Annotated in this window: 56 protein-coding genes, 2 tRNA genes and 1 pseudogene (2 of these 59 running past the window's edge); 33 read left to right on the top strand and 26 right to left on the bottom strand. The window is 66.4% G+C overall.

The window, feature by feature from the left end:
- A protein-coding gene (locus tag ACSYS9_RS22545; RefSeq protein ID WP_071227677.1) for a VOC family protein crosses the window boundary here: on the top strand, positions 1–268 show its 3' portion. Its footprint begins 119 nt before the window's first position; only the last 268 of its 387 coding nucleotides appear in the window; its start codon lies off the left edge, out of view; its stop codon occupies positions 266–268.
- A 36-nt stretch (positions 269–304) separates the two neighbouring features.
- On the opposite strand, the gene ACSYS9_RS22540 is transcribed toward ACSYS9_RS22545, so the two are convergent.
- From ACSYS9_RS22540 to pdhA, 5 genes are all read right to left on the bottom strand, one after another.
- Entirely contained in the window at positions 305–1345 is a 1041-nt protein-coding gene (locus ACSYS9_RS22540; protein ID WP_256200891.1) for a hypothetical protein, read from the bottom strand.
- A gap of 203 nt (positions 1346–1548) precedes the next feature.
- Positions 1549–2934 (bottom strand): dihydrolipoamide acetyltransferase family protein, encoded by a 1386-nt coding sequence (locus ACSYS9_RS22535; protein ID WP_032127143.1) that lies wholly within the window; start codon positions 2932–2934, stop codon positions 1549–1551.
- On the bottom strand, positions 2931–3284 hold the full coding sequence (locus ACSYS9_RS22530; protein ID WP_005411349.1) for an SH3 domain-containing protein: 354 nt from the start codon (positions 3282–3284) through the stop codon (positions 2931–2933). Before ACSYS9_RS22530 ends, ACSYS9_RS22535 begins: the two co-directional genes overlap by 4 nt.
- Position 3285: 1 nt before the next feature.
- Positions 3286–4353: an alpha-ketoacid dehydrogenase subunit beta gene (locus ACSYS9_RS22525; RefSeq protein WP_019338598.1), complete on the bottom strand. Its 1068-nt coding sequence runs from the start codon at positions 4351–4353 to the stop codon at positions 3286–3288.
- Complete coding sequence (gene pdhA / locus ACSYS9_RS22520; protein WP_043034275.1) at positions 4346–5428, bottom strand: pyruvate dehydrogenase (acetyl-transferring) E1 component subunit alpha; 1083 nt, start codon at positions 5426–5428, stop codon at positions 4346–4348. The genes ACSYS9_RS22525 and pdhA overlap by 8 nt, the downstream gene beginning before the upstream one ends.
- A gap of 335 nt (positions 5429–5763) precedes the next feature.
- Here pdhA and ACSYS9_RS22515 point away from each other — a divergent pair, with 335 nt between their 5' ends.
- The 4 genes from ACSYS9_RS22515 to ACSYS9_RS22500 all read left to right on the top strand — a co-directional run bounded on the left by ACSYS9_RS22515 (position 5764) and on the right by ACSYS9_RS22500 (position 10307).
- The gene (locus ACSYS9_RS22515; RefSeq protein WP_071227676.1) at positions 5764–6639 is read left to right on the top strand and encodes a tryptophan 2,3-dioxygenase; all 876 of its coding nucleotides are present in this window, start codon (positions 5764–5766) and stop codon (positions 6637–6639) included.
- Between the two features lie 181 nt (positions 6640–6820).
- Positions 6821–8320 carry a peptide MFS transporter gene (locus tag ACSYS9_RS22510; RefSeq protein ID WP_005411345.1) on the top strand — a complete coding sequence of 500 codons (1500 nt, stop codon included), beginning with the start codon at positions 6821–6823 and terminating at the stop codon, positions 8318–8320.
- Between the two features lie 19 nt (positions 8321–8339).
- Positions 8340–8945 (top strand): thioredoxin family protein, encoded by a 606-nt coding sequence (locus tag ACSYS9_RS22505; protein WP_071227675.1) that lies wholly within the window; start codon positions 8340–8342, stop codon positions 8943–8945.
- 222 nt (positions 8946–9167) lie between these two features.
- Positions 9168–10307 (top strand): hypothetical protein, encoded by a 1140-nt coding sequence (locus ACSYS9_RS22500; protein ID WP_049395603.1) that lies wholly within the window; start codon positions 9168–9170, stop codon positions 10305–10307.
- 31 nt (positions 10308–10338) lie between these two features.
- On the opposite strand, the gene ACSYS9_RS22495 is transcribed toward ACSYS9_RS22500, so the two are convergent.
- The 3 genes and pseudogenes from ACSYS9_RS22495 to ACSYS9_RS22485 all read right to left on the bottom strand — a co-directional run bounded on the left by ACSYS9_RS22495 (position 10339) and on the right by ACSYS9_RS22485 (position 12327).
- Positions 10339–10950, bottom strand: coding sequence for a PDDEXK nuclease domain-containing protein (locus ACSYS9_RS22495; RefSeq protein WP_428992364.1), 612 nt, complete (start codon positions 10948–10950; stop codon positions 10339–10341).
- 45 nt (positions 10951–10995) lie between these two features.
- Positions 10996–11310, bottom strand: a pseudogene (locus ACSYS9_RS22490) (DUF1016 N-terminal domain-containing protein); the annotation flags it as partial.
- A 459-nt stretch (positions 11311–11769) separates the two neighbouring features.
- Complete coding sequence (locus ACSYS9_RS22485) at positions 11770–12327, bottom strand: MarR family winged helix-turn-helix transcriptional regulator (protein ID WP_005411341.1); 558 nt, start codon at positions 12325–12327, stop codon at positions 11770–11772.
- Between the two features lie 66 nt (positions 12328–12393).
- On the opposite strand from ACSYS9_RS22485, the gene hppD reads away from it, so the two are divergent.
- Positions 12394–13506 (top strand): 4-hydroxyphenylpyruvate dioxygenase, encoded by a 1113-nt coding sequence (gene hppD, locus ACSYS9_RS22480; RefSeq protein ID WP_177179486.1) that lies wholly within the window; start codon positions 12394–12396, stop codon positions 13504–13506.
- An 85-nt stretch (positions 13507–13591) separates the two neighbouring features.
- Entirely contained in the window at positions 13592–14899 is a 1308-nt protein-coding gene (gene hmgA / locus ACSYS9_RS22475) for a homogentisate 1,2-dioxygenase (protein WP_071227674.1), read from the top strand.
- Positions 14900–14980: 81 nt separating this feature from the next.
- Here hmgA and ACSYS9_RS22470 read toward each other — a convergent pair whose 3' ends face one another.
- Positions 14981–15514, bottom strand: a complete 534-nt coding sequence (locus ACSYS9_RS22470; protein WP_071227673.1) for a hypothetical protein — start codon at positions 15512–15514, stop codon at positions 14981–14983.
- Positions 15515–15639: 125 nt separating this feature from the next.
- Here ACSYS9_RS22470 and ACSYS9_RS22465 point away from each other — a divergent pair, with 125 nt between their 5' ends.
- Together ACSYS9_RS22465 and ACSYS9_RS22460 are read left to right on the top strand one after the other, a co-directional pair.
- The gene (locus tag ACSYS9_RS22465) at positions 15640–16293 is read left to right on the top strand and encodes a hypothetical protein (protein WP_032127152.1); all 654 of its coding nucleotides are present in this window, start codon (positions 15640–15642) and stop codon (positions 16291–16293) included.
- A 73-nt stretch (positions 16294–16366) separates the two neighbouring features.
- Positions 16367–17332, top strand: coding sequence for a sodium:calcium antiporter (locus tag ACSYS9_RS22460; protein WP_049461231.1), 966 nt, complete (start codon positions 16367–16369; stop codon positions 17330–17332).
- A 763-nt stretch (positions 17333–18095) separates the two neighbouring features.
- Here the strand turns inward: ACSYS9_RS22460 and ACSYS9_RS22455 are convergent.
- From ACSYS9_RS22455 to ACSYS9_RS22420, 8 genes are all read right to left on the bottom strand, one after another.
- Positions 18096–18485: a Na+/H+ antiporter subunit G gene (locus ACSYS9_RS22455; protein WP_049401677.1), complete on the bottom strand. Its 390-nt coding sequence runs from the start codon at positions 18483–18485 to the stop codon at positions 18096–18098.
- Entirely contained in the window at positions 18482–18766 is a 285-nt protein-coding gene (locus ACSYS9_RS22450; protein ID WP_005411334.1) for a K+/H+ antiporter subunit F, read from the bottom strand. The genes ACSYS9_RS22455 and ACSYS9_RS22450 overlap by 4 nt, the downstream gene beginning before the upstream one ends.
- Positions 18763–19269 carry a Na+/H+ antiporter subunit E gene (locus tag ACSYS9_RS22445; protein ID WP_071227672.1) on the bottom strand — a complete coding sequence of 169 codons (507 nt, stop codon included), beginning with the start codon at positions 19267–19269 and terminating at the stop codon, positions 18763–18765. Before ACSYS9_RS22445 ends, ACSYS9_RS22450 begins: the two co-directional genes overlap by 4 nt.
- Positions 19266–20801 (bottom strand): monovalent cation/H+ antiporter subunit D, encoded by a 1536-nt coding sequence (locus tag ACSYS9_RS22440; RefSeq protein ID WP_071227671.1) that lies wholly within the window; start codon positions 20799–20801, stop codon positions 19266–19268. The genes ACSYS9_RS22445 and ACSYS9_RS22440 overlap by 4 nt, the downstream gene beginning before the upstream one ends.
- Positions 20798–21190: a Na+/H+ antiporter subunit C gene (locus ACSYS9_RS22435; RefSeq protein WP_071227670.1), complete on the bottom strand. Its 393-nt coding sequence runs from the start codon at positions 21188–21190 to the stop codon at positions 20798–20800. Before ACSYS9_RS22435 ends, ACSYS9_RS22440 begins: the two co-directional genes overlap by 4 nt.
- Positions 21190–24018, bottom strand: coding sequence for a monovalent cation/H+ antiporter subunit A (locus ACSYS9_RS22430; RefSeq protein WP_071227669.1), 2829 nt, complete (start codon positions 24016–24018; stop codon positions 21190–21192). The genes ACSYS9_RS22435 and ACSYS9_RS22430 overlap by 1 nt, the downstream gene beginning before the upstream one ends.
- A gap of 333 nt (positions 24019–24351) precedes the next feature.
- On the bottom strand, positions 24352–24837 hold the full coding sequence (locus tag ACSYS9_RS22425; protein ID WP_032127158.1) for an Mpo1 family 2-hydroxy fatty acid dioxygenase: 486 nt from the start codon (positions 24835–24837) through the stop codon (positions 24352–24354).
- 295 nt (positions 24838–25132) lie between these two features.
- A complete protein-coding gene (locus tag ACSYS9_RS22420) occupies positions 25133–26059 on the bottom strand; it encodes a phosphoribosylaminoimidazolesuccinocarboxamide synthase (protein WP_032127159.1) in 927 nt (308 codons plus the stop codon).
- Between the two features lie 141 nt (positions 26060–26200).
- On the opposite strand from ACSYS9_RS22420, the gene ACSYS9_RS22415 reads away from it, so the two are divergent.
- The 4 genes from ACSYS9_RS22415 (at position 26201) to yegS (ending at position 28992) form a co-directional block, all read left to right on the top strand.
- Positions 26201–26530: a J domain-containing protein gene (locus tag ACSYS9_RS22415; RefSeq protein WP_005411327.1), complete on the top strand. Its 330-nt coding sequence runs from the start codon at positions 26201–26203 to the stop codon at positions 26528–26530.
- Between the two features lie 30 nt (positions 26531–26560).
- Positions 26561–27235 carry a ribulose-phosphate 3-epimerase gene (gene rpe, locus ACSYS9_RS22410; RefSeq protein ID WP_032127160.1) on the top strand — a complete coding sequence of 225 codons (675 nt, stop codon included), beginning with the start codon at positions 26561–26563 and terminating at the stop codon, positions 27233–27235.
- A gap of 59 nt (positions 27236–27294) precedes the next feature.
- Entirely contained in the window at positions 27295–27777 is a 483-nt protein-coding gene (locus ACSYS9_RS22405) for a GNAT family N-acetyltransferase (RefSeq protein ID WP_032127161.1), read from the top strand.
- Positions 27778–28056: 279 nt separating this feature from the next.
- On the top strand, positions 28057–28992 hold the full coding sequence (gene yegS, locus ACSYS9_RS22400; protein ID WP_032127162.1) for a lipid kinase YegS: 936 nt from the start codon (positions 28057–28059) through the stop codon (positions 28990–28992).
- A gap of 15 nt (positions 28993–29007) precedes the next feature.
- Here yegS and ACSYS9_RS22395 read toward each other — a convergent pair whose 3' ends face one another.
- A complete protein-coding gene (locus tag ACSYS9_RS22395) occupies positions 29008–29871 on the bottom strand; it encodes an ankyrin repeat domain-containing protein (protein ID WP_230080636.1) in 864 nt (287 codons plus the stop codon).
- 105 nt (positions 29872–29976) lie between these two features.
- Here ACSYS9_RS22395 and ACSYS9_RS22390 point away from each other — a divergent pair, with 105 nt between their 5' ends.
- From ACSYS9_RS22390 to ACSYS9_RS22360, 7 genes are all read left to right on the top strand, one after another.
- Positions 29977–32334, top strand: a complete 2358-nt coding sequence (locus ACSYS9_RS22390) for an XVIPCD domain-containing protein (RefSeq protein ID WP_071227668.1) — start codon at positions 29977–29979, stop codon at positions 32332–32334.
- A gap of 178 nt (positions 32335–32512) precedes the next feature.
- Positions 32513–33988: an anthranilate synthase component I gene (trpE, locus tag ACSYS9_RS22385; RefSeq protein ID WP_049424043.1), complete on the top strand. Its 1476-nt coding sequence runs from the start codon at positions 32513–32515 to the stop codon at positions 33986–33988.
- 67 nt (positions 33989–34055) lie between these two features.
- Positions 34056–34835, top strand: coding sequence for an SIMPL domain-containing protein (locus tag ACSYS9_RS22380; protein WP_071227667.1), 780 nt, complete (start codon positions 34056–34058; stop codon positions 34833–34835).
- A 2-nt stretch (positions 34836–34837) separates the two neighbouring features.
- Positions 34838–35425 (top strand): anthranilate synthase component II, encoded by a 588-nt coding sequence (locus ACSYS9_RS22375; RefSeq protein ID WP_049401668.1) that lies wholly within the window; start codon positions 34838–34840, stop codon positions 35423–35425.
- Positions 35426–35441: 16 nt separating this feature from the next.
- Positions 35442–36473 carry an anthranilate phosphoribosyltransferase gene (gene trpD, locus ACSYS9_RS22370; protein ID WP_049401667.1) on the top strand — a complete coding sequence of 344 codons (1032 nt, stop codon included), beginning with the start codon at positions 35442–35444 and terminating at the stop codon, positions 36471–36473.
- Between the two features lie 74 nt (positions 36474–36547).
- Positions 36548–37342: an indole-3-glycerol phosphate synthase TrpC gene (gene trpC / locus ACSYS9_RS22365; RefSeq protein WP_049401666.1), complete on the top strand. Its 795-nt coding sequence runs from the start codon at positions 36548–36550 to the stop codon at positions 37340–37342.
- The gene (locus tag ACSYS9_RS22360; RefSeq protein WP_032127168.1) at positions 37339–38055 is read left to right on the top strand and encodes a haloacid dehalogenase-like hydrolase; all 717 of its coding nucleotides are present in this window, start codon (positions 37339–37341) and stop codon (positions 38053–38055) included. Before trpC ends, ACSYS9_RS22360 begins: the two co-directional genes overlap by 4 nt.
- Before the next feature lie 168 nt (positions 38056–38223).
- On the opposite strand, the gene ACSYS9_RS22355 is transcribed toward ACSYS9_RS22360, so the two are convergent.
- Positions 38224–38985, bottom strand: coding sequence for a sulfite exporter TauE/SafE family protein (locus tag ACSYS9_RS22355; protein ID WP_014038735.1), 762 nt, complete (start codon positions 38983–38985; stop codon positions 38224–38226).
- Positions 38986–39047: 62 nt separating this feature from the next.
- Complete coding sequence (crp, locus tag ACSYS9_RS22350; protein ID WP_010482649.1) at positions 39048–39737, bottom strand: cAMP-activated global transcriptional regulator CRP; 690 nt, start codon at positions 39735–39737, stop codon at positions 39048–39050.
- Positions 39738–39886: 149 nt separating this feature from the next.
- On the opposite strand from crp, the gene speD reads away from it, so the two are divergent.
- On the top strand, positions 39887–40681 hold the full coding sequence (gene speD, locus ACSYS9_RS22345; RefSeq protein ID WP_006473908.1) for an adenosylmethionine decarboxylase: 795 nt from the start codon (positions 39887–39889) through the stop codon (positions 40679–40681).
- 168 nt (positions 40682–40849) lie between these two features.
- On the top strand, positions 40850–41170 hold the full coding sequence (locus ACSYS9_RS22340; RefSeq protein WP_005411314.1) for a DMT family transporter: 321 nt from the start codon (positions 40850–40852) through the stop codon (positions 41168–41170).
- 87 nt (positions 41171–41257) lie between these two features.
- Here ACSYS9_RS22340 and coq7 read toward each other — a convergent pair whose 3' ends face one another.
- Positions 41258–41902 (bottom strand): 2-polyprenyl-3-methyl-6-methoxy-1,4-benzoquinone monooxygenase, encoded by a 645-nt coding sequence (gene coq7 / locus ACSYS9_RS22335; protein WP_071227666.1) that lies wholly within the window; start codon positions 41900–41902, stop codon positions 41258–41260.
- A gap of 197 nt (positions 41903–42099) precedes the next feature.
- Here coq7 and rplM point away from each other — a divergent pair, with 197 nt between their 5' ends.
- Positions 42100–42528, top strand: a complete 429-nt coding sequence (gene rplM / locus ACSYS9_RS22330; RefSeq protein ID WP_005414692.1) for a 50S ribosomal protein L13 — start codon at positions 42100–42102, stop codon at positions 42526–42528.
- 2 nt (positions 42529–42530) lie between these two features.
- Positions 42531–42923 (top strand): 30S ribosomal protein S9, encoded by a 393-nt coding sequence (gene rpsI, locus ACSYS9_RS22325; protein ID WP_005411311.1) that lies wholly within the window; start codon positions 42531–42533, stop codon positions 42921–42923.
- A gap of 309 nt (positions 42924–43232) precedes the next feature.
- Here rpsI and ACSYS9_RS22320 read toward each other — a convergent pair.
- Positions 43233–43307, bottom strand: a tRNA-Gln gene (locus ACSYS9_RS22320).
- Between the two features lie 55 nt (positions 43308–43362).
- Positions 43363–43439 (bottom strand) — tRNA-Met (locus tag ACSYS9_RS22315).
- A 120-nt stretch (positions 43440–43559) separates the two neighbouring features.
- Here ACSYS9_RS22315 and ACSYS9_RS22310 point away from each other — a divergent pair.
- The 3 genes from ACSYS9_RS22310 (at position 43560) to bfr (ending at position 45112) form a co-directional block, all read left to right on the top strand.
- Complete coding sequence (locus tag ACSYS9_RS22310) at positions 43560–44180, top strand: RNA pyrophosphohydrolase (RefSeq protein ID WP_071229581.1); 621 nt, start codon at positions 43560–43562, stop codon at positions 44178–44180.
- A 108-nt stretch (positions 44181–44288) separates the two neighbouring features.
- A complete protein-coding gene (locus ACSYS9_RS22305; RefSeq protein WP_005411309.1) occupies positions 44289–44498 on the top strand; it encodes a (2Fe-2S)-binding protein in 210 nt (69 codons plus the stop codon).
- A gap of 143 nt (positions 44499–44641) precedes the next feature.
- Positions 44642–45112 (top strand): bacterioferritin, encoded by a 471-nt coding sequence (gene bfr, locus ACSYS9_RS22300; RefSeq protein WP_005419804.1) that lies wholly within the window; start codon positions 44642–44644, stop codon positions 45110–45112.
- A gap of 57 nt (positions 45113–45169) precedes the next feature.
- On the opposite strand, the gene ACSYS9_RS22295 is transcribed toward bfr, so the two are convergent.
- From ACSYS9_RS22295 to ACSYS9_RS22285, 3 genes are read right to left on the bottom strand one after another with little or no spacing between them, the layout of a single operon-like run.
- Positions 45170–47368, bottom strand: coding sequence for an ATP-binding protein (locus tag ACSYS9_RS22295; RefSeq protein ID WP_071229580.1), 2199 nt, complete (start codon positions 47366–47368; stop codon positions 45170–45172).
- A gap of 1 nt (position 47369) precedes the next feature.
- A complete protein-coding gene (locus ACSYS9_RS22290; RefSeq protein ID WP_049424052.1) occupies positions 47370–49256 on the bottom strand; it encodes an EAL domain-containing protein in 1887 nt (628 codons plus the stop codon).
- Between the two features lie 44 nt (positions 49257–49300).
- Positions 49301–49918, bottom strand: a complete 618-nt coding sequence (locus tag ACSYS9_RS22285; protein ID WP_005411305.1) for a DUF4126 domain-containing protein — start codon at positions 49916–49918, stop codon at positions 49301–49303.
- Positions 49919–50097: 179 nt separating this feature from the next.
- On the opposite strand from ACSYS9_RS22285, the gene ACSYS9_RS22280 reads away from it, so the two are divergent.
- The 6 genes from ACSYS9_RS22280 to ACSYS9_RS22255 form a co-directional block, all read left to right on the top strand.
- Positions 50098–50841, top strand: a complete 744-nt coding sequence (locus ACSYS9_RS22280; RefSeq protein ID WP_019336613.1) for a DUF6776 family protein — start codon at positions 50098–50100, stop codon at positions 50839–50841.
- 4 nt (positions 50842–50845) lie between these two features.
- On the top strand, positions 50846–51310 hold the full coding sequence (locus ACSYS9_RS22275; protein ID WP_071229579.1) for a bactofilin family protein: 465 nt from the start codon (positions 50846–50848) through the stop codon (positions 51308–51310).
- Positions 51311–51341: 31 nt separating this feature from the next.
- Complete coding sequence (gene erpA, locus ACSYS9_RS22270) at positions 51342–51734, top strand: iron-sulfur cluster insertion protein ErpA (protein ID WP_005419789.1); 393 nt, start codon at positions 51342–51344, stop codon at positions 51732–51734.
- Between the two features lie 146 nt (positions 51735–51880).
- Positions 51881–52786 carry an NAD(+) diphosphatase gene (gene nudC, locus ACSYS9_RS22265; protein WP_071229578.1) on the top strand — a complete coding sequence of 302 codons (906 nt, stop codon included), beginning with the start codon at positions 51881–51883 and terminating at the stop codon, positions 52784–52786.
- 134 nt (positions 52787–52920) lie between these two features.
- Positions 52921–53808 carry a regulatory signaling modulator protein AmpE gene (gene ampE, locus ACSYS9_RS22260; protein ID WP_071229577.1) on the top strand — a complete coding sequence of 296 codons (888 nt, stop codon included), beginning with the start codon at positions 52921–52923 and terminating at the stop codon, positions 53806–53808.
- A 175-nt stretch (positions 53809–53983) separates the two neighbouring features.
- Positions 53984–54229, top strand: a protein-coding gene (locus ACSYS9_RS22255; RefSeq protein WP_132809301.1) for an IS3-like element ISStma2 family transposase; it runs 1106 nt beyond the window's last position. Within the gene, positions 53984–54229 belong to an annotated coding region that runs on past the window's edge; the region does not span the whole gene.

Here is a 54229-nt window from a genome sequence, read left to right as displayed (position 1 = left end):
GCTCGGCGATGGCGCCGCACTGGGCCTGTGGCAACGCGACGACGTGCAGCCGCCTGTGTCCGCACAGGCCGGTGCCGCCGAACTGGCGATGGTGGTCGCCAACCCGGAGACCGTGCAGCAGATGCACGATGCGTGGCGCGGGCTCGGCGTGCAGATTCTGCAGGCACCGGTGACGCTGGAGTTCGGCCATACCTTTGTCGGGGCAGACCCGGATGGACACCGTCTGCGTGTCTACAGCCGCGCCGAAGGCATGGTCGCGCGGAACTGATCAAGGGAGGGGGCCGGCACTTGCTGGCTCCTGGACCTACCCTTGCTTCTGCGCTGCTTCGATGACGATTGAGAATGTCTCGTCGTCTTCCGAATCCCGCTCAATGGCCAGCTGGGCCAGCTCTCCGACCACATCGCGGCCGGGATTGCACCGCCTGAGTTCCTTGATGAACTGCCGTATCTGACGGGGCGTCAGTTCACAACCTGGATAATCAAACAGATTGAGCGCGGCATCTGAAGAACGGTCCAGCAGTTCAGGTGCGAGGATGGAATAGGCTTTGATGTAGCGGGAGAACGGAATATCCGACAGGAAGTTGTCCGTTGCAGTCATGATCGACGCATCATGTGGTGGGTCGCGAAGAAATTCCCTCATGACTGCCAGGACGACTTCTACTGACGGTGGTTTCGTCAGTGGCCTGTAGAAGTGGTCGGCGTATGCACAGCAGCCTTCGTGGGTGACTGCAGCATCCGATAACGTTGCCAGCGTTGAGATCCAGACGTCAGCGTCCAGCGGCGTAGCCGGTTCAGCGTCTCCTTGTTGATCGGTCTTGGGGATGACCGCCCGGACGAGGGGTTCACCGTTGCGCCATGACTGTAAACGTGAATCGATAATCGCGTACACCTGCTCCTGTTTGTCCCACATGGCTTCCGGCGAAGGCATGTCGCTTTGCGGAAAAAGGGAGAAGAAATCCGAGGGGTAGGGTGCGCGGAAGCAGAAGTAGTCCAGGGTGAACTCCAGCAATTCCGGGTCGAACGCAGATCCGGGAATCTCGTCCTGGAAAGCAGCTTTGATGCATGCCAAGGCATCCGCCAGTGAGGGGGCGGCTGCCACCGTAGACCCTACCGATGCGTCAAGGAGCGCGCGATTTCGAGCGAGCCAGCGCAGGAAGATGATGTCGAGAACCCAATTCCTGTCCGTGGGATCCTCATCCCTCGTCAGCAGTAATAAGAACGGGGAGGCACGGAAAATATCATCGCCCGCCTTCAGGATTTCTTCGATTGTGGGTGCTTTCTCCAGCATGGGAACTCGACGTCTCAAGAGAAGCTCAATGCTATCGAGCTGCTCTGGGGAATCCATGCAACTATTCTCAAAGTGCTCTCTTGCGCTCTCGACCGATCGACGGAGAGCCCTGTAGATCCACGCCATGCGTGGATGGGGCGCGACGGAGCGGGCACAAAAAAACGCCGGGCAGTGCCCGGCGTTTCTCCAATTCATGTGCCAACCAAGGTTGGCACCCACCAGTCAGCTTCATGTGCCAACCAAGGTTGGCACCCACCCGATCAGCTGGCCAGCGCCAGGTCATCCATCATCGCGCGCAGGAAGCGGGCCGCTTCACCACCGGTGGCCGCGCGGTGGTCGAAGGTGACCGACAGCGGGATCACCTTGTGCGCTTCCACGCCGCCCATCACCGGGGTCATCTGGTGGCGGGCACGGCCGGCACCAACGATGGCCACACACGGCGGCACCACGACCGGGGTCGCGTAGCGGCCGGCGAACATGCCGAAGTTGGACAGCGAGATGGTGTAGCCGCTCAGTTCCGAGGCGGCGATCGAACGCGATTCCACCTGCTCGCGCAGGCGGTTGACGCCTTCGCGGATGCCGCGTGCATCGAGCATGTCGGCATTGCGCAGGGCCGGCACGAACAGGCCGTCGTCGGTGTCCACGGCGATGCCGATGTCCACCTGCGCGTGCAGGGTGCGGGTCAGCGCTTCACCGTCGAACCAGGCGTTCATCGCCGGCACCTTCTGCGCGGCGACCACGATCGAGCGCACCAGGCGTGCGGTGACGTCGTTGCCCGGCAGCCAGGCGTGGATGTCGGCGTCGTCGTTCAGCGTGGTCGGCACGACCTTGCTGTGCGCATCGGCCATCACGCGCGCCATGTTGCGGCGCACGCCCTTCAGCGGTTCCGGCTGGCCCTTGGCGACCACGCCCGGCGGCTGGGTGCGCATCGGCTTGCCCGCGGCGGACAGCGGGGTGCGCGCTTCGCTCTGCACCGGGGCAGACACCTGCGCCGGGGCCGGCGCGGCATAGGCAGCAGCGGCCGGCGCCGGAGCGGCACCGATCTTGGCGCTGCCATCCGCAGCTGCCTGCTTGACGTCGGCCATGGTCACCGCGCCATCGGCGCCAGTGGCGCGTACGCGGGACAGGTCCACGCCCAGCTTGCGCGCGGTGGCACGCACGGCCGGTACGGCCTTGACGCCACCGACGGCCAGCGCCTGTTCGGCGTGCACGGCGTTGGAGCTCTGCATCGCGCCGACCACGGTACCGGCGTCATCACGTTCGGCGGCGGCGGGCTTGGCCGCTTCGGCGGCCACCGGTGCGGCAGCGGCCGGCAGCGGCGGCGGGGTCGGTGCTGCGGCAGGTGCGGCATGGCCGTGGCTGTGGCCGGTGTCCTGGCCATCGGCGCGCTGCGGCAGGTTCGGGTCCAGTTCGAAGCTGGCCAGCACCGAGCCGGTCGGGATGATGTCGCCAGCAGCGCCTGACAGCTTCAGCACCTTGCCGGAGAAGGGCGAGGGCACTTCGACGACGGCCTTGGCGGTCTCCATCGACACCAGCGGCTCGTCCAGCTTGATCACATCGCCTTCCTTGACGAACCACTCGACGATGGTCGCGTCCGGCAGGCCTTCGCCCAGGTCGGGCAGGTTGAAGTTCTTGGTCTGGCTCATTTGCAGTTCTCTTCCAGCAGTTCCAGTTCGCGGGCCGGCAGCCAACCCGTCGCGCCATTGGCGCGCTCGGACCACCACCACCCGCCGTGTTCGTGATGAAGCTTCACCATCTCGCCGCTTTCCACATCCAGCTCGCGGGCGTCGTAGTCGCACAGCGCTTCGGCGCGACCCTCGTCCAGCAGCTGCAACCAGGCGATGGGCGCCCATCCAGCGCGCCCATCGTTGGTGCGTACCCAGGCAAACGCCGGCCATTCCTCGTCACGGACACCTACTTCGACGATCTGGCCGGTGTGGAACCGGAGCGGGTTGGGATACTGGCTGCGGTAAGCCCCCAGAAGGCGGGCCCGCATGTCAGCCGGCCGCCACCGCGCGCTTGGCCGCAGCCACGATCCGCTCAACGCTCGGCAGGTACTTCATTTCCAGGCGGAACAGCGGAATGTGGGTGTCGTAGCCAGTGACGCGCTCGACCGGGGCCAGCAGGTCGTAGATCGATTCCTCGGCCAGGCGCGCAGCGATTTCGGCGCCGAAGCCCGCGGTCTTGGGGGCCTCCTGCACGATCACGCAGCGGCCGGTCTTGGCCACCGATTCGGCGATGGTGGCGAAGTCCAGCGGACGCAGCGTGGCCACGTCGATGACTTCGGCACTGATGCCTTCACCGGCCAGCTTGTCGGCCGCTTCCAGCGCTTCCTTCACCTGCGCGCCCCAGGTCACCAGGGTCACGTCGGTGCCGTCGCGCAGCACGAAGCAGACGTCCAGCGGCAAGGCCTCGCCGTCGTTGACGACCACTTCCTTGTACTGGCGGTAGATGCGCTTGGGCTCCATGTAGATCACCGGATCCGGCTCGCGGATCGCGGCCAGCAGCAGGCCGTAGGCGCGCTGCGGCGACGACGGCAGCACCACGCGCAGGCCCGGCACGTTGGTGAAGATCGCCTCGTTGGCTTCGCTGTGATGTTCCGGCGCGCGGATGCCACCGCCCCACGGCACGCGCAGCACCATCGGGCAGTGCAGGCGGCCACGCGTGCGGTAACGCAGGCGTGCGGCGTGGCAGACGATATGGTCGACCATCGGGTACATGAAACCGTCGAACTGGGCCTCGGCCACCGGCTTCATGCCCTGCGCGGCCAGGCCGATGGTCAGGCCGGCGATGGTGGTTTCATCCAGCGGGGTGTCGAGGATGCGTTCGGAGCCGAAGCGCTGCTGCAGGCCGGCGGTGGCGCGGAACACGCCGCCGTTGACGCCCACGTCCTCGCCCAGCACCAGCACCGACGGGTCGTGTTCCAGCTCCCAGGCCAGCGCCTGGGTGATGGCTTCGATGAGGGTGATCGGGGTGGTGGTCATGCTCTCTTCTCCGCGCGCGACCGCAGCGCTGTCGGCGGCGTTGGTGTGCGCGCCGGGCGCGCCGTTCTTGATCTCATCCATGGCGCTTCTCCAGGGCGATCGCCTGGGCACGCTGGGCCAGCAGGTCCGGCGGCGGATCGGCATACAGGAAGTCGAACATTGCCTCGACCGGCTGCACCGGCGTGTTGAGGTACAGGTTCACTTCCTCGTCCACGCGCGTGCCGCACTCGGCGACCCAGGCGGTCTCTTCGTCTTCGCTCCACACACCGGCGTTGATCAGGTACTTGCGCAGGCGCAGCATCGGCTCGCGCTGCCAGGCATCCTTCACTTCGGCGTCGTCGCGGTAGCGGCGCGCGTCATCGGCGGTGGTGTGGTCGGACAGGCGGTAGGTCATCAGTTCCAGCACGGTGCCGCCGTTGCCGGCCAGCGCACGTTCGCGCGCCTGCTCCATGGCCGCCAGCACCGCGATCAGGTCATTGCCGTCCACCTGCAGGCAGTGCAGGCCGCCGGCCAGGCCCTTCTGCGCCAGCGTTTCGGCACCGGTCTGGGCCGAACGCGGAACCGAGATGGCCCAACCGTTGTTGACGATGCACAGGATCAGCGGGAGCTTGTAGGCGCCGGCCGAATTCAGTGCTGCGTAGAAGTCGGTCTTGGAGCTGCCACCGTCGCCGCACACGGCCACCGCGATCTGCGGTTCCTTGTTGAGCTTGAACTTCAGCGCGGCGCCTGCGGCATGCAGGCACTGGGTGGAGATCGGCACGCAGAACGGGAAGTCCTTGGCCGCGTTGCCGCCGTAATCGTTGCCGCGTTCGTCGCCGCCCCAGTACATCAGCACGTCGTGCGGGCGCACGCCACGCATGAACATCGCGCCATACTCGCGGTACGAAGGCGCGAACACGTCGTCCTTCTGCATCGCCGCGCCGATACCCACGTGCGCGGCTTCGTGGCCCAGGCAGGCGGCATAGGTGCCGAGCTTGCCGGTGCGCTGCAGTGCGATGGATTTGCTGTCGAACGTACGTACGAACAGCATCTGCTTGAACAGCGGTACCAGGACCTTGGGGTCGCGCAGCGACGCGGGCAGGTCATCGCGGACGAGCTTGCCGTCCGTATCCAGATACTGCAGGTATTCGATCTTGAATTCAGCGGCAACCGTCATTGCGTACTGCACCTTCGACAGAGAAGTTACAAATGATATGAATCGCCATGTTAAGGAACGCGTACGGAATAGCCTTCCTGCGCCGCAACACGGCGATTCCCCGTTTTACCCCTGCCGGCGGGTGGGGGGCCAATAACAACAACGTATTCAGTCGTTGCTGCAAAGCATCAGAATACGCCTCTGGCTGACCGCCAGTACAACGGCGCGGACGGTTCCACGCGCAGCCCCGGCATCAGCCGATGCTCCACGACCAACCGCACGCCCCGGTATGGACCCGGCGGCTGCCAGCGCGGCGGCAACGCGCTACCCTTGCCGCCCCCGATCTGGTCCCGCCCATGTCCGTCGACAACAACCAACGCGATCTCGAAGCCGGCATCCACACCGACCTGCAGGGACGCCTGACCTATGGCGGCTACCTGCGGCTGGACCAGCTGCTCAGCGCGCAGCAGCCGCTGTCCAACCCGCCGCACCACGACGAGATGCTCTTCATCATCCAGCACCAGACCTCGGAGCTGTGGCTGAAGCTGCTGGGCCATGAGCTGCGTGCCGCAATCGGCTTCCTGCAGCGCGATGAAGTCTGGCAGTGCCGCAAGGTGCTGGCGCGCAGCAAGCAGGTGCTGCGCCAGCTGACCGAGCAGTGGTCGGTGCTGGAAACGCTGACCCCGTCCGAGTACATGGGCTTCCGCGACGTGCTGGGCCCGTCGTCGGGCTTCCAGTCGCTGCAGTACCGCTACATCGAGTTCCTGCTGGGCAACAAGAACGCGCAGATGCTGCAGGTGTTCGAGCACGACCCGGCCGGCCAGGCGCAGCTGCGCACCGTGCTGGAGGCGCCCAGCCTGTACGAGGAATTCCTGAAATACCTGGCCCGCTTCGGCCACGCCGTCCCGGCGGTGTACGAGGCCCACGACTGGACCCAGCCGCATGTGGCCGATGACGCACTGCAGCCGGTCTTCGAACGCATCTACCAGGACACCGATCGCTACTGGCGCGAGTATTCGCTGTGCGAGGACCTGGTGGACCTGGAGACCGCGTTCCAGCTGTGGCGATTCCGACACATGCGCACCGTGATGCGGGTGATCGGCTTCAAGCGCGGCACGGGCGGCTCGTCCGGCGTGGGCTTCCTGGCCAAGGCGCTGGAACTGACCTTCTTCCCCGAACTGTTCCAGGTGCGGACCAGCCTGCAGGCCGGGCCCCCGGCAGAACAGGGCTGATCCGTATTCAGCTTGGATCCCGGCCGGCGGCTGGATCGTTTCAGATGCAAGTTCAGGGAGCAGGCTGGCACCTGCCTCAAACGGCGTGTATTTGACGTGAACGCCAGAAGTCGGTGATCCTCGCGCGTTGCTCCAACTGCACATCGGACGTGCTCGTCATCCACCGAACCAGGAAATCCGCATGAGCGTAAACGCCACTGCGAACACCCCAGAGCCGGCGCTGCCGGACTTCAAGACCACGCTGGGCCACCCGCGCCCGTTGTGGATGCTGTTCATGACCGAGTTCTGGGAGCGCTTTGCGTTCTACGGCATCCGCTGGGCCTTGGTGCTGTACATCGTCGCCCAGTTCTACAACGGCAGCGCTGCCGGTGAAGGCGACGCCAGCCGCATCTACGGCGCCTATCTGGCCCTGGTGTATGCCGCAGCGATCTTCGGTGGCTACGTGGCCGACCGGGTACTGGGTTACCAGCGATCGATCCTGACCGGCGCGATCATCATGGCCGCCGGCCTGTTCATGATCTCGCTGCCGCAGGAGCACATCTTCAAGCTCGGCCTGGCCACGATCATCGTCGGCAACGGCCTGTTCAAGCCCAACATCTCGACCATGGTCGGCAAGCTGTACGGGCTGAAGGACGAGCGCCGCGATTCGGGCTTCACCATCTTCTACATGGGCATCAACATCGGCGCGATGATCGCCCCGGTGCTGACCGAGTACCTGGCCCGCAAGGTGTTCGGTACCGACGCGATGCCGTCCTACAAGGTCGTGTTCATCGCCTCGGGCGTGGGCATGCTGATCTCGCTGGTGTGGTTCTACATCGGTCGTGCCGGCCTGAAGGGCATCGGTGCACCGCCGGCCGGCGCTGAAGGTTTCGGCCGCATCATCATGGTGCTGGCCGGTGCCGTGGTCGCCATCCCGGTCGCGTACTTCCTGCTGGCCACCGGCGCCACCGCGCTGGCCTGGATCCTGGGTGCGATGTTCACCGCGCTGGCCGTCCTGCTGCTGGTCGAGGGCATCCGCGAAGGCAAGGTGCAGCGCGACCGCGTGATCGCCATGCTGATCATCTTCGCCTTCAACGTGATGTTCTGGATGTTCTTCGAACAGGCCGGCAGCTCGTTCACCTTCCTGGCCGAGAACATCGTCAACCGCCAGTTCGGTGACTGGACCTTCCCGACCGCGTGGTTCCAGTCGGTCAACTCGGTGGCGATCATCACCCTGGCCCCGGTGATCGCCTGGATCTGGGTGGCCATGGGCCGCGCCAATCCGTCCATCCCGCGCAAGTTCGGCCTGGGCCTGCTGTTCAACGGCGCCGCCTTCGCGCTGCTGATGTTCGCCCTGTCGCAGATGGTCGTGGACGGCAAGATCCCGTTCTGGACCCTGTTCATGGTCTACGTCATCCAGTCGGTGGGTGAGCTGTGCCTGTCGCCGATCGGCCTGTCGATGGTGACCAAGCTGGCCCCGGTGCGCCTGGTCGGCTTCGGCATGGGCGGCTGGTTCCTGTCCACCGGCATCGGCAACAACCTGTCGGGCATCTTCGCTGGCGTGGTCAGTGGTGAAGGCGGCATGACGGTCGAGTCGGCCCTGAAGGGGTATACCTTCGGGTTCTGGGCCCTGATCGGCTCCGGCGTGGTGCTGTTCCTGATCGCCCCGCTGATCAACAAGCTGATGCACGGCGTCAAGTAATGATGAGAGGGTAGAAGGCATGCGCAGCAAGCTCGGTGGTGCAATGGTGGTGGTCTGTGCGGCGCTGATCGGCGCCTGTTCCCAACCGCAACCGCCTGCCGCCGCCGAGCCCACGCAGCCTCTGGATACCCGGCCCACCGAGCCACCGGTCGCTGACCCCAGCGAACCGGTGGCCTCGGGCAACACCCCGGTGGCGGCGGACATCGCCGCCATCGCAGGGCTCGGCGCGCAGTTCGACCCGGCCCGCAACCCCGCCGATGACCTGGCCACCGCCAAGGTGGAAGCCCAGCGGGGCAAGAAGCGCATCCTGCTGGAGGTCGGCAACGCCGCCTGCGAGCGCTGCCGCGCGCTGGACGATGTGGTGGAAGGCAACGGCGACCTGCGTCGCTTCCGCGATGCCCACTACGTGTGGGTGAAGGTCAACGCCAGCGACGAGCAGCCCAACACCGCCTTCTTCGCCCAGTTCCCGGTGATGGAGCGCGACTACCCATACCTGCTGGTACTCGATGCCGATGGCGGACTGCTGGTGTCGCAGGCGACCGGCGAGCTGCGCAAGGGCGAAGTCTTCCAGCCCGCGCGGGTGACCGCGTTCCTCAAGCAGTGGGCACCTGACAAACCGGAATAGGGGTAGTGCCGGCCGCTGGCCGGCAGGGGTGGGCCGACCGCTGACCGCGATCCCCGGTGGGTGCCGACCGTTGGTCGGCACAGAAGTGCATCCACGCATGGCGTGGATCTACTGTGGTTGCGGTCACATTCCCGGAATCGGCATCTCAATATCGCAACGCGCTCGCCGTTACCGGCAAGGACCTCAGTCGACATCCCGTCGATGCAACCTTCCGGAACGCCCATGCACAGCGACCACGCCGAACGACTGCCCGAACCCGCCAGTGAGTTGGCCGAGGGTGGAGCAGGCGAGGGCGTAACCTTGCCGCCGCAGGAGGCGCTGCTGGATGACACCGGAACCGGCGAGGCCACCGTCGACCTGGCGCCGCCGCGTCATCGCCTGCCGCAGATCGCGCTGCCCGACAACGTGGTGCTGAAGGGGGCGGTGCAGAAGCTGGTCGAGCAGAAGTCCCGGCTTGATGCGCTGGCCGCCGACGGCCAGCTGGCCGGGCTGCTGCCACCGGAGTGGCAGGGGCACGGCGTGCGTGCGATCGAGCTGTCCACCTTCATCCAGGGCGTGCTGCCGTTCCTGCAACCCGGCGAACGTGGCGAAACCGCGCCCGCGCGCCTGCCGGTGCGCCACGTTCTGGGAGACGACAGCCGCTGGGGCCTGGAGGATGTCGCCGAACCGAAGTCGCTGGCCTGGTACCTGGCCAGCGACGAACGCGCCACCGCTGGCAGCAAGGACGTGGCCGAGGCCTATCTGGTGGGTGCGCTGGGACTGGCGTGGATGCAGGAAGGGCGCAGCCGCCCCGGCTTCCTGCGCGCGATGGGGCAGGACAGCCTGGCCGCGCGGGTGACCATGCTCGGCTACCCGCCGGCCAACGAACTGGCGCTGTACAGCGTCACCGCGCATGGGCAGCAACAGATCTGGTGCGTGCATGGCCGCCGTCGCATGCGCCCGCTGGTGGCGCCGTGGCTGAGCGTGCCGGTGCTGACCGCGTATGGCGTGCCGGCGCCGGTCGCGTGGCCGTCCAGTTTCCCGCCGGTGGAGGCCGTGGCCGAGCTGCTGGCGACCGCACGGCAGGGGCGCGCGCTGCCGGAAGTGGACCTGGCCAAGGCGGTGGCGAAGATCGCCGAGGACGCTGCCTCTGAAGCCTGGCAACCGGTCAGCCTGCTGCAGCTCAATACCTGGTCACCGCGTTGGCATTTCTTCCTGGGCACCTTCGTCGGCCTGCCGTCGCTGCTGCTCGTGGCGGCGGCGCTGGCGCTGCCGGGGGCGGTCGAAGCAGCCACGGTTGCGGCTTCCCTCGGCTTCGCCGGTGGTGCCATCGCGGCGCTCGCGGTGCCGTGGATCCATGCACGGCGCAAGCATCTGAGCTGAAGCATGGATGCCATCCGCGCGTGGCGTAGATCTACGGGAGGCCGGGCGCCGCGGTCTGCAGCTGCTGCCGCGCCCGCTCCATGGCAGTCTGCAATCTTTGCTTGAGGACCTCACGGGAGGGCAGCGTGGTCAGGTACTCCGCAACATGGATGCCTGAGCGGTCCAGCTCCAGCAATTCAATCTGGCCCGCCTTCTTCCCTGTGCAGAGGATGATGCCCAACGGCGCCTGCTCGCCGTCCTCACGTTTGTACCGGTCCAGCCAGCGCAGATAGAGTTCCATCTGTCCCTTGTAGGCCGGCTTGAACTCGCCGATCTTCAACTCGATGGCAATTAGTCTGCGCAGGCGCCGGTTGTAGAACAGCAGGTCCAGGTGGAAGTCATCGCCGTCGATCTGGATGCGCTTCTGGCGGGCGACGAAACTGAAGCCCGTGCCAAGTTCAAGCAGGAAGCCCTGCATCTCGCGAAGGATCGCGGTTTCAAGGTCCTGCTCGTCCCAGCTGTCCTTGAGGCCAAGAAAGTCCAGTACGTAGGGATCACGCAGTACCAGCCCCGGAGACAGCTGCTGGTTGCCGCGCAGTGCCGCCAACTCTTCGGCGATGGTCTGCTCTGGCTGACTGGAGAGTGCCGTGCGCTCATACAGCATCGAATCGACGCGCTGGCGCAGCGTACGTACACTCCAGCCCTCGGTGGCGGCCATCTGTGCATAGAAGTCGCGCTTGAGTGGGTCCGCCAGTGGGATCAGCGCGATGAAATGGGTCCAGCTCAATTGTCGTATCAGCGATACGACAATCTACTCGTCTGCAAATGCGATGGAGAACTGCACCATCCGGCGCAGGCTCTTCTCACCGAAGGATGTGCCGAACTCGGCAGACAGCGCCTTGGCGATCCGGGTGAAGAGAACCTCGCCGTAACGCGCACGCTGCCCCGCCATCTGGTCAACATGGATGCGACGACCGATTCGCCAGTACAGCAGCGTCAACTCGGCGTTGATGGACCTGTGCATCCTGCTGCGCGCTGCGCAGATCAGCTCTCTGAGATCGGCCAGCAATTCCTGGCCATGCGGCGACGTTGAACGCGAGTCATCCATGAGGGAGCCCGTTCGATGTGGATGGCCGGGCTGATACCCGTTGAACGTTTACCGTCCGGCCGCACACGTGAGCAGTCCAATAGGAGAATTCACTGGATCAGCCCGTTTCGATACACCAGCCTGGCGGAAACGGGCCGTATCGGGCCAATGCGGAAATGCTGCTGGGCGAGGGCGACACTTCAGGACGGGATCTGCGGAAGGTGAATGCGTCCGATGGCATCGTTCGCGGTCGGTCCGCAGTCCGCCAAGAAGCGGGTCCCGTCAGATCAAAGGGGGCGGACGACAATCGCCCAGCCACTGTTCCGCTACCGGCCGGGGTCGGCACCCGCGACTTGGGGCCCAAAACGACTTAATCCCCTCCGTCCCCTTTTTCTTTCAGACGCCTTCGCCCATCCGTTCCAGGCCTTCGCCGGCCAGGCGCAGGATCAGCTTCTCCAGCACCTGCTCTTCCTCTTCGCTCAGCACCGACATCAGTTTGCGGGTGATCTCGATCACCATCGGCGCGATGGTCTCGTAGACCTCGAAGCCGGCTGCAGACAGGGCAAGCACCGAGCGGCGGCGGTCGTCACCGTGGGTCTCGCGCTTGATGAAGCCGCGCTCCAGCAGGCGGGCCACGGCACGGCTGACCGCCACCTTGTCCATCGCCGTGCGGTCGGAGACCTCGCTGGCCGAGGAGCCCGGGTACAGCGCCAGGATGGTGATCACCCGCCACTCGGGAATCGCCAGACCGTAACGATCGCCGTATAGCTTGGCGATGTTGCCGCTGACCCGGTTGGACAGCACGCTCAGCCGGTACGGCAGGAACTGTTCCAGGTCGAGCAGGACGTGCGAGGAACGCAGGCGGGTCGAAACGGGATCGGCGGGGCTCATGTTGCGGTGCACCTTGCTGGTGGTTTCAAGTGTAACTATAAGGGGTAGGTCCAGACCCTGCATTCTCGCCGGGTCCCTACCTGCCCGCACCTGGTTTGTACCGATGCGGTACCGATTCGGAGCCACGCCATGAATACCGCAGTCCCGACCGCCTCGCACCCCAACCCCGGCATGCAGGTCACCACCTTCGAGAACCCGATGGGCATCGACGGCTTCGAGTTCGTCGAATTCGCCGCCCCGGCCGGCCGTGGCCAGGAGCTGCACGAGTACTTCCGGAAGATGGGCTTCAGCGCGGTGCTCAAGCACAAGCAGCGTCCGATTACCGTCTATCGCCAGGGCGACGTCAACTTCCTGGTCAATGAAGACCCGGATTCGTTCGCCTCGGACTTCGCCGAAAAGCACGGCCCGTGCGCCTGCGGCTTCGCCATCCGCTTCAAGAAGCCGGGCCAGGAGGTCTACCAGACCGCGCTGGGCAACGGCGCCGAAGCCATCGCCTTCAAGCCGGACAGCAAGGCGGTCAGCGCGCCGGTCATCAAGGGCATCGGCGACTGCATGCTGTACCTGGTCGATCGCTACGGCAGCGCCGGCAGCATCTATGACGGCGACTACGAGCCGATCGCCGGTGCCGACCTGCACCCGGTGGGCTTCGGCCTGACCTTCATCGACCACCTGACCCACAACCTGTACTTCGGCAACATGCAGCAGTGGTCGGACTACTACGAGCGCCTGTTCAACTTCCGCGAGATCCGCTACTTCGACATCAAGGGCCTGAAGACCGGCCTGGTGTCCAAGGCGATGACCGCGCCGGATGGCATCGTGCGCATCCCGCTGAACGAATCGTCCGACCCGAAGAGCCAGATCAACGAGTACCTGGACGCGTACAAGGGCGAGGGCATCCAGCACATCGCCTGCTTCACCGAGAACATCTACGAGACCGTCGAAGCGATGCGCGCGCAGGGCGTGGACTTCCTCGATACGCCGGAGACCTACTTCGACGTGATCGACCAGCGCGTGCCGAACCACGGTGAAGACGTGCCGCGCCTGGCGAAGAACAAGATCCTGATCGATGCCGATCCGGAAACCCACCAGCGCAAGCTGCTGCAGATCTTCACCCAGAACTGCATCGGCCCGATCTTCTTCGAGATCATCCAGCGCAAGGGCAACGAAGGTTTCGGCGAAGGCAACTTCACCGCACTGTTCGAGAGCATCGAGCGCGACCAGATCCGCCGCGGCGTGCTGTAAGGTCAGCAGGCAATGTCGGCGTCCCGCCGGCAGTGCCTGTCCGAATGGTCGTGCCGGCCGCTGGCCGGCAATCTCTGGAGTTCCCATGTCCCCCGCCATCACCGCCCGCGGCTACCAGTCCGGCTTCGGCAACGAATTCGCCACCGAGGCCGTCGCCGGCGCGCTGCCGGTCGGGCAGAACTCGCCACAGAAGGTGGCCCACGGCCTGTACGCCGAACAGTTGACCGGCACCGCCTTCACCGCGCCGCGTGGCAGCAACCGCCGCAGCTGGCTGTACCGGATCCGCCCGGCGGTGACCCATGGCGAGTTCACCCCGTTCGCGCAGTCGCAGCTGCAGTGTGATTTCGGCGCACAGCCGGCTTCACCGAACCAGCTGCGCTGGAGCCCGCTGCCGCTGCCGGAGCTGCCGACCGATTTTGTCGAAGGCCTGTACACGATGGGTGGCAACGGCTCGCCCGATGCGCATGCCGGCGTGGGCATCCACCTATACGCTGCCAACCGCGACATGGTCGGCCGCTACTTCTACGATGCCGATGGCGAGCTGCTGATCGTGCCGCAGCTGGGCGGCCTGCGCCTGCTGACCGAGCTGGGCGTGATCGAGATCGAGCCGCAGCAGATCGCGGTGATCCCGCGCGGCGTGCGCTTCCGCGTTGAACTGCCCGATGGCCCGAGCCGTGGCTACATCTGCGAGAACTACGGTGCGCTGCTGAAGCTGCCCGACCTCGGCCCGATCGGATCCAACGGCCTGGCCAATCCGCGCGACTTCGAAACCCCGCACGCGGCGTTCGAGGATGTGGATGGCGATTTCGAGCTGATCGCGAAGTTCGAGGGTCGCCTTTGGCGTGCATCGATCGATCATTCGCCGCTGGACGTGGTGGCCTGGCACGGCAACTACGCGCCGTACCGCTACGATCTGCGTCGCTTCAACACCATCGGTTCGATCAGCTACGACCACCCGGATCCGTCGATCTTCCTGGTGCTGCATTCGCCCAGCGACACCCCGGGCACCAGCAACATGGACTTTGCGATCTTCCCGCCGCGCTGGCTGGTGGCGCAGAACACGTTCCGCCCGCCGTGGTTCCACCGCAACATCGCCAGCGAGTTCATGGGTCTGGTGCATGGCGCCTACGACGCCAAGGCCGAAGGCTTCGTGCCGGGCGGCGCGTCGCTGCACAACTGCATGAGCGGCCACGGTCCGGATGCACCGACCTTCGACAAGGCCTCCAATGCGGACCTGTCCAAGGCCGATGTGATCAAGGACACGATGGCTTTCATGTTCGAGACCCGCGCGGTGATCCGCCCGACCGCGCAGGCCTTGGCGGCCGGCCATCGCCAGGGCGATTACCAGCAGTGCTGGAACGGGCTGCGCAACAACTTCCGGTCGTCCCGCTAGCTTGGTGGGTGCCGACCTTGGTCGGCACGGATCCTGATCGCATCCACGCCATGCGTGGATGCTCTCCGCCGGAACCTGCGCTTACGCCACCTCCGCGAACGCGTCGCAATGCTCCAGCGGCAGCGCTTCCAACAGGCGCTGGCGTACGCGCTGGCAATAGCCGTCCGAGGTCAGCCCGGGCAGCATCTGCATCGCCGACTGCAGCCGCTGCAGCACCTCGTCTTCCGCACGCGCCTGCTGCAGGTCGCGGAACAGTGCAGCCGCCTGCGGGTGGCGCTGCATCTCCAGGATGCCCAGCACATAGATGCGCGCGGCCACCAGCGAGCGGCGGCGTTCGACCGCGGGTGCAGCAAGTGCTGCAGGTGCGGCTGCCGGCGGTGTGGGCACCGGCGCTACCGCGGTTGCGGGCGACGGTGCTGGGACGCCAGTGCTCAGGTACCCCGCCTGCACAAGCTGGATGACCATCGCAGGTGCGTCCTGGCCGAGCAGGCCGGTCAGGTCATCAATGGTGCGCTGGCCGTCGCACAGGATCAGCAGCCGTCGCTGGCGCATGTCCAGCGGCGCGCGGTGGGCCTGCAGCGCGGTTCGGGCGAGATCGGTCTTGCGCGGTTGCATGGAAGGGACGGCCAGATCGGTGCTCGCCGAGCCTGAACGAAGGCGATGAAACCGCGATGACAATGCAGCGCCTGCACACAGGATGGGCTAGCGTGCAGCCACCTTCGTGCCAGGGAACCGCACCGATGAAGCACCTTCCGCTTGCTGGTCTGTTGCTCCTTTCGCTCACCGCCTGCGGCGGCCAGGACAAACAGGGGGCGGCCGGCAGCGGCAGCGATACCCCGGCCGAAACCGCCTCGGCGACGGGGCCCGCGCAGTCGACGGATCCTGATCTGGCAGCCCGTCCAGCCAATGACCGCCGCGAGGACAGTCCCGCGCACCTGGAGGGCTTCGCCGGCGCGAAGCTGGGCGCCGGCATCGCTGAGGTCCGCAGTGGCTTCGGCGCGCCGTTGCAGGGGCTGGGCACCGATGCCAGTGGCAAACCGCTGCCGGCCGACGACAGCAACGATGGCTGCTATTTCCTGCGACCGCAGAATGCCGAAGACCCGCGCCTGATGATCGAGGGCCGCAAGCTGGTGCGCTACGACGTGCGCAGCGCCGACATCATCGCACCGGGCGGCGGCAAGGTCGGCATGACCCTGGGCGAGTTGCAGGTGCTGTACCCCGAGCGCGGCGACGTCGGCCCCGACAAGTACGACGAGAAGGCCCAGCACCTGCGCGTGCGTCCGGCGCAGGAGGGTGGGGCGGTGATCGACTTCGCGCTCGGTGCGGACGGTCGGGTCGGCGCGTGGCGGGTCGGGCAGACCCCGCAGGTCGATTATGTGGAAGGCTGTGGCTGATCCTTGATCTACGGCCCAGCCATGCGCGCGGGGCCAGCGTAGAATCGCGCCACGACCGCTGGGGGAGTGCTCGATGATCGCCATTGCCATTGCCTGGTTCCTGCTCGGCCTGCTGCTGCTGGCGCTGGGCGGGGACTCCATCGTCAAGGCCGTGTCCGGCCTGGCGCAACGCTTCGGGGCCAGTCCGTTCACGGCTGGCCTGTTGCTGCTCGGCGTGACCACTTCGCTGCCGGAACTGGCGGTCAACGCGCGCGCGCTGGCGGTCGGTCAGCCGGAGCTGGCGCTGGGCAACGCGGTGGGCAGCAGCATCGTCAACCTGGGCCTGACCCTGGCCGTGGCGGCCATGGCTGCGCCACTGCTGCTGCGCGCGCGCCTGCAGACGGTGCTGTGGTGGTCGCTGCTGGTGGCCGGCGTGCTGCTGATCCTGTTCGGGCTGGATGGTGGCCTGGCACGCTGGGAGGGCGGCGTACTGCTGGCCGGCTTCATCGTGGTGCAGGTGCTGCTGCTGCGCCGTGGTCGCAGCGAGAGTGCGGAGGTGCAGGCAGCCATCGCCGAGTCCGCACTGAGCCGCACCAGCCTGCCGTTGAATGTACTGCGGGTGCTCATCGCCGCGCTGGCCCTGTACTGGGGCGCACGCCTGGTGGTCGGTGCGGCAGCGGACTTCGGTACTGCACTGGGTTGGACGCCGCTGCTGGTCGGTCTGCTGCCGGTCGCGATCGGTACCGCGCTGCCGGAGGTGGCAACCGCGATTGCTGCCGCACGCCGTGGTCATGGCGACATGGTGCTGGGCCACGTGCTGGGTTCCAGCGTGGTCAACCTGTTGCTGGTGATTGGTGCGATGGCCGTACTGCAGCCGCTGGCGCTGCCGGCCTCGTTCGTGCGCCTGGAACTGCCGGCGCTGCTGGCCTTCGCACTGGTGCTGTACCCCATGCTGCGCGGCGACCTGAAGATCAGCCGCGGCGAAGGCGCGATCCTGCTGGTCGCGTTCGCGGGCTGGTTCGTGCTGGAGCTGCTGCTGGTGGGTGCACCGGCGTTGTAGATCCACGCTCTGCGTGGATGCGGTTGGTTCCGTGCCGACCAAGGTCGGCACCCACCGGTCACCTCGCCGATGATGCGGTAGCTGCCAACCTCGGTTGGCACTCGGGGAAACAGAGCGCCGACCAAGGTCGGCCTCTACCGGGCATTGCGGTCGGTAGATCCACGCCATGCGTGGATGCGGTTGGCTCCGTGCCGACCAACGGTCGGCACCCACCGGTCCACCCACCGATGATGCGGTAGCTGCCAAGCTTGGTTGGCACTCGGGGAGCAAAGCGCCGACCAAGGTCGGCCTCTACCGGGCATTGCGGTCGGTAGATCCACGCCATGCGTGAATGCGGTTGGTTCCGTGCCGACCAACGGTCGGCACCCACCGGTCCACCCACCGATGATGCGGTAGCTGCCAACCTTGGTTGGCACTCGGGGAGCAAAGCGCCGACCAAGGTCGGCCTCTACCGGGCATTGCGGTCGGTAGATCCACGCCATGCGTGGATGCGGTTGGTTCTGTGCCGACCATCGGTCGGCACCCACCACCGGTCACCCGGTGGGTGCCAACCTTGGTTGGCACTCGGGGAGCAAAGCGCCGACCAAGGTCGGCCGCTACCGGGCATTGCGGTCGGAAGATCCACGCCATGCGTGGATGCGGTTGGTTCTGTGCCGACCAACGGTCGGCACCCACCGGTCAACCCACCGATGATCCGGTAGCTGCCAACCTTGGTTGGCACTCGGGGAAACGAAGCGCCGACCAAGGTCGGCCTCTACCGGATTCACCGGTTCTGCGTGGTTTCTTCTTCCCGCACCGGTTCCGGCGGCGGCAGCTGCTCTTCAGCAGCCGGCTCGTTGCCGGGCAGGCTGGGGCGGGTTTCCATCAGCAGCGACAGCGCGGCCTTGGCCATCATGTGGGCGCTGATCGGTGCGGTGATGAACAGGAACACGGTAATCAGCAGCTCGCGCGGCTGCGGGTCCTGGCCGAGGAAGATGTGGTAGCAGACCGAGCACACCAGCACGCAGCCCACGCCCAGCGTGCTGGCCTTGGTCGGCGCGTGCAGGCGCTTGAAGAAGGTCGACAGCTTCACCAGGCCCAGTGCGCCGACCAGGATGAAGAAGCAGCCGAACAGCAGCAGGATCGACAGGCCGATCTGGATTGCGGTGATCATTCGACGATGTCCCGGCGCAGCACGAACTTGCTCAGCACCACGGTGCTGCCGAAGCCGAGCATGGCGATGATCAGCGCCGCCTCGAAGTAGATCGGCGAATTGAGGTACATGCCGAACAGCATCAGCTCGGCGATCGCGGTCACCGACAGGGTGTCCAGCGCAAGGATGCGGTCGGGCACGGTCGGCCCGCGCAGCAGGCGCCAGGTGGCCAGCAGCATGGCCAGGCCGACCACGTGCATGCACACCACCAGGGTGGTCTGGATGACTTCAAAACCGGTCATGGGAAGATCTCCATCAACGGCGCCTCGTAACGGCGCTTGATCGTATCGATCAGGTCCTGTGGGTCCTCCAGGTGCAGCACATGCACCAGCAGGAACTTGCGGTCGTCGCTGAGCGCGGCCGAGACCGTGCCCGGGGTCAGCGTGATCATGCTGGTCAGCGCGGCGATGCCGTGGATGTTGGCGATGTCCAGCGGCAGCCAGATGAAGCCCGGATGGATGTTCTTCTCCGGGCCCAGCACCTGCACGGCAACGCGGATGTTGGACATCAGGATGTCCCACAGGGTCACGCACAGCAGCCTGGGCAGTGGCCGCAGGGTACCGATGCGGGCGAACTCGCGGTCCAGGCGCGCGGCGAACAGCGGCACCACCACGCCCAGCACCAGCCCCAGCACGAACTGGCCGAGGGTGAAGCTGTCGGACATCAGCAGCCAGAACGCCACCACCATGATGCTGAGCATCGGCGAGGGAATGATGCGGCGGAACAGGGAACGCTGGGCGGTCATGGCTGGCGGATCTCCGGCGTGGTCGCGCGCAACTGCTGCACGTACTCGCTGGGGTGCAGCAGCTGTGCGGCGGTGGCGTCGGTGTAGCGCATCAGCGGTGCAGCGGCCAGGGTCATGCCGATGCCGTAGGCCAGCAGGATGCAGGCCGCGTACAGCTCGACCCGGCGCAGGCGTGCCTTGCGCGGCTTCGGTGCATCGGCCTCGACCGGCGGCACGCGCCAGAACAGGCGGATGCCACCGCGGGTCAGGCCCATGATCACCAGCAGGCTGCTGACAAGAACGGCAGTCCAGACCGGGCCGGTGTACTGCGCCGGCATGCCGGCCAGCAGCGCGGCCTTGGCCAGGAAGCCGGACAGCGGCGGCAGGCCAGCCACCGACACCGCGCCGATCAGGAACAGCACCGCCGGCGTTTCCTTGCCCGGCATCGGCGCGACCACTTCCTTGCGGTCGCTGGCGCCACCGCGGCGGCGGCGGATCAGGTCGGCAATCAGGAACAGTGCGGCGGCGGCGAAGCTGCTGTGTGGCAGGTAGTACAGGCCGGCCGACAGCACCTGCGGCGTGCCTACCGAGAAGGCGATGAACAGCGTGGCTGCCGAGACGATCACCAGGTACGAGATCAGCACGCGCAGGCGGGTCGCGGCCAGCGCACCGAGGCCGCCCAGCACCAGCGTTGCCACGCCGGCCCACAGCAGCCAGTCGCGGCCATAGCCGGCCATCGCACCGGCATCGTCGCCGAACCACAGCATCTGGATGCGCAGCACCGAGTACAGGCCGACCTTGGTCATGATCGCGAACAGGGCGGCCACGGCGGCCGGTGCGCGCGAATAGGCTTCCGGCAGCCACAGGTACAGCGGCATCAGTGCAGCCTTGGCGCAGAACACCAGCAGTAACAGGCCCATCGTGGCCTTTACCAGGGTCAGCTGCGCCGGCGGCACCTCGGCAATGCGCTGCGACAGCTCGGCCATGTTCAGCGAGCCCAGCGAGGCGTACAGCAGGCCCAGTGCGATCAGGAACAGGGTCGAGGCGGTGACGTTGAACACTACGTAGTGCAGGCCGATGCGCATGCGCAGGCCGCGGCCGCCACTGAGCAGCAGGCCGTAGGAGGCGATCAGCATCACCTCGAAGAACACGAACAGGTTGAAGATGTCGCCGGTCAGGAATGCGCCATTCAGGCCGACCAGCTGGAACTGGAACAGTGCATGGAAGTGCGGTGCGCGACGGTCCCAGCCCGAGCAGGCATGCAGCAGGCAGGGAATGGCCAGCAGCAGGGTGGTCAGCAGCATCCACGCCGACAGCCGGTCGGCGACCAGCGCGATGCCCAGCCGCGACGGCCAGTCGCCGAGCAGGTAGACGTTGATCTCACCACTGGCGGTGGCGGCAAACAGCAGGCCCACCGCCAGCACCAGCGCCGACAGCGCAGTCCAGGCCACCGCGCGCTGCACCTTGGGGCCATAGCGGCGGTGTTCGACGAACAGCGACAGTGCAGCACCCAGCAGCGGAATCAGGATGGGCAGGATCACCAGGTGATTCATGCGCGGTCCTCGCCCTGGCGCGGCAGCACGCGCTCATCCTGCAGGTCGTCATCCGGCTCGTGGGCGTCCACATGATCGCTGTGGTTGTCGCTGCGGCTGCGCATGGCCAGCACGATGCTGACCGCGGTCATCGCGAAGGCGATCACGATCGCGGTCAGCACCAGCGCCTGTGGCAGCGGATCGGTGTAGTTGCCGAGGTGACTGTCCACGCCTTCCTGCAGCACCGGTGCCTTGCCCAGCACCACGCGGCCACCGGCGAAGATCAGCAGGTTGGTGGCGTAGGACAGGAAGGTCATGCCGAGGATCACATCGAAGCTGCGCGCACGCAGCAGCAGGTAGATGCCGATGGCGGTCAGTACGCCGATCGCGGTAGCCAGGGCCAGTTCCATCAGTGCATCTCCCCGGTGCGTGCCGAACGGCGTTGCAGGTCGATCTCACCCTTGCGGGCAGTGCGGGTACGCGACGGCTTGATCGTGCCCATCATCGACAGCATCAGCATGGCGCCACCGAACACCACCAGATAGACGCCGATGTCGAAGCCGATCGCACTCGCCAGCGGCACGTCGCCGATCAGCGGCAGGTGCAGGTCGAGGTGGCCGCTGGTCAGGAACGGCACGCCGAACAGCATCGACGCGCTGCCGCTGAGCAGGGCGATCAACAGGCCCATGCCGATGCAGCGGATGTAGTCGAAGCCGAAGCGCGACTCCACCGACGCGGTGCCCTGGATCACGTACTGGATCAGCAGCGGCACCGCCAGCACCAGGCCGGCGATGAAGCCACCGCCCGGCGCGTTGTGGCCGCGCAGGAACAGGAAGATCGATACGGTAAGCGTCAGCGGGAACATGATCTGCGCCAGGTCGGCCGGCACCGGCAGCTTGATCGGCGGGCCGGGCATGATCTGCTCCGGCGCCATCCGCGTGCGCCGCAGCAGCGCATGCACCACCAGTGCGGCGATGCCGAACACGGTGATCTCGCCGAAGGTATCGAAGCCGCGGAAGTCGACCAGGATCACGTTGACCACGTTCTGGCCGTAGGCCTCGGGCAGGGCGCGGGCGAGCAGCTCGCCGGCCATGGTGTTCGGCGGCAGCGTCATCGCCGAATAGGCCAGTGCACCCAGGCCGGCGCCGGCGATGATCGCGATCACCGCATCGCGGCGCTTGCGCCAGCGCGGCCGCTCCGGCCCGGACTGCGCGGGCAGGTAGTTCATGCCCAGCAGCATCAGCACCAGGGTCACCATCTCCACCAGCAGCTGGGTCAGGGCCAGGTCCGGCGCGGACAGGAACACGAAGGTCAGCGCCACCATCAGGCCGACGCCACCGACCAGCAGCACCGCCAGCAGGCGCTGCTTGTAGACGCGCAGGGTGGCGACCGCGCAGGCCATCATCACCAGCCACAGCGCCCAGCCCAGCAGCGGAATCGGCTGCGGTGCGGTCCAGTTCGGCGAGGCCGGGTTGGCCACGAACGGCGCGGTGGCGACCACGATCGCCACCAGCACCAGGCCCAGCAGCATGCGCTGCAGGCTGCCGTTGGCGATGCCGTTGGTCAGGCGCATGGCCAGCGCGGAAACCGCATCCAGCTGCGCATGGAATACGTTGCGACCGGTGCTGACGTTGGTTACGCCGTGCAGGTTGATCAGCTTGCGCAGGCCGAAGTACAGCGCCACGCCACCGACCACGCCGATCGCGCTCATCGCCAGCGGCAGGTTGAAGCCGTGCCATACGGCCAGGCTGTACTCGGGCATGGCGTTGCCGAGGATCGAGGCCGCAGCGGCATGCAGCACTGGCGCCACGGTCAGTGCCGGGGCGATGCCCACCGCCACGCAGATCACCACCAGCAGTTCCACCGGCACCTTCATCCAGCGCGGCGGCTCATGCGGCACGCGGTCGAGGTCGTGCGGGCCGGGGCCGAAGAAGGTGTCGTGCACGAAGCGCAGGCTGTAGGCCACGCCGAACACACCGGCCAGCAGCGCCGCGACCGATACGGCCGTTCGCATGATGCCCGGCCCGCCTGCGGTAATCGCCTCGGCGAACAGCATTTCCTTGGACAGGAAGCCGTTGAGCAACGGAATGCCGGCCATTGCCAGCGAGGCGATGATCGCCAGCGCGCTGGTGAACGGCATCAGTCTGCGCAGCCCGCCCAGCTTGCGCATGTCACGGGTGCCGGTCTCGTGGTCGATGATGCCGGCGGCCATGAACAGCGAGGCCTTGAAGGTGGCGTGGTTGAGGATGTGGAACACGCCGGCCACCACCGCCATCGGCGTGGACAGGCCGAACAGCAGGGTGATCAGGCCCAGATGGGAAATGGTCGAGTACGCCAGCAGGCCTTTCAGGTCGTGCTGGAAGATCGCGTTCCAGGCGCCGATCAGCAGGGTCAGCGCGCCGATGCCGCTGACCGTGTAGAAGAACAGGTCGCTGCCGGCCAGTGCCGGGTGCAGCCGTGCCAGCAGGAACACACCGGCCTTCACCATGGTGGCCGAGTGCAGGTAGGCAGAGACCGGGGTCGGCGCCGCCATCGCGTGCGGCAGCCAGAAGTGGAACGGGAACTGCGCGCTCTTGGTGAAGATGCCGGCCAGCACCAGGAACAGGGCGTAGGGGTACAGCGCGCTGGCGCGGATCTGCTCGCCGGCGGCCAGCACCACGTCCAGGTCGAAGCTGCCGACGATGCGGCCGATCAGCAGCACGCCACCAAGCAGCGCCAGCCCGCCGCCACCGGTGATCACCAGCGCCATGCGCGCGCCTTCGCGGGCGTCCTGGCGGTGCGACCAGAAGCCGATCAGCAGGAACGAGCTGATGCTGGTCATTTCCCAGAAGATCATCAGCAACAGCAGGTTGCCCGACAGCACCATGCCCAGCATGGCGCCCATGAACAGCAGCAGGTAGCAGTAGAAGCGGTGGGCGTTGTCCTGCTGGCTCAGGTAGTAGCGCGCATACAGCACCACCAGCGCGCCGATGCCGAGCACCAGCCCGGCGAACATCCAGGCCAGCCCGTCCAGGCGCAGGGTGAAGTCCAGACCGATCTGCGGCAGCCAAGGGACCATCGTCCGCACGACCTGGCCGTCGAGCACCGACGGGGTCAGCCAGCCGAGGATGGCCAGTCCGCCCAACGGCGCCAGCGCCGCCAGCCAGGCAGCAGTCGAGCGCGAACTACGGGGGAAGGCCGCAACAGCCGCTGCCATCAGGAACGGCAGGGCCAGCAGCAGGGGCAGGCTGGGGAGCATGCAGGGAATCCATGATTCACGAGCAGGTCAGGGAGGATAACAGGCTGCGAAATGTCGCCGAAACCCATCGAACAGCGATCAATTGCATGTAACGTCCGCTGATTCATTTTTTCTGCAGCGCAGCATCACGTTGCTGCGGTCCCTCCCCGGTTGCTCTCGGGGGACACCCTACGCCGACGCAGGGAGACCGCAGGCCCTGTCGCACAGGGGCTGCCGTCGACGGGCGGGCGATGGGGAACGGATCACCGGTGCAGGCTGGCAGGGCCGTCGTGGAGTGCGGGTGACGGAATCTGCCCGTTCAGGAAACGAGGGGCACCGTCGGCCACGGGCAGGTCAGTAGCGCCAGTCGAGCTTGCGGTAGAACTTGGCCATCACCCAGGCCGGGCCGATCAGCAGGTAGGTCAGGTCGGTCAGGAAGCTGGGCTTGCGGCCCTCGAACTTGTGGCCGATGAACTGCGCGATCCAGGCCACCACGAACACGCCCACCGCCAGCCAGAACAGGTTGTGCAGGCCGATCTCGGCCTCCAGCAGGCGGCACAGGCAGCCGAACACGAAGAACTGGATGAGCATGCCGATGCCCAGCGGGCGCGACAGTTTGTTGTAGAAGCACCAGGCGCTGAACATCGCGAACGCCGACCAGATGCCGTACTGGAACCAGGTGATCAGCGGCGGCAGGCACCAGAGTAGAGCCACCACCGACCACAGGATTGCCGGCACCGCCACCACATGGATGCGCTGGTTGATCAGATTGCGGTGGTCGTCGGAGTAGCTGGCGAAATAGCGGTCGATCGGCCGCGCAAGCTCGGTGGATGTCTGCATGCTGCGTTGCTTCCTCGGACAACGGTAGTGCCGGCCGCTGGCCGGCAATCCAGAGCATAGCCGAGTTCGCGAGGTTGCCGGCCAGCGGCCGGCAGTACCCCAGGCAACCGGCAGTAGAGCCAGGCCATGCCTGGCTGCAGGTTCGCGAGGTTGCCGGCCAGCGGCCGGCACTACCCCAGGCAACCGACAGTAGAGCCAGGCCATGCCTGGCTGCAGGTTCGCGAGGTTGCCGGCCAGCGGCCGGCAGTACCGCATTCAGAACGCCCCCAGCCAGACCGGCGGGGGGCGCAGGGCATCAGTCGACGCTGATCCCGGCCAGGCGCTGCAGCGCCTCGGCGTACTTGGCGCGGGTGCGCTCGATGATCTCGGCCGGGATGGTCGGGCCCGGGGCGGTCTTGCCCCAGTCCAGCGTCTCCAGGTAATCGCGCACGAACTGCTTGTCGTAGCTCGGCGGGCTGGTGCCCACTTCGTACTCGTCGGCCGGCCAGTAACGCGAGGAATCCGGCGTCAGCATCTCGTCCATGATGTACAGGCGACCATCGGCGTCGGTACCGAACTCGAACTTGGTATCGGCCAGGATGATGCCGCGCTCGCGGGCGTATTCGGCGGCGAACTTGTAGATGCGCAGGGTGGCATCGCGCACGCGCTCGGCCATCTCGGCACCGACCTGCTTCACCATCGCATCGAAATCGATGTTCTCGTCATGGTCGCCCACGGCGGCCTTGGTCGAGGGGGTGAAGATCGGCTCGGGCAGCTGCTCGGCCTGGCGCAGGCCGTCGGGCAGGTCGATGCCGCTGACCTTGCCGGTGCGCTGGTAGTCCTTCCAGCCGCTGCCGATCAGGTAGCCGCGGGCGATCGCTTCCACCGGCACCGGCTTCAGCTTGCGGGTGACCACCGCGCGCTTGGCGTACAGGGCCGGGTCCACGCCTTCGGGCAGCACGCTGGCCACGTCGATGCCGGTCAGGTGGTTGGGCATCAGGTGCGCGGTCTTGGCGAACCAGAAGTTGGAGACCTGGCAGAGCATCTCGCCCTTGCCCGGAATCGGGTCGGGCAGGACCACGTCGAACGCCGACAGGCGATCGGTGGCCACCATCAGCAGGTAGTCGCCCGGCGGGGTCCCTGCTGGCAGCCGCTCGCGCGGGATATCGAACACATCACGCACCTTGCCGCGATGGCGCAAGGGCAGGCCGGGGAGATCGGATTGCAACAGCGTGGTTGGCACGGGCACTCCTGGGGCGTTGTCGATACGGCTGCCCAGCGGACCCGGCGGGCCCGCTGACCAGCGGGCGGCCTAGTGTAAAGCCGTCCGGGCCCGCTGTGACGTAAAATGAGCATCCATTTCGTCGGCCGACCCCGGAGCGCCATGCGCTGGTACGGAAAACTGCTCGGATTCATCGCCGGCGCCCTGCTGTTCCGGCCCAATCCGCTGTTCGGCGCGGTGGTCGGCCTGTTGATCGGCCATGCCTTCGATTCGGACTGGTTCCGCCTGAACAAGGAGAACCCGTACCGGGAGCTGGGGCTGACCTCCGAGGCCACCGATGCCGAGGTCGAGCGCGCCTACCGCAAGCTGATTTCCCAGTACCACCCCGACAAGCTCGGCGGCGCGGCCCCCGAGCTGCAGCAGCAGGCCGAGCAGAAGTCGCGGCGGATCAACGCCGCCTACGACCGCATCAAGACCCTGCGCAAGCGCTGACCCTCTTTCCTACCGTTGCAAGGCCCGGCCATGTCCAACTGCCTCATCGCCCCCTCCATCCTGTCCGCCAACTTCGCCCGCCTCGGCGAGGAAGTCGACAACGTCCTCGCCGCCGGCGCGGACTGGGTCCACTTCGACGTGATGGACAACCACTACGTGCCGAACCTGACCATCGGCCCGATGGTCTGCCAGGCGCTGCGCAAGCACGGCGTGACCGCGCCGATCGACGTGCACCTGATGGTCGAGCCGGTGGACCGCATCATCCCGGACTTCGCCGAAGCCGGTGCCACCTACATCAGCTTCCACCCGGAAGCGAGCCGCCACGTGCACCGCACCATCCAGCTGATCCGCTCGCTGGGCTGCAAGCCGGGCATCGTGCTCAATCCGGCCACGCCGGTGGACATCCTCGACTGGGTGCTGGACGACCTGGACCTGGTGCTGCTGATGTCGGTCAACCCGGGCTTCGGCGGCCAGGCCTTCATCCCCTCGGCGCTGGACAAGCTGCGCGTGGTGCGCAAGATGATCGATGCCAGCGGCAAGGACATCCGCCTGGAGATCGACGGCGGCGTGAAGGCCGACAACATCGGCGAGATCGCCGCTGCCGGTGCCGACACCTTCGTTGCCGGTTCGGCCATCTTCAACGCCAAGACCAGTTACCAGGACGTGATCGCGCAGATGCGCGCGAATGTCGCTGCGGCACGCTGACAAAAAAGGGACGGAGGGGATTAAGCTCGCCTGATTCCCTCCGTCTCCCTTTTCCGCCCATGGCTCTGTTGAACATCCGTCCGGCCACTGTGGCCGATGCCGGCCTGATCCTGCATTTCATCCGCGAACTGGCCATCTACGAGAAGGCTGAGCATTCGGTGCAGACCGATGAGATCGGCATCGCCGAGAGCTTGTTCGGTGCCGATGCCACGGCGCGCGCGCTGATCTGCGAAGCCGACGGCGAGCCCATTGGTTACGCCGTGTATTTCTACAACTACTCCACCTGGCTGGGCCGCAAGGGCATCTACCTGGAAGACCTGTATGTCAGCCAGGAAAAGCGCGGCGCAGGCGCCGGCAAGGCGCTGCTGAAGTACATCGCACGCCAGGCCGTGGCCGAGGGTTGCGGTCGTTTCGAATGGTCGGTGCTGGACTGGAATACCCCGGCCATCGAGTTCTACACCGCCGCTGGCGCCACGCCGCAGGACGAGTGGACCGTGTACCGGCTGCAGGGCCAGGCATTGCACGATTTCGCCAACGGTTGAGGCGAAGTGCATCCACGCATGGCGTGGATCTACCCACCTGGTGTGCGCGAACCGCAACCCGGTGGCTGCGAACCTTGGTTCGCACTCCCTACGCACCAAAAAAAGCCACGCCAATCACTGGCGTGGCCTCGCTGCATGCGTGGGAGGCTGATCCTGCCTCCATCCGTCGTCCCTGCTATGGCCTTCCATTCTCCAGCAGCTGAATGACACCTGCGTGACATTCACTGCGGACAAACGGCGCATTGCTAGCCTGTGCCACCCCCGTCCTGGAAGCACCGCATGACCACCCCGCGCTGGCGCCTGATCCTCAACGGAAAATCCGCAGGCAATGACGAGCTGCGCGACGCGGTCGGTCATTGGCGTGGGCAGGGCGTGCAGCTGGAAGTGCGGGTGACCTGGGAAGACGGTGACGCCGAACGCTACGTGGCCGAGGCGATCGATCATGGTGTGGACGTGATCGTGGCCGCCGGTGGCGACGGCACGCTCAGCGCGGTGGCCGAGACACTGGCGCATCGTGAGGAGCCGGCAGATGCGTTGCCCTCGCTGGCGCTGATCCCGATGGGCACCGCCAACGACTTCGCGACTGCGGCCGGCATCCCGACCGAGCCGAAGGCGGCCTTGGCCTTGATCGGGCAGGCCACGCCGCATGCCATCGATCTGCTGCGCGTGGACGCCGATGGCACGCAATGGTGGTGCGCCAACCTCGCCAGCGGTGGCTTCGGCACGCAGGTGACGGTGGAGACCGATGCCGGCCTGAAGAAGATGCTGGGCGGGCTGGCCTACGTGATCACCGGCATTGCCAAGCTGGGGCGGATCGAGCCGATCCATGCGCGCCTGTCGGGCCCGGATTTCGCGTGGGAAGGCGACTTCATCGCGCTCGGCATCGGCAATGGCCGCCAGGCCGGTGGTGGCCAGCAATTGTGCCCGCAGGCGCTGATCGATGATGGGCAGCTGGACGTGACGGTGCTTCCGGAGCTGGAAGGTGAAGTCACCGCCACGCTCGGCCAGATGCTGAAGTCGGGCACCCAGGCCGCACTGGAACAGCTGGCAACGCGCGCGCGCCTGCCGTGGCTGCAGGTGGAATCCGAGCGCCCGTTGACGCTCAACCTGGACGGCGAACCGGTACAGGCGCGCCAGTTCCGCATCGCGTGCGTGCCGGGCAGGGTGCGGATGCACCTGCCCGTGGGCTGTGCCCTGTTGTCCGAGCCGCGCTGAGCCGGACCTGAAGTCCTACAACGGGGGGATGTCCTGCTCCTTCGCCGGGAACCCGAATGCTTCACGCTTCTCGCGGATGTACTGCGGCAGCGGCGGCCGGGCAATGCCGTGATCGATCAGCCACTGCTGGCACTTCTTCTGCCAGGGCAGCAGGTCCGGTGTGGTGATTTCCCAGTAGATGGCTTCGACCATGGCCATCCGATCGGGCGCGCCCGGTTGCGCCGATGACGGCGATGCAATCGTGGGGTCCGCACCATGCTCAAGCAGCCAGTAGGCCTGCTCGAAGCCGCCACGGCCGGTGTACCAGCTGAGAACGGTATCGGCCTGGCCGATGTTGGATTCGTTGACGTGCGCGCCTCGCTCCACCAGCAGCTGGATGTTCTTCCACAGGTTGCCGGAAATGAAAGCCTGGAACAGCAGCGTTTCGGTATTGGAGGTGCGCGTGTCCGGGTCGCCGCCATGATCCAGCAGCAGGGCCAGGTAGCGCGGATCGTCCATCTTCGCGGCATAGACCATGGCGTTGTTGTGGCGGAACGTCTCGCCGTCCAGCGTTTCAATACGCCGTGCATTCGGGTCGGCGCCGTTGTCGAGCATCGCGCGCAGGCCTTCCAGGTTCTGTGCGCGCAACGGCCACGCGATGAGCGGAATGCCATCCTGCTTCGAGAACTCCTTGTCGGGGTTCACGCCTTCGGTCTTGATCAGGCGCGTGATCGTCGCTGCATCACCCTGTTCGGCGGCGATGGCCAGTTCAAGTGCCTTGCCCTCGAAATAGCGCTCCGCGCCATGTGAAGACGTGCGCGCGCAGGCGCTCAGCAGCATCAGCAGCATCAGCGCCAGGCAGGAAAATGGCGTAAAGGAACTGTGAGGGTGACGGTGCATGTGATCCCTTGACATGGACGCGTTCGGGGGATGATAGCGTTGGCCGTGGTTATTCCAGCAGGTCCTGGATGACCGTGTCTTCACTGATGAGCAATGGAGTCTGCCATGAGCGGTCACGATCCCGAGCAGCAGGAACGCCTGTTGCAGGCCCGCGCCAAGAGCGTCCAGGCGCAGCAGCACCTGGTCGAGCAACTGCAGGGAGGTGGACATGCCACCGAGGCGGCGCGCTTGCGCGAGACCTATCACGCCCGCGAGCTGGGTTCGCTTGCTGATGATGTGTATGCCTCGGCAAAGGGCAAAGGTGAGCCGCCGGTCGGGTGGACGCGAGCCAGTGACGTGACCGACCCGGACACGCTCAAAGCGGCGGGCATCAGCCTGGGAGCGGCCGACCTGAAGAAGCTGATGCGGCCGAACGACTCGGGTTTTCGCGCAGAGATCTACATTCCGGACAAAAGGGTGTTCGGTGATGACGCCAAGCCGGTGCTGGTGTTCAAGGGATCAACGGGCGAAATCATCGATCCCCGGGCGAAAGGCGGGCGGCGTGAGTCCGGAGGCGAGGATTTCCTCAACAATGGACGCCAGGGCGTAGGCATGCAGAGCGACTACTACGATCGTGCCATGGCACTGGCGAGTCGCTTGAAGACCTCTGGTACCCAGTTTGAACTCGCCGGTCATTCGCTTGGCGGCGGCATGGCCTCTGCCGCTTCGGCGGTTACCGGTGTACGTGCGACCACCTTCAATTCCGCCGGGCTGCATCCGGCCACCGCCGATCGCTACGCAAAATCCCACGGATTGCCGGTGTTCAACACGCGCGACACGGTGCACACCTACCAGACGTCGGGTGAAGTGCTCAACGATGTGCAGAATGGATTGAAGCGGCTCAACGAGCATCACCGGCAGGGCTTTGGCCTGTTGGCCAGCGAGACCAGCCAGCTGCTGCGTCAGCCCGGCGTGCAGCAGATGGTTACCTGCAAGCTGCAGGAGATGATGCCGGCGGGTGCGCAGACGGCCACGGCCCAGCTGGTTGAGCAGCTGGCGTCGAAATCCGGGGCAGAGGCATTGCGCAATGTTCCGGTGGCCGCGGGCAGGATGGAACTGTTGCTGGACGCCAAGACCGAAGTGAACGGAAAGGTGGTGGACCGCCGCCATCGAGAAGCGCCAAGCCAGCTTGCCGAATACGGTGGCCCGCTGGCCGAGGTGCTGATCGCAGGTGCGCGCGGCATGCGTGCCGGACGGGTTGCCGGTGAACATGTCGAGCAGGTCGGCGCGCTGGCGGGCCGGGGCATGAGCTTGTCCGGCGTGGCCGTCGAGCGTGCGTCGACCCTGCAGGGAAATGCGATCGGCACCGTGGTCGACTACGGTGGCAAGAGCATGCGGGTGGGCATCGAAGGCGGTGCGACGGTCATTGCCAAGGGTCGCGAGCTGCAGGGTCTGGTCGAATCGGTCAGCCACCGCGTGCAGGCCAAGGGCAGTTACGGCTGGAACATCGGGGCCAGCGTGCTGGGTGCGCTCGGTGCCGACGACATGGCCAGACAGATGCGTGAGCACGGTGATGCGGCGCGCAATCAACACGAAACCAAGGCCCGTGAAGCCACCCGTGAAGCGGCCGCGGATGCCGGCCGCATCCGTGCCGGCGGCCATCATCTGGGCGGCCAGCTGCAGCAGGGCGTGCATGGCGTGGCCAATGGGCTGCGCAACGGCTATGCCGTGTACGGCGCGACTTTCCACATGGGCATGAACTGGAGCAGCCATCAGATCACCGGGCTGACCTCGCAGGCGCCGGCCGTGCTGGCCGGCACCGTCGGGCTGGGCGCGATGGCCAACAAGGGCATTGCCACGCACCTGCCCACGCCGGCACTGCCGCAGAACCTGGTCAACCTGGCCAAGACGTCGTGGGTGATCGGGCGCGGCAGTGCCACCATGGGGGAGTCGGTGGACCGGCATGGCATGAGCGAGACGATGAACCCCAGTCTCGACGCGGCAATCGCGAGCCAGGAGGCGGCCGCGCGCAAGCTGCTTGGACGGCCGCATGCGCAGCTGCAGGAGGGGGGCGCGAAGATGCCCGCGCTGAACGATCCGGGGCACATCGATTTCCATCTGTTCAAGGGCGCGCAGACCGGCGTGCACGGCCTCGATGTGGCACATGGCCGCATCCCGAACCTGCAGAGCGATCAGCTGGCCGGGGCGTTGGCTGCGCAGGCCAAGCGCGAAGGGTTGCAGGCCATCTCCCATGTGCTGCTCAGTGACGACCGCACGCGGGCATTCGCGGTCGACACCCCGGATCTGCAGGCGGCCCACCGCCGACATGCGCATGTGGACGTGGCGGCCGGCATGGCCCAGCCGCTGGCCGTGAGCACGGCGCAGGTTGACGCCCTGAACACCGGTCGCGAACAGGCGACGGCAGCCGGACTGGCCCAGCAACAGGGGCTGGAGGCCCAGGAGAACGCCCGGCGGATGGGCTGATGGTCGAATGAACCGCGACGCCGCGACGGGGTTCCCCTCCCGCCCCGGCTGCGATACAGTCAAGGGGTGTCCAGCCTGACGACCCCGCATACCCTTTCTTCCGCACGCCGTTGGTGGCGATGGTGGCCCGTTGCCGTCGTCCGCCCCCATAACGCTGTGTCCCGGAAGGAAAGTCGTCTTGAACTCGCACGCTCAGTTTCAGCTGCAGGCCGCTGAAGGCCACACCCATATTCCCGTCGTCCGTGAAGTGCTGTCCGACCTGGACACGCCGCTTTCGGTCTATCTGAAGCTCGCCGACGGCCCCAATACCTACCTGTTTGAATCCGTCGAAGGCGGCGAGCGCTTTGGTCGTTACTCGATCATCGGCCTGCCGGCACGTCGCGTGTACGCCTTCCATGGCCACACCCTGACCGTGCGCGAGGATGGTCAGGTGGTGGACACCCGCGAGGTGGCCGACCCGTTCGCCGAAGTCGAGGCGCTGCGCAGCGCCCACTCGGTGCCCAAGCTGGAAGGCCTGCCGGGCTTCACCGGTGGTCTGGTCGGCTGGTTCGGCTTCGAGTGCATCGGCTACATCGAGCCACGCCTGGCCCCGCCGGCTGGCCGCGATGAACTGGGCACGCCGGACATCCTGCTGCTGGATTCCAACGAGCTGGCGGTGTTCGACAACCTCAAGGGCCGGCTGTACCTGATCGTGCATGCCGACCCGCGTGTCGAGGGTGCGTTCGAGCAGGCCCAGGCACGCCTGGATGCATTGACCGCCAAGCTGCGCGCACCGGGGGCCGGCTATCCCGCACCGCTCAACAGCGACGTGCTGGACGAGTCCGATTTCGTCTCCGGGTTCACCCGCGAAGGCTTCGTCGATGCGGTCCAGCGCAGCAAGGAATACATCCGTGCCGGCGACATCTTCCAGGTGGTGCTGAGCCAGCGCCTGAGCGTGCCGTTCAAAGCGCGCCCGGTGGATGTGTACCGTGCGCTGCGTGCACTGAACCCGTCGCCCTACATGTATTTCCTTGATGTCGGCGACCTGCAGGTGGTCGGTTCCTCGCCGGAAATCCTGGTGCGTTTGCAGGATGGCGAAGTGACGGTGCGTCCGATCGCTGGCACCCGGCCGCGCGGTGCCACTGTCGAACAGGACCTGGCGCTGGAAGCCGAGCTGCTGGCCGATCCGAAGGAGCGCGCCGAGCACCTGATGCTGATCGACCTCGGCCGCAACGATGCTGGTCGCGTGTCCAAGGCCGGCACCGTGGAAGTGGGCGAGCAGTTCGTGATCGAGCGCTACAGCCACGTCATGCACATCGTCAGCGAAGTGACCGGGCAGCTGCAGCCGGGCCTGAGCTATGCCGACGTGCTGCGTGCCACCTTCCCGGCCGGTACGGTCAGCGGTGCGCCGAAGATCCGCGCGCTGGAAGTGATCCGCGAGCTGGAACCGATCAAGCGTAATGTCTACGCCGGCAGCATCGGCTACATCGGCTGGCACGGCGATGCCGATACCGCGATCGCGATCCGCACCGCCGTGATCAAGGACGGCCGCCTGTATGTGCAGGCCGGCGCCGGCATCGTCTACGACTCGGACCCGGACAAGGAATGGGACGAGACGATGAACAAGGGCCGCGCGCTGTTCCGCGCCGTCGCCCAGGCCGCCAAGGGCCTGTAAGCCTGCCTCACCACGGTCGCTGCGCCGTGGTCGTTCCGCCGTTCCCGTTCAAGACAAGGAGTACCGCATGAAGCTGCTGAGCGCATTGCTGTGGTCGTCACTGCTGGCCACGATGGCCCCGTCTGCGTGGGCGCAGGCCAATACCATTCCCTCGCAGCCGCACCTGCTGGTGAAGGGCGAGGCGCGCCGCGAGGTGATGCCGGACCGGTTCGGCCTGCAGTTGAACATCGAAGAGACCGACATGGATGCCGACGCCGCGCGCCGCCGCGTGCAGGACAACGTCGCGCGCGTGCTGGCGCTGTTCAAGCAGCACAAGGCGGTGGAGGGCAGCGTGCGTGCGGACAATCTGCGGATCGGCCCGGCAACCCGCTATGAGCAGAACCGGCAGGTCTTCGTCGGCACCCGCGTGTCGCGCCAGCTGCGTGCCAGCTTCGCCAGCGTGAAGGCGATGCAGGACGTGCTGGGTGCACTGAAGGCCAACGAGAACCTGCAGGTCAGCAGCGTGGCCCCGACCTACTCGGGCGAAGTGGCGCTGCGGCGCGAACTCAAGGGTGAGGCCGCCGCGTCGACGCGCCAATCCGCTCAGGGCCTTGCCACCGCCTACGGCACGAAGTTGCGCGGGCTGTACAGCATTTCCGATGTGGCACCGAACTTCGCCTATGGCGTGCAGGCGGGCAACTGGCCCAGAAGCGACGACATGGTGACACCGCCATCGCCGCCGTCACCTGCGGCGCAGATGGACATGATCGAGACCACTGGCTCACGCCTGCGCGAATCCATCGAAGCCGGCCCCATCACCTACACCGAAAACGTATACGCCATTTTCCTGATAAGCGACGGAACCTGACCATGTTGTGGATGATCGACAACTACGACAGCTTCACCTACAACCTCGTGCAGTACCTGCAGACGCTGGGCGCCGAGGTGAAGGTGGTGCGCAACGATGCGATGAGCGTGGACGAGATCGCCGCGCAGAAGCCCGAACGCATCGTCATCTCGCCCGGCCCGTGCACGCCCAACGAAGCGGGCGTGTCGCTGGAGCTGATCCAGCGCCTGGGCCCGACCACGCCGATCCTCGGCGTGTGCCTGGGCCACCAGGGCATCGGCCAGGTCTACGGCGGTACGGTCATCCGCGCCGGCAACATCATGCATGGCAAGACCTCGCCCATCCGCCATCAAGGCAAGGGCGTGTTCGCCGGCCTGCCGGACCGTTACCAGGCCACCCGCTACCACTCGCTGGTAGTGGACAAGAACAGCCTGCCCGAGGTGCTGGAAGTGACCGCCTGGACCGAGAACGACGACGGCTCGATCGAAGAGATCATGGGCCTTCGCCACCGCCAGTTCCCGGTGGAGGGCGTTCAGTTCCACCCCGAATCCATCCTCACCGAACACGGCCATGCCCTGCTGCGCAATTTCCTGCAGCGTCCGGCCGCCTGATCCCAGGAGCATTCCCATGAGCTTCTCCCCCCAGGAAGCCCTGCAACGCACCATCGAGCACCGCGAAATCTTCTTCGACGAAATGGTCGACCTGATGCGGCAGATCATGCGCGGCGATGTCTCGCCGATGATGACTGCCGCCATCCTCACCGGCCTGCGCGTGAAGAAGGAAACCATCGACGAGATCGCCGCTGCGGCCACGGTCATGCGTGAATTCGCGCTGGCGGTGCCGGTGGCCGATACCACCCACCTGGTCGACATCGTCGGCACCGGCGGCGATGGCTCGCACACCTTCAACATCTCCACCTGCGCGATGTTCGTCGCCGCTGCGGCCGGTGCGCGCGTGGCCAAACATGGCAACCGCAGCGTGTCGTCCAAGTCCGGCAGCGCCGATGCAGTCGAAGCACTGGGTGCGGCCATCGAGCTGCAGCCGGCGCAGGTCGCCGCGGCCATCGAACAGACCGGCATCGGTTTCATGTTCGCGCCGATCCATCACCCGTCGATGAAGGTGGTCGCGCCAGTCCGCCGCGAGATGGGTGTGCGTACCATCTTCAACATCCTTGGCCCGCTGACCAACCCGGCCAGCGCACCGTCGGTGCTGATGGGCGTGTTCCACCCCGATTTAGTGGGTATCCAGGCACGGGTGCTGCGCGAGCTGGGCACCGAGCGCGCCATGGTGGTCTGGGGCCGCGACAACATGGACGAGATCTCGCTGGGCGCCGGTACCCTGGTGGGCGAGCTGCGCGACGGCAAGGTGCGCGAGTACGAGATCCACCCGGAAGACTTCGGCATCGCGATGTCGGCCAGCCGCAACCTGCGCGTGGATGGCCCGGAGCAGTCCATTGCCATGCTGCGCGCCGTGCTGGACAACCAGCCCGGTCCGGCGCTGGACATCGTGGCCCTGAACGCCGGCGCCGCGCTGTACGTGGCCGGCGTGGCCAGCGACATCGGCGACGGCCTGGCCCGTGCCCGTGCCGCCATCGCCAACGGCAGCGCCCGCCAGCGCCTGCAGCAGTATGTAGAGACCACCCGCGCGCTGGTTGCCTGATCGCGCGGTTCAGCCTGACCCTCTTGATGGCCGATAATGGCCGTCCTCACCGCCCCCGCACCGAATCGAAGACGATGAGCGACATCCTGCAGACGATCCTGGCCCGCAAGGCCGAAGAAGTGGCCCAGCGCCGTGCCCAGCGTCCCCTCGAGGACCTGCAGGCCGCCGTGGCCAGCGCCCCGCCGGTACGTGGCTTCGTGCGCGCGCTGCAGGCGGCAGTGGCCAACGGCGACCCGGCGGTGATCGCCGAGGTGAAGAAGGCCAGCCCGTCCAAGGGTGTGATCCGCCCGGATTTCCGCCCAGCCGACATCGCCGTCAGCTATGAGTTCGGCGGCGCCAGCTGCCTGTCGGTGCTGACCGATGTGGACTTCTTCCAGGGGGCTGATGCCTACCTGCAGCAGGCCCGTGAGGCTTGCACGCTGCCGGTGCTGCGCAAGGACTTCGTGATCGACGCCTACCAGGTGTACGAGGCGCGCGTGCTGGGTGCCGACTGCATCCTGCTGATCGTCGCTGCGCTGGACGACACGCAGTTGGCCACGCTGTCCGAACTGGCGATGTCGCTGGGCATGGACGTACTGGTGGAAGTGCACGACATCGACGAGCTGGAGCGTGCGCTGCAGGTACCGGCACCGATGATCGGCATCAACAATCGCAACCTGCGCACCTTCGAGGTGTCGCTGCAGACCACGCTGGACATGCAGAAGGCGGTGCCGCGCGATCGCCTGCTGGTCACCGAGAGCGGCATCCTCGGTCCGCAGGACGTGGCGCTGATGCGCGATGCAGGCATCCACTCGTTCCTGGTGGGCGAAGCCTTCATGCGCGTGGAAGAGCCGGGCGAGGGCCTGCGTCAGCTATTCTTCGCGGCATGAAAACGCATTATCCGACGCCGCGCGACGATGCGCCGCTGGTGGTCTTCGATTTCGACCACACCCTTTACGATGGCGATTCGGGTACTCACCTGTTCGCTTCGCTGATCAAGCGCAACCCGCTGCGCATGCTGGCGGCGCTGCTGGTCACGCCGATCGCCGGGCCGATGGTGGCGCTGCTGCCGACCCGCCGTACCGGCATTTCGGTCTATGTGTGGATCGGCAGCTTCGGCCTGCACCGTGCGCGCGATTTCAACAAGGTCATCGACGCCTATGTGCTGCGCAACGAGGCGCAGATGCGCGCCAAGCTGCTGCCACAGGCGCTGGAGGTGTTCGCCGCGCACCGGGCCAAGGGTGACCGCGTGGTGGTTGCCACGGGCGCGCCACCAGAGCTGGCACGCGCGATCCTGGCCTTCGTCGCCCACCAGGACGTACCGGTGATCGGCACCGAGGTCGGCCCACGGCTGGGTGGCGTCGGCCCGACCCGCCACTGCCACAACGAAGAGAAGATGCGCATGCTGCGCGAGCGCGGCTACGGCGACATCGATATCGCCTACTCCGACAGCACCGCCGACCTGCCGTTGTTGCTGGCCGCCAAGGCGCCGGTGGTGGTGAACCCGAAGCCGGGCAGGGTGGACTTCTTCCGCCGCGTGCTGCCGGCCGGCACCCGCATCCTCAACTGGGGCTGCGTGGACCGCGGCGGCGACAAGGCGTAACGCGGGGAATCCGCCGGGGATGGGGTGACGGAGTGCCGGGCCGCGACCCGGTAGTGCCGGCCGCTGGCCGGCAACTTCATGATTGCGGAAGGGCTTGCGGGGTTGCCGGCCAGCGGCCGGCACTACCGAATCCCGTGCAGCTAGCGCCGGGCCATGCCCGGCGAGCGCTCAGCGCGCCAGATACCCGGTCAGCGCATGCCCGATCTGGAACAGGCTGATGCCCAGCACCAGCACGCCCACGGCCACCAGCACCCAGCGCTCCTTCAGGCGCTTCACCAGCAGTGCGGCCACCGGCGCGGCCATCATGCCGCCGATCAGCAGGCCGGCCACGATCTGCAGGTGATGCAGCCCCATCGACAGCAGGAACGTTGCTGAAACTGTCAGGGTGACCACAAACTCGGCCGCGTTCACCGTGCCGATGGTGGTGCGTGCCTGGCCGCCGCGGGCCAGCAGGGTGGAAGTGGCCACCGGCCCCCAGCCGCCCCCGCCGCTGGCATCCAGGAAGCCGGCGACGAAGCCCAGCACGGGCACCCGCTTGACCTCGCCCTTGGGCATCAGGCGGCCGGCGGCACGTGCCAGGATGATGATGGCCAGCACCAGCAGGTACAGGTAGATGAGCGGGCGGATCACCTCGCCGGGCAGCTGGGTCAGGCCGTAGGCACCCACGGCGCCGCCCACGGCGCCGGGTAGCGCCAGGCGCAGGAACAGGCGCTTATCGACATTGCCGGCGACCAGATGCGACACGCCGGAGGCGCCAGTAGTGAACACCTCGGCGGTGTGGATGGCTGCACTGGCCTGCGCGGGCGGAATGCCCATGGCCAGCATCACCGACGACGACACCAGGCCGAACGCCATGCCCAGCGCGCCGTCCACCAGCTGGGCGCCCAGGCCGATGAGGATGAACCACCAGAATGCGCTGCTCAGTTCCATGCACCGAGCCTAGCGCGTGAAAGAGTGCGGACCAAGGTCCGCACCCACCGGGTGCTCAACGATCAACGGGTGCCGTACAGCACCACGGTCTTGCCGCGGGCGTGCAACAGGCCGTCGGTCTGCAGCTTCTTCAGCACGCGGCCGGCCATTTCGCGCGAGCAGCCGACCAGGCGGGCCAGTTCCTGGCGCGAGACGCGCAGCTGGCTGCCCTGCGGATGGCTCATCGCCTCCGGCTCCTGCGCCAGGTCGTGCAGGGTGCGCACGATCCGGTCGGTAACGTCCAGGAATGCCAGGCGGCTGGCCTTGCGGCTGGTGTCGAGCAGGCGCTTGGAGATCTGCTGGCCCAGCGCGTACAGCAGGCGCGGGGCATCGGCCGACAGCGGGCCGAGGAACAGCTGGTGCAGGCGCTCGTAGCTGATTTCGGCCAGCTCGCAGGCGGTACGGGTCCTCAGGATCACCTCGCGGCGGTCCGATTCAACGAACAGGCCCATCTCGCCGACGAACTCGCCGGCACCGAAGTAGCCCAGCACCAGCTCGCGATCGTCATCTTCCTCGGCCATGATCGAAACCGAGCCGCTGATGACGTAATACAGGGTTCCCGCCGGGTCACCGGGTCGGAAGACGTCGGTACGGGTGGGGTATCGCCGCCTGTGGCTGTGCGCCAGGAAACGATCGATTGTGGCGATATCCAGGGCCAGTGGACTGCTAGCTAGGCGCACGGTTGACACGATAGGAGCGCTCCCTCTGCGCATGAACGGATTCACGGGGTCGATAGCGGAGCTTAACCAGCGCAATTGTTAAGGGCAAACAGTGTGCCAGATGTGAGCGCTCTTCACGTTCCCCCCGGGGGCAGTTTGCCCCATAATTCCCCCTTTCCCTTCTTACACAGGAATCGACCGCCGTGGTCAAGCCGTTGCCTCGCCTGAGGCTGCAGGGTTTCAACAACCTCACCAAGGCGCTGAGCTTCAACATCTATGACGTGTGTTACGCGCGCACCGAAGAGGAGCGTCAGCGTTACATTGAATACATCGATGAAGAGTACAACGCCGACAGGCTGACTCAAATCTTGACCGATGTCGCCGAGATCATCGGCGCCAACATCCTGAACGTGGCCCGCCAGGACTACGATCCGCAGGGTGCCTCGGTGACCATCCTGATCTCCGAAGAACCGGTGATCGACAAGAAGCAGGCCGGCAAGGAGCTGATCTCCGATGCCGTGGTCGCGCACATGGACAAGTCGCACATCACCGTGCACACCTATCCGGAAACGCACCCGCAGGAAGGTATCGCCACCTTCCGCGCCGACATCGACGTGGCCACCTGCGGCGTCATTTCGCCGTTGAAGGCGTTGAACTACCTGATCGAAAGCCTCGAGTCGGACATCGTGATCATGGACTACCGCGTCCGTGGCTTCACTCGCGATGTGAAGGGCAAGAAGCACTACATCGATCACAAGATCAACTCGATCCAGAACTTCCTGGCCAAGAACATCAAGTCGCGTTACGAGATGTTCGACGTCAACGTCTATCAGGAAAACATCTTCCACACGAAGATGCACCTGAAGGACTTCGACCTGGACCAGTACCTGTTCGAGGAAAAGGCCAAGAACCTGTCGTTCAAGGAACGCATGAAGATCGAAGCGCTGCTCAAGCGCGAGATCGAAGAGCTGTTCCACGGCCGGAACCTGTCCGAGTAAGCCCCATGTGCGATGCCCGCAGGCATCGCCGCCCAGGCGGGACGACCCGCCCCGTGGAACCAGTGCCCCGCACGCGTTACAGTTCCACGGTGATGTACCGACCCACGGCCCGGTGTGAAAACACCGGGCCGTTTCGTTTTTCTCAAAAAAGGTAAGGAGCCCCCACCCATGCCCTGGATCTACCTGCTGCTGGCCGGCCTGTTCGAGATCGGTTTCGCCCTCGGAATGAAGTACTCCGAAGGCTTCAGCAAACCCCTTCCCACCGCTGCCACGGTCGTGTCCGCGCTGATCAGCCTGTACCTGATGAGCCAGGCGATGAAGAGCATCCCGGTCGGTACCGCCTACGCGATCTGGACCGGTATCGGTGCCATGGGCGTAGCGGTGCTGGGCATCTACCTGTTCAACGACAGCGCATCGCCGGCCCGCCTGGCCTGCGTGGGCCTGATCGTGGCCGGTGTGATCGGCCTGAAGCTGGTCTCGCCCAATTAACTGGTAGTGCCAGCCGCTGGCCGGCAACCTCCGGATCTTCTGCGGCGTCTGCGTGGTTGCCGGCCAGCGGCCGGCACTACCTGGCGGTCACAGCCGGTAGGCGATGGTCTTCATGACCTTGGAAGCCAGCGCCATCGCGCCCGGGATCGGGAACGGCAGGCGGCGTGCGCCGGCCTGCTCGGCGTGGTCCGCATGGCGGGCCTCGTCTTCTTTCATCACGGCGATGACCGCGCGGCTGCGCAGGTCGCCGGCCGGCAGGTTGACCAGGTGCTCGTCCAGATGGGCTTCCACCTGGCGCTCGGTCTCGACCACGAAGCCCAGGTTCCAGCCGTCGCCGCGCAGCCCGGCCAGGGTGCCGATGGTGTAGCTGCCGGCGTACCAGAGCGGGTTGAACAGGCTCGGACGGCTGTCCAGTTCGCCCAGGCGGGTGGCGCACCAGGCCAGGTGGTCGGTTTCTTCCTGGGCCGCTTCCAGCAGGTGTTCACGCGTGGCCGGGTCGCGGGCCACGGCCGCCTGGCCGAAGTACAGGCCCTGTGCGCAGACCTCGCCGACGTGGTTGATCCGCATCAGGCCGGCCGCGTGGCGGCGTTCGGTGCTGTCCATGCCCGGCTCGTCGGTGTCCGCAGCCGGATAGGGGCGGGCCGCCGGCGGGTTGCCGAACACCGTGTCCAGGGCGCGCTGCGCCTCGGTCAGCAGGTGGTCCAGCGGGGTGATCTGGCGGAGCACGGTCATGGCGGTACACGGTGGGGCGGAAGACCCCGCGATTCTCGCCCGACCCCGTCCCCCTGCCAACCCGGTCAAGGGCCGGCTTGCAACGGGGGGCTGACCTGCGTACAATCCCGCCTCTTACGCTTCACCTTTTCACAACGCGTGGCAGAGTTCCGGCGAGCCTTTCGCCGCAATGAGCCCGACCTAACCTAGAGTTCTTCATGAGCACTTTCACTGCCAAGAACGAGACCGTCCAGCGCGACTGGTACCTCGTCGACGCCGAGGGCAAGACCCTGGGCCGTCTCGCCACCGAGCTGGCCCGCCGTCTGCGTGGCAAGCACAAGCCGGTCTACACCCCGCACGTTGATACCGGCGACTACCTGGTCGTCATCAATGCAGAAAAGATTGCCGTCACCGGCAAGAAGCTGCAGGACAAGATGTATCACCGCTTCACCGGTTACATCGGCAACCTGAAGACCGAATCCCTGGCACAGGCGCTGGAGCGCCACCCGGAGCGCGTGATCGAGATCGCCGTGAAGGGCATGCTGCCGAAGGGCCCGCTGGGTCGCCAGATGTACCGCAAGCTCAAGGTCTACGCCGGCACTGAGCATCCGCACGCCGCACAGCAGCCGCAGGTTCTGGATATCTAATCATGGCTATCACTCAAAACTACGGCACTGGCCGCCGCAAGTCCTCCACCGCTCGCGTGTTCCTGCGCAAGGGTTCGGGCAACATCACCGTCAATGGCCGTCCGCTGGACGAGTTCTTCGGTCGTGAGACCGCGCGCATGATCGTGCGCCAGCCGCTCGAGCTGACCAAGAACACCGAAAGCTTCGACATCCTGGTCACCGCCGCTGGCGGCGGCACCACCGGCCAGGCCGGTGCGATCCGTCTGGGCATCGCCCGTGCTCTGGTCGAGTACGACGAAACCCTGAAGTCCGAGCTGCGCAAGGCTGGCTTCATGACCCGTGACGCCCGTGAAGTCGAGCGTAAGAAGGTCGGTCTGCACAAGGCCCGCCGCGCCACCCAGTTCTCCAAGCGCTGATTTACCGCGCCTGGTTGGGCTCCTTCGGGGGCCCGCTGGTTGGACAAGCAAAAGCCCGGCTTCGGCCGGGCTTTTGTCGTTCCGGGGAGCGCATTTCGAGGTTGCCGGCCAGCGGCCGGCACTACCCGGGGGTTGCATGTCAGCAGGGCGGGGTTCTGCAGAAAGGGATTCCACCCGGGACGCCTCTCTGGAGAATAGCCCCCTTGTTGTTCAAGGGGGTGCGCCGACAGGCGCGGGGATAAGGTGGAATGCGCGACCAAATTAAAAGCAAAAGGCCAGATCTTTCGATCTGGCCTTTTGCTTTTAATTTGGCTGCCCCGGATGGATTCGAACCACCGAATGCCTGAGTCAGAGTCAGGTGCCTTACCGCTTGGCGACGGGGCAAAACGTGCAACTATTTTCTCACTTTTCACACTGAAAAACAACTTGATTTTCAGTGTGGTGGCTATGGGTGGACTCGAACCACCGACCCCAGCATTATGAGTGCTGTGCTCTAACCGGCTGAGCTACATAGCCTTGGTGAGCCCGCTATTCTGCGGATGTGTATCGCCCCTGTCAACACTTTTGTATCGTGCTTGTGGGCCGACAGGCGGCATGGGATAGTCCCGACCAGTAGATTTTTTAGGAGTCCGCATCGTGATCGATCCGGACGGCTATCGACCGAACGTCGGCATTGTGCTGATGCGGCAGGACGGCCAGGTGTTCTGGGCACGACGTGTGCGCCGGGACGGCTGGCAGTTCCCGCAGGGTGGCATGAATACCGACGAGACGCCTGTCGAGGCCATGTATCGTGAACTGCAGGAAGAGACCGGCCTGCTGCCTGAGCACGTGGAAGTGCTCGGGGCAACGCCCGGCTGGCTGCGCTACAAGCTGCCGGCGCGGGCCATCCGCCGCAACGAGCGGCAGGTCTGCATCGGCCAGAAGCAGGTCTGGTTCCTGCTGCGCCTGACCGGAGACGAGTCCCACGTGAAGCTGGACCACACCGACTCCCCCGAGTTTGACCACTGGCGCTGGGTGGACTTCTGGTACCCGGTGGAGCACGTGGTGATATTCAAGCGTGGCGTCTATGCGCGCGCCTTGCGACATCTGGCGCCGTTGGCGCGCGGGGTGGCCGGGCAGGGCGTGACCGCCATGCCCAAGAGCGCTGCGGAAGCCTGGATGCCGGGCCATACCGCCGGGCATGACCGCCCACGCAAGCGCCCACGGACCCGCGGCTACTGGCCGAAGAAGGCCACCGGCGATGGTCCGGCCACGTGACCGGCTGAACCGTATCGAGAATGGTTCAGGTCTCTGATTGACAACCATTCGCGTTTCCATTGGAATAGCCAACAGGCCACTCTTGGCCTGTCAGCCCGGTTCACGCCTGTGTACGTCTGCATCTGCAACGGAGTCACCGACCACCAGATCCGCGAAGCCGCCAGCCATGGCGTCAGCACGGTGGCCGAACTGACCATGCGTACCGGTTGTGGTGCCACCTGCGGTTCCTGCCTGGACATGGCCGGCGATCTGCTGGCCAAGGCGCGTGCCACCCACGATCTGCCGCTGCCGGTCCTCGGTCTGGCCCAGGTCGCCTGATCGTCTCTTTCGCGGCGCGTTGACGCCGCGCTTTCGCATCCCTCACGTGCGGCCGCACAGGCCAATGCGCACGATTCGCGTTCCTTCACGGCCGCGCGCAAGGCGTTAAAGTGCCTGCGTTTTCAGCGTGCAGGAGCACCCCCATGAAGGGCGACACCAAGGTCATCGAATTCCTCAACAAGGTCCTCTACAACGAGCTGACCGCGATCAACCAGTACTTCCTGCACGCCAAGATGCTGAAGAACTGGGGCATCAAGGAGCTGGCCGAACACGAGTACAAGGAATCGATCGACGAGATGAAGCATGCCGACATGCTTGCCGACCGCATCCTGTTCCTCGAAGGCCTGCCGAATTTCCAGGCCCTGGGCAAGCTGCGCATCGGCGAGAACCCGACCGAGATCCTGCAGTGCGACCTGTCGCTGGAGCGCGACGGCGTGGTGACCCTGCGCGAGGCCGTGGCCTACTCCGATTCGGTAGGCGACTACGTCAGCCGCCAGCTGTTCGTGAAGATCCTCGACTCGGAAGAAGAACACATCGACTGGCTGGAAACCCAGCTCGACCTGATCGAGCGTATCGGCGAGCCGAAGTACCTGCTCAGCAAGCTGGAAGAGTGACTAGCGTCGAGCTTGCTCGACTGTGATCAGCATGGCGATGGTCGAGCAAGCTCGATGCTACCGATGCTGTGCCAGGTAGCCCGTCAGCGCCACGCGCGCCCGGGCGAATTCGGCAACCAGCAGCGCCACCGCCACTGCGGGGCGCTGCAGGCTGCCACTACGGGCTTCGTGCTCGATCCGCTGCGCGATTGCCGACAGCGACAACGCCCCCACGTTCGCACTCGATGATTTAAGGCTGTGGGCGATTGCCTGCAGTCGCGGCTCGTCGCTGCTCTGCGCGGCCTGCTGCAGCTGCTGCACCATCGCCGGTGCATCCTCCAGGAACACCGAGACGATCTGGAGGGCGGTATCGCCGATCACCGCCTGCAGTTCGTCCAGCACATCACGGTCCAGCACCGGTTGCGTCACCGCTTGGCTTTTCGTCTCTTGTAGAGCCGGGCCATGCTCGGCTGGCGGGATTCCACTGGCCCCGGATGCTTCGCCGTCGAGCAAGCTCGACGCTACGACATCGCGTGATCGCTGCCCCCAGCGCTTCAACAGCGCATGCAAGGTGGCGCGCGCGATCGGCTTGGACAGGTAATCGTCCATGCCGGCCTGCAGGCAGCGTTCGCGGTCACCGGCCATGGCGTTGGCCGTCATCGCGATGATCGGCAACCGCGAGCGCCCGGTTTCCGTTTCTTCCGCACGCCAGCGGCGCGTGGCGGCGTAGCCGTCCAGCACCGGCATCTGGCAATCCATCAGCACCACGTCCACGCCGCCTTCGCGAAGGGCGGCCAGTGCCTGCTTGCCGTCGGCGGCGTTGCGCACCTCGCACTGGAACACGCGCAGCAGATGCTCGGCCACCATCCGGTTGACCGTGTTGTCTTCCACCAGCAGCACGCGCAGGTGCAATGGCGGCAGCGTCGGTGCGGGCAAGCCGTCTTCGGCATTGGCCAGCAGGGCGGCAGGGCGGGCAGGCGTGGCAGGCGCCGCCAGCAGTGCATGCAGGGCTGCATCATCGAAATGCGGGAGCAGCTGGCGTTGGCGCGGGCGTTGTGCAGGCGTGTCTTCCTGCAGCCACAGTACCTGCAGTGCATCATCGTCGCCGCGCTCGGCCAGCGCCTGCTGCAGCGTGACCTCGCCGTTGCGGCGGGTGCGGGAATCGACAATCAGCCATGCCGGTGCTGGTTGTCCGGGCCGCGCGGGAGCGCGCAGGCGCTCGACCACGGCATCCAGCTGTGCCAGCACCTGCACCTGCAGCCCATGGTGGGCGGCGATGCGCTCGATGCGTGCCTGCAGCGTTGCATCGGCGCTGAACAACAGTAGCGCTGCGGGGGCGCGCGCCATCGCAGGCAGGTCGCCGGGCACTTTCAGCAGCGGGATCTCGAACCAGAACGTTGCACCCTGGCCGTGCGTGGACTGCACGCCGATCTGCCCGTGCATCAGGTCGATGATGCGCTTGCAGATGGCCAGGCCCAGGCCGGTGCCACCGTAGATGCGCGTGGTCGAGGCATCGGCCTGGCTGAAGGACTGGAACAGGCGTGCCTGCAGTGCCTCATCGATGCCGATGCCGGTGTCGATGATCTCGAAGCGCAGCTGGTGCTGGGCCGCACCTTCGCCCAGGCGCTGCACGCGCAGCTGCACCTGGCCGCGGGCGGTGAACTTGATGGCGTTGGCCAGCAGGTTGCTCAGCACCTGGCGCAGGCGTACCGGGTCGCCGCGCACCGGCAGGCGCACCGATGGGTCAAGCTGCAGGGCCAGGGACAGGCCCTTGGCATCGGCGGCGCGCTGCATCAGCTGCACCACGCCATCGAGCAGGTCGCGCAGGTTGAAGCTGGTGATCTCCAGTTCCAGCGCCTGCGCTTCCAGCCGGGAGTAGTCGAGGATGTCGTCGACGATGCGCAGCAGCTGCTGTGAACTGGCCGAAGCGGTGGCCAGCATCTGCCGCTGGTCCTCACCCAGCGGCCCGCGCGCGATCAGCTCCAGCATCGGCAGGATGCCGTTGAGCGGCGTGCGGATCTCGTGGCTCATCGTGGCCAGGAACTCGCCCTTGGCCAGCACGGCCGCTTCGGCGGCCTGCTTGGCCTGCAGCAGCTGCTGTTCCAGCTGGCCCTGGCGTTCGGTGGTGCGGCGCAGCTGGTCGCGCTCGCTGGCCAGCGCGCTGTGCTCGCGCTGCAGCTGGGCCAGTGCCCGGTTGCGCGCGCGCAGGCGCAGGCCCAACAGCAGCAGTGCGACGGCCGCAGCAAGGGCAACCAGCAGCACGCCCCACAGCGGCACGTCAGAGCACCGCGTTGTGGAAGTCGAAATTCAGGTCACTGCCGGCCGACTGCACCATGTTGCCCTGGATGTAATCGACGCCGCCGACCCACATCGCTGCCGCGGCCTGCGGGTCCTCGATCTGCTGGCCGATGATCTGCAGCCCGGCGGCATGGGCCTGTTCGATCGCCTTGCGCAGTTCCTCGCGCGTGGCCGGGTTGGAATGGCTGCTGGAGAACCGCGCGGCCATGCGCACGAACGACAGCGGCAGCTGGGTCAGCAGTGCATCGGCTTCGCCGCTGGGTTCGAACTGGCTCAGGCAGAAGCGCACGCCGGCGCCGGCCATGCGCTGGCAGAACTGCTGCAGCGGCACGGTGTGGATCAGCGCGTCGGGCAGGCGCACGTCGATCACCAGTGCACTGCCGGGCAGGTCACGCTGCTGCAGCGATTCCAGCAGCCAGTCGCCAAAGGCATCGCGCTGCAGGGTGCGCAGCGACTGCGAAACGAACAGGTTCAGCGGTTGCGTTGCGTGCCGGTACAGGTCCAGCAGGCCCAGCGCATGGTCCATCACCTGCTGGTCGAGGTCGGCGATGCGGCCTGCCGCTTCGGCGGCAGGAATCACCTGGCCGGCCGCCAGCACCGTGCCGTCGGCCTGGCGCAGGCGCAGCAGCAGCTGGTACTGCGCGGTGTTGCCACCGGCGACAGCGACGATCGGCTGATAGGCCAGCTCCAGCTGGCCTTCCAGCAGTGCCAGGTGTTCCTGTTCGGTGACGGCCTGGCGATGCACGTGGCCCGCCACGCCGGCGCTGAGCAGGCGTGCCTGCAGGGTGGTGCGCTCGACCGCTTCCAGTGCAGCGTTGGCATCGTCGAAGCCCGGCGACAGCGGCGCGTAACCCACCACGCCGCGCAGATGCACCGATTCATCATCACGGATCACGAAGGCGCGTGCCGAGAGCTGCTCACGCAGGGTCGCGGCGATGCTTTCCAGGCTGTCTTCATCGGTATTGCGGGCCAGCAGCAGGAAGCTGTTGTCGTTCAGGCGTGCCAGCAGGTGCGGATGGCCGGCCTCGGCCAGGCGCTGCCCGGCCTGCACCATCAGGCGCTCAAAGGCGGCGTAGCCATAGCGTTCGCGCAGGCCCAGCGCGCTGGCCACTTCAATGAAGAACACGCCGCCCCGGTCGCGATGGGTGAGGGTGGCGTTGAGTTGCTGCAGCACGTGGTGACGTGTCGGCAGGCCGGTTTCCGGATTGCTGGTGGCCGGTGCGCCGGTAGCACCAGGCAGGGTCGCTGCCTGCGCACGTGCGCGGCGGATGCGGTTGGCCACGGCGGCGATCAGGTGGCGGGGGCGGATCGGCTTGCTCAGATAATCGTCGGCGCCGCTGTCGAGCACCTCGAACTGGCGTTCCGGGTCCGGATCGCCGCTCAGGAACACGATCGGCAGCAACTGCAGGCCAGGCTGCTGGCGGATCAGCGCGGTCAGGCGCATGCCGTCCAGGCCGGGCAGGTGCAGGTCCATCAGGATCAGGTCGGGCCGATGCTCCTTGATCGCCTGCAGCGCGCCGTCGGCATCGCTGTGCACGATCGCCTGCATGCCGGCGCCATGCAGCACGCTCTGTGCGAACAGGGCCTGCGCGCGGTCGTCCTCGACGATCAGCACGCGGTAGGGCGAATCGGAGGGCGGCGGCGCCTGGTCGTTGTTGCCAGCCTCGGCCAGCACGGCCGGGGCCGGCAACGGCGGCGGTGCGCTGCCGATCGATGCGGGTGCGTCGGAGGCGGCCAGCGGCGGAACCGCGGCCGGCGCTGCGGCGACCGCGCTCGCCGGTTCAGCGGTCCAGCGTTGCCAATGATCGGCCGGAGGGGTTTCAGCGCGTCCCGGGCGGGCGCCCGCGGGGGATTCGTTTGCGGCCATCGGTGCTCCTGGTGTTCGCGTCCATTATGCGACAAGCCCGGCGATCAACCGGTACCGGGCTGGCGTGGACTGTCGGGCGACGCACTGCGTGCCAGCCAGCGCACGCCCTTCCACAAGGTGCGCCAGACCAGCCACACCAGCAGCGCGCCGGCCAGGCTGCAGGCCAGCACCACGATCAGCGCGATCCACGGGTGTGCCAGGGCCAGGGCCAGGCCACCGACCACCACGGTGTCCTCGGCGGCGGAGGCCACCCAGTTGCTGGCAGGCTCGGGCGATGTATTGAGCAGGGCGCGGGTGCCGGCCTTCAGGCCATGGCTGGCCAGCGCGACACCGGCACCGGCAGCAAGTGCGCCGGTGCCCAGCTGCCCATCCGGCGACAGCGTGGCTGCGGCAAGGAAGGCACCTGCGGGTACGCGTGCCAGGGTCTGCACCAGATCCCACGCCGAGTCGACGCCGGGAATCTTGTCGGCGAAGAATTCGGTCACCGCCAGCGCTGCCGAGGTGCCCAGCACCCACCACGATTCCGTGGCCTGCAGGGCCGGCGGCAGGTCGACCCAGCCGAGCAGGCCGGCCAGGCCGACACCGAACACGGTGAGGTAGACGCGGATGCCGGCCAGCCAGGCCAGCAGGATGCCGATCACGAACAGGTGGGCTTCGGTCATGGCGATGCTCCGGCGACGGAACTGTGCAGGGGACCACACTATCGACGATGGCATGCCTGAACGCCACAGACGGTGGCTCGCCACTGCGCAGGAAACCCACCCGTCCTGTCATACACTAGCCCGTCGTTTGCCACAGGGGCCGTACCGGTGTCGCCCTCGCGATGCCCCGGAATCCACCCATGACCAACCGTCCTCCCATGCGCGTGCAGGTTCGCTTGCCCGGCGCGCCGCAACCGCCGGCCGACCGTCGCCGCCTGCTGGTGATCGGCGGCATCTGGCTGCTCAGCCTGGTGCTGGCCGTGCTGGGTGGCTGCTGGATGGCCACGCCGCGCGATGCACAGGGCCAGCGCCTGCAGGCCGCCGAGAAGCGCGCCGAGACGTTGCAGGCGCAGCTGACCGAACTGCGCCAGAAGCAGGCCACGCTGGAAGCCTCCGACCGCATCAGCCGCGCCGCCAACACCGAGGTGCAGTCCTCGCTGGCCGAACGCGATGAGGAAATCGCCGGCCTGCGTGCCGACGTTGCCTTCTATGAGCGCCTGGTGGGTTCGACCAGCCAGCGCAAGGGCCTGAACACCCATTCGATCGAGTTCAGCCCGGAAGCGGCCGGCACCTGGCAGTACACCGCCGTGCTGACACAGAACCTCAACCGCGGCGCCATCAGCCAGGGGCAGATGCGTTTCACCGTGGAAGGCGTCAAGAACGGCAAGCTGGCCACGATCAGCTGGGATGATCTGCACCAGCGCAGCAAGGTACCGGGACAGGATTACTCGTTCCGGTACTTCCAGCAGCTCACCGGCAGCGTGATGCTGCCGGCTGACTTCACCCCGCAACGCGTGCGGGTGACATTGGGGAGTGGTACGGGGGGTACCACCCAGGTATTCGACTGGAAACAGGCCGGTGCGCCGGCCGCCAAAGGGGAGTAGGCAGATGTTCGGAAGCAGCAAATCCAACCGTGAAGGCCAGCTGGTGGTGGATGCCCTGATCGGCAACCAGGTGGTGATCCGCGGTGATGTGGAATTCAGTGGTGGCCTGTATGTGGAAGGCCGCATCCATGGCAAGGTGATCGCCGCCGAAGGCGCCAGTGGCGCGACCCTGACGGTCGCCGAGCATGGCGTGATCGAAGGTGAGATCCGTGCCCAGGTGGTGGTCATCAGTGGACGCCTGGACGGCGACGTGCAGGCCACCGAGAAGGTCGAACTGACCCCGAGCGCGCGGGTCAATGGCAACGTCCATTACCAGGTGGTGGAGATGAATGCGGGTGCCCAGCTGAACGGCCGCCTGATCCATGCCAGCGCCCCGATGGCGGCCCTGCCGGCCCCGGAAGGTGATGAGGCCAATGGCGGCAAGGGTGACACCGCCGCGCGCCGCAAGCTGGCCGAGGCGATGGCTTGAAAGCCATCGTCGGCACCCCCATGCTGACACCATGAGCACGCTAGTCTCCCTGCCCGGCGCCACCCCGGTTGCCGCGCCCGATTACCAGTCGCTGGAGCGCCCGCTGAACTTCACCGAGTCGGCGGCCGCCAAGGTCAAATCCCTGATCCAGGAAGAGGGCAACCCCGACCTGGCCCTGCGCGTGTACATCGAAGGCGGTGGCTGTTCGGGCTTCCAGTACGGGTTCGAGTTCGACGAGAACCGTGCCGAGGATGACCTGGCGGTACAGACCAGCGGGGTGACCCTGCTGGTCGACCCGCTGAGCCTGCAGTACCTGATGGGCGCCGAGGTGGACTACACCGAGAGCCTGACCGGTGCCCAGTTCGTGATCCGCAACCCGAACGCCAAGACCACCTGCGGCTGCGGCAGCAGCTTCAGCATGTAAGAGGCCTGTGGCCGGAAGGTGCCAACCAAGGTTGGCACCTCTGTAGATCCACGCCATGCGTGGATGCTGTGCCTGCACGCCCACACCGGCAGATTGCGCACAGCGCCGAACTTGCCACCTGCATCGATTGGCGGCACGCTTGCCGGATGCCCAATACTCCTTCGCCGCTTTCCGGTTTCGCTTTCGTTGGCGAACCGCTGGAGCGCGCCGATGCCCTGCGCGAAGATGCCGATGCACTGGCGCGCCTGTGGCCGGGCGCGCGCATTCTCGTGCTCGATCAGGACGGCAGCGCCTTCACCGGCGATGACGACCAGCCGCTGGCGCTGACCGGCGCCGACATCGGCGGCGGCCCCGGTGCCGCGATCTTCCTTGGCCTGCGTGGCGAGCAGGCCTGGTTCTCGGTCGAAGCCGCCAACGTTACCGTCACGGCCCCGCGCCGCCTCGACCTGCGCCAGGCCGCACTGCTGTGGCCGATGGCCGATGCGACCGCCTTCAGTTATGCCCGCGGCATGTCCTACTGGCACTCGCGCACCCGCTTCTGCGGCGTGTGCGGCGGCGCCGTGGCGTTTGCCCGTGGTGGCTTCGTCGGCCGCTGCGGGCAGTGCGCCACCGAGCACTACCCGCGTGTCGATCCCGCCGTGATCGTCGCCGTGGAAAACCAGGGCCGGCTGCTGCTGGGCCGGCAGTCGAACTGGGCACCGCGGCGTTACTCGGTGCTGGCCGGCTTCGTCGAACCCGGCGAGACCTTCGAGCAGACCGTGGTGCGTGAAGTGCACGAGGAGAGCAAGGTACGGGTGACCGCCTGCCAGTACCTCGGTTCGCAGCCGTGGCCGTTCCCGGGCGCGCTGATGATCGGTTTCCGTGCACAGGCGCAGGATGACCTGCCGACCGTGGATGGCGAGCTGGAAGATGCGCGCTGGTTCAGTGCCGACGAGGTCGGCGCGGCACTGGCACGCGATGTGGAGGACGATGGCCAGGGCATCCGCCTGTCGCCGCCGATCTCGATTTCGCGCGGCCTGATCGAACACTGGTACCGGCAGCAGAAGGGCTGAGCGGGGCTGACGGTGGCGCCTGTATTGCCGCCACCTGAACACGGCCCGGGTTACAGTCCGGTTCACCGCTGAGGGCGCCGCTGCGACAGGTAAGGTAGCGACGCCGAGCGTTCTGTTTCGTAGGGAGACCTGCCATGTTCACCACTCTGGCCGCCGTGCTGGTGGCACTGGCCCTGGGCCATGTTGCCCCGGCCGCTGCCGCCTCGCTGCGCCGTTTCGACGGCTTCCGGCGTTGGCTGGGCTGGCTGGACGCGCGCGGTGGCAAGGCCTGGCAGGGACCGGCCGGCGTTGCCCTGGCACTGCTGCCGCCGCTGTTGCTGATGGCGCTGCTGGCGTGGCTGCTGCGTGGGGTGCTGTTCGGCCTGCCGTCGCTGCTGCTGGGCGTGGCGGTGCTGGTGTGGTGTTGGGGCCCGCGCGATCTGGACCGCGATATCGAAGCGATCATCGATGCCGATGACGCGGCGACGCGCCAGGCCGCGGTGCGTAACCTGCAGGCGGCCGGTGGCAGCCTGCGCGAGGACATTCCGTCACTGGTCGAGGCAACCGTGCTCAACGCCTTGCGGCGCTGGTTCGCGGTGCTGTTCTGGTTCCTGCTGCTGGGCCCGGCCGGTGCGCTGGGTTACCGGCTATTGGCGTTGATGGCGGAAAGCCCGATGCGCGCCCGCGTGCCGATGGAGCCGCTGGCGCTGGCGCAGCGCCTGCTGGGCTGGATCGAGTGGCCGGTGGCGCAGCTGATGGCATTTTCGATGGCGCTGGTGGGCAACTTCGATACGGCGTGGAAGGCTTGGCGCCAGGCCCACGGCGAGCGCCTGGCCGGCAACATCGGCTTCCTCGGCGCGGTGGCGCGGGCCAGCGTCAACGCCGAGCTGCGCGAGGATGCGCATGATTACACCGAGGCGGGGCTGTTGCCTGTGTGGCAGCGGTTGCCGGACCTGCGGGATGCGATGAGCCTGGTGTGGCGGATGCTGCTGCTGTGGCTGGCGATCCTCGCCCTGCTGGTGATTGCAGGCTGGGTGACGTAGTTGCTTTGCAGGGCTTGCAGCCCTGCACCTGCAGAGGCAACAGCAACAGCAACAGCAACAGCAGCTCTGGATTGGTGATGGTTGGGCGGGGCGGTGTGGGGCTGCAGGACACGCCGTAAACCCGTCCTGAAGTGACCCCCGGGAGTTGGACGCTAGATCCAACCCCGAGGGATACATGAACAAATACGACGCGCGTTTCAAACTGCAGGTCGCCAAAGAGGCCTGCAAGACCTCCACATCGGTCAAAGCCATTGCCCGTCGCCACGGCCTGGAGTTCTCCACGGTCAGGCGCTGGGTGGCGACCTATCGGCTGCATGGTTGGCGGGGATTTCATCGCCAGGCCCGGTCCTATGACCTCCCGTTCAAGCTGGCTGTCCTGGAGAAGATGAGCCAGGACGGCCTGTCCGGGCGCGAGGCCACC

Origin of the sequence: Stenotrophomonas sp. STK17_22 (genome assembly GCF_051983905.1) — a bacterium.
GTDB classification, from domain to species: Bacteria; Pseudomonadota; Gammaproteobacteria; order Xanthomonadales; family Xanthomonadaceae; genus Stenotrophomonas; species Stenotrophomonas maltophilia_A.
Note: the sequence above shows the minus strand (reverse complement) of the source record. Positions and strands in the feature narration are given on the sequence as shown.

Coding starts and splice junctions, on each gene's coding strand:
- ACSYS9_RS22435 (WP_071227670.1), bottom strand. CDS start 21,190: ATGGAACTGGCCCTGGCTACCGCGATCGGCGTACTGACCGCCATCGGC.
- ACSYS9_RS22375 (WP_049401668.1), top strand. CDS start 34,838: ATGTTGTGGATGATCGACAACTACGACAGCTTCACCTACAACCTCGTG.
- ACSYS9_RS22440 (WP_071227671.1), bottom strand. CDS start 20,801: ATGAATCACCTGGTGATCCTGCCCATCCTGATTCCGCTGCTGGGTGCT.
- ACSYS9_RS22415 (WP_005411327.1), top strand. CDS start 26,201: ATGCGCTGGTACGGAAAACTGCTCGGATTCATCGCCGGCGCCCTGCTG.
- ACSYS9_RS22275 (WP_071229579.1), top strand. CDS start 50,846: ATGTTCGGAAGCAGCAAATCCAACCGTGAAGGCCAGCTGGTGGTGGAT.
- ACSYS9_RS22395 (WP_230080636.1), bottom strand. CDS start 29,871: ATGCACCGTCACCCTCACAGTTCCTTTACGCCATTTTCCTGCCTGGCG.
- ACSYS9_RS22405 (WP_032127161.1), top strand. CDS start 27,295: ATGGCTCTGTTGAACATCCGTCCGGCCACTGTGGCCGATGCCGGCCTG.
- ACSYS9_RS22465 (WP_032127152.1), top strand. CDS start 15,640: ATGAAGCACCTTCCGCTTGCTGGTCTGTTGCTCCTTTCGCTCACCGCC.
- ACSYS9_RS22500 (WP_049395603.1), top strand. CDS start 9,168: ATGCACAGCGACCACGCCGAACGACTGCCCGAACCCGCCAGTGAGTTG.
- ACSYS9_RS22525 (WP_019338598.1), bottom strand. CDS start 4,353: ATGGATGAGATCAAGAACGGCGCGCCCGGCGCGCACACCAACGCCGCC.
- trpD (WP_049401667.1), top strand. CDS start 35,442: ATGAGCTTCTCCCCCCAGGAAGCCCTGCAACGCACCATCGAGCACCGC.
- rpsI (WP_005411311.1), top strand. CDS start 42,531: ATGGCTATCACTCAAAACTACGGCACTGGCCGCCGCAAGTCCTCCACC.
- ACSYS9_RS22495 (WP_428992364.1), bottom strand. CDS start 10,950: ATGCTGTATGAGCGCACGGCACTCTCCAGTCAGCCAGAGCAGACCATC.
- ACSYS9_RS22355 (WP_014038735.1), bottom strand. CDS start 38,985: ATGGAACTGAGCAGCGCATTCTGGTGGTTCATCCTCATCGGCCTGGGC.
- ACSYS9_RS22290 (WP_049424052.1), bottom strand. CDS start 49,256: ATGGCCGCAAACGAATCCCCCGCGGGCGCCCGCCCGGGACGCGCTGAA.
- rplM (WP_005414692.1), top strand. CDS start 42,100: ATGAGCACTTTCACTGCCAAGAACGAGACCGTCCAGCGCGACTGGTAC.
- hppD (WP_177179486.1), top strand. CDS start 12,394: ATGAATACCGCAGTCCCGACCGCCTCGCACCCCAACCCCGGCATGCAG.
- ACSYS9_RS22340 (WP_005411314.1), top strand. CDS start 40,850: ATGCCCTGGATCTACCTGCTGCTGGCCGGCCTGTTCGAGATCGGTTTC.
- ACSYS9_RS22530 (WP_005411349.1), bottom strand. CDS start 3,284: ATGCGGGCCCGCCTTCTGGGGGCTTACCGCAGCCAGTATCCCAACCCG.
- ACSYS9_RS22430 (WP_071227669.1), bottom strand. CDS start 24,018: ATGCTCCCCAGCCTGCCCCTGCTGCTGGCCCTGCCGTTCCTGATGGCA.
- ACSYS9_RS22505 (WP_071227675.1), top strand. CDS start 8,340: ATGCGCAGCAAGCTCGGTGGTGCAATGGTGGTGGTCTGTGCGGCGCTG.
- ACSYS9_RS22425 (WP_032127158.1), bottom strand. CDS start 24,837: ATGCAGACATCCACCGAGCTTGCGCGGCCGATCGACCGCTATTTCGCC.
- ACSYS9_RS22445 (WP_071227672.1), bottom strand. CDS start 19,269: ATGACCGCCCAGCGTTCCCTGTTCCGCCGCATCATTCCCTCGCCGATG.
- ACSYS9_RS22540 (WP_256200891.1), bottom strand. CDS start 1,345: ATGGATTCCCCAGAGCAGCTCGATAGCATTGAGCTTCTCTTGAGACGT.
- ACSYS9_RS22455 (WP_049401677.1), bottom strand. CDS start 18,485: ATGATCACCGCAATCCAGATCGGCCTGTCGATCCTGCTGCTGTTCGGC.
- ACSYS9_RS22460 (WP_049461231.1), top strand. CDS start 16,367: ATGATCGCCATTGCCATTGCCTGGTTCCTGCTCGGCCTGCTGCTGCTG.
- bfr (WP_005419804.1), top strand. CDS start 44,642: ATGAAGGGCGACACCAAGGTCATCGAATTCCTCAACAAGGTCCTCTAC.
- ACSYS9_RS22380 (WP_071227667.1), top strand. CDS start 34,056: ATGAAGCTGCTGAGCGCATTGCTGTGGTCGTCACTGCTGGCCACGATG.
- ACSYS9_RS22485 (WP_005411341.1), bottom strand. CDS start 12,327: ATGCAGGGTCTGGACCTACCCCTTATAGTTACACTTGAAACCACCAGC.
- nudC (WP_071229578.1), top strand. CDS start 51,881: ATGCCCAATACTCCTTCGCCGCTTTCCGGTTTCGCTTTCGTTGGCGAA.
- ACSYS9_RS22390 (WP_071227668.1), top strand. CDS start 29,977: ATGAGCGGTCACGATCCCGAGCAGCAGGAACGCCTGTTGCAGGCCCGC.
- ACSYS9_RS22280 (WP_019336613.1), top strand. CDS start 50,098: ATGACCAACCGTCCTCCCATGCGCGTGCAGGTTCGCTTGCCCGGCGCG.
- ACSYS9_RS22470 (WP_071227673.1), bottom strand. CDS start 15,514: ATGCAACCGCGCAAGACCGATCTCGCCCGAACCGCGCTGCAGGCCCAC.
- ACSYS9_RS22515 (WP_071227676.1), top strand. CDS start 5,764: ATGTCCGTCGACAACAACCAACGCGATCTCGAAGCCGGCATCCACACC.
- ACSYS9_RS22450 (WP_005411334.1), bottom strand. CDS start 18,766: ATGACCGGTTTTGAAGTCATCCAGACCACCCTGGTGGTGTGCATGCAC.
- pdhA (WP_043034275.1), bottom strand. CDS start 5,428: ATGACGGTTGCCGCTGAATTCAAGATCGAATACCTGCAGTATCTGGAT.
- ACSYS9_RS22510 (WP_005411345.1), top strand. CDS start 6,821: ATGAGCGTAAACGCCACTGCGAACACCCCAGAGCCGGCGCTGCCGGAC.
- ACSYS9_RS22360 (WP_032127168.1), top strand. CDS start 37,339: ATGAAAACGCATTATCCGACGCCGCGCGACGATGCGCCGCTGGTGGTC.
- ampE (WP_071229577.1), top strand. CDS start 52,921: ATGTTCACCACTCTGGCCGCCGTGCTGGTGGCACTGGCCCTGGGCCAT.
- coq7 (WP_071227666.1), bottom strand. CDS start 41,902: ATGACCGTGCTCCGCCAGATCACCCCGCTGGACCACCTGCTGACCGAG.
- hmgA (WP_071227674.1), top strand. CDS start 13,592: ATGTCCCCCGCCATCACCGCCCGCGGCTACCAGTCCGGCTTCGGCAAC.
- ACSYS9_RS22285 (WP_005411305.1), bottom strand. CDS start 49,918: ATGACCGAAGCCCACCTGTTCGTGATCGGCATCCTGCTGGCCTGGCTG.
- crp (WP_010482649.1), bottom strand. CDS start 39,737: ATGCGCAGAGGGAGCGCTCCTATCGTGTCAACCGTGCGCCTAGCTAGC.
- erpA (WP_005419789.1), top strand. CDS start 51,342: ATGAGCACGCTAGTCTCCCTGCCCGGCGCCACCCCGGTTGCCGCGCCC.
- rpe (WP_032127160.1), top strand. CDS start 26,561: ATGTCCAACTGCCTCATCGCCCCCTCCATCCTGTCCGCCAACTTCGCC.
- yegS (WP_032127162.1), top strand. CDS start 28,057: ATGACCACCCCGCGCTGGCGCCTGATCCTCAACGGAAAATCCGCAGGC.
- ACSYS9_RS22535 (WP_032127143.1), bottom strand. CDS start 2,934: ATGAGCCAGACCAAGAACTTCAACCTGCCCGACCTGGGCGAAGGCCTG.
- trpC (WP_049401666.1), top strand. CDS start 36,548: ATGAGCGACATCCTGCAGACGATCCTGGCCCGCAAGGCCGAAGAAGTG.